Origin of the sequence: Leisingera sp. ANG-Vp, from assembly GCF_000813725.1 — a bacterium.
GTDB lineage: Bacteria > Pseudomonadota > Alphaproteobacteria > Rhodobacterales > Rhodobacteraceae > Leisingera.
The window spans coordinates 112200-167937 of the sequence record NZ_JWLD01000020.1; the positions used below are offsets into that span (position 1 = coordinate 112200).

The 55738-nt window shown below is 61.4% G+C and carries 56 protein-coding genes and 3 tRNA genes (2 of these 59 only partly in view); 25 read left to right on the forward strand and 34 right to left on the reverse strand.

The features are described 5' to 3' along the window. From galE to RA20_RS08240, 5 genes are all read left to right on the forward strand, one after another. On the forward strand, positions 1 to 11 hold the end of the coding sequence (gene galE / locus RA20_RS08220) for a UDP-glucose 4-epimerase GalE (RefSeq protein ID WP_039126644.1). It extends 973 nt beyond the left edge of the window; only the last 11 of its 984 coding nucleotides appear in the window; its start codon lies beyond the left edge, outside the window; its stop codon occupies positions 9 to 11. 2 nt (positions 12 to 13) lie between these two features. Then, positions 14 to 1054, forward strand: coding sequence for a glycosyltransferase family 2 protein (locus RA20_RS08225; RefSeq protein ID WP_039126648.1), 1041 nt, complete (start codon positions 14 to 16; stop codon positions 1052 to 1054). A gap of 193 nt (positions 1055 to 1247) precedes the next feature. Further along, complete coding sequence (locus RA20_RS08230; RefSeq protein WP_039126651.1) at positions 1248 to 2234, forward strand: glycosyltransferase family 2 protein; 987 nt, start codon at positions 1248 to 1250, stop codon at positions 2232 to 2234. Continuing rightward, the gene (locus tag RA20_RS08235) at positions 2231 to 3931 is read left to right on the forward strand and encodes a DUF5927 domain-containing protein (RefSeq protein WP_039126654.1); all 1701 of its coding nucleotides are present in this window, start codon (positions 2231 to 2233) and stop codon (positions 3929 to 3931) included. Before RA20_RS08230 ends, RA20_RS08235 begins: the two co-directional genes overlap by 4 nt. Before the next feature lie 6 nt (positions 3932 to 3937). Then, complete coding sequence (locus RA20_RS08240) at positions 3938 to 5374, forward strand: sulfotransferase family 2 domain-containing protein (RefSeq protein ID WP_039126657.1); 1437 nt, start codon at positions 3938 to 3940, stop codon at positions 5372 to 5374. A 309-nt stretch (positions 5375 to 5683) separates the two neighbouring features. Here the strand turns inward: RA20_RS08240 and RA20_RS08245 are convergent, their stop codons facing one another. The 10 genes from RA20_RS08245 to RA20_RS08290 all read right to left on the reverse strand — a co-directional run bounded on the left by RA20_RS08245 (position 5684) and on the right by RA20_RS08290 (position 13410). Then, the gene (locus RA20_RS08245; RefSeq protein ID WP_039126659.1) at positions 5684 to 6148 is read right to left on the reverse strand and encodes a PTS sugar transporter subunit IIA; all 465 of its coding nucleotides are present in this window, start codon (positions 6146 to 6148) and stop codon (positions 5684 to 5686) included. Positions 6149 to 6200: 52 nt separating this feature from the next. Continuing rightward, complete coding sequence (gene hpf, locus RA20_RS08250; RefSeq protein WP_039126662.1) at positions 6201 to 6758, reverse strand: ribosome hibernation-promoting factor, HPF/YfiA family; 558 nt, start codon at positions 6756 to 6758, stop codon at positions 6201 to 6203. A gap of 272 nt (positions 6759 to 7030) precedes the next feature. Next, positions 7031 to 7789, reverse strand: coding sequence for an LPS export ABC transporter ATP-binding protein (lptB, locus tag RA20_RS08255; protein ID WP_039126665.1), 759 nt, complete (start codon positions 7787 to 7789; stop codon positions 7031 to 7033). Then, positions 7789 to 8301, reverse strand: a complete 513-nt coding sequence (gene lptA / locus RA20_RS08260) for a lipopolysaccharide transport periplasmic protein LptA (protein ID WP_039126668.1) — start codon at positions 8299 to 8301, stop codon at positions 7789 to 7791. The genes lptB and lptA overlap by 1 nt, the downstream gene beginning before the upstream one ends. A gap of 3 nt (positions 8302 to 8304) precedes the next feature. Beyond that, a complete protein-coding gene (gene lptC / locus RA20_RS08265; protein ID WP_039126671.1) occupies positions 8305 to 8904 on the reverse strand; it encodes an LPS export ABC transporter periplasmic protein LptC in 600 nt (199 codons plus the stop codon). A gap of 21 nt (positions 8905 to 8925) precedes the next feature. Further along, positions 8926 to 9894 carry a KpsF/GutQ family sugar-phosphate isomerase gene (locus tag RA20_RS08270; RefSeq protein WP_039126674.1) on the reverse strand — a complete coding sequence of 323 codons (969 nt, stop codon included), beginning with the start codon at positions 9892 to 9894 and terminating at the stop codon, positions 8926 to 8928. Then, a complete protein-coding gene (locus RA20_RS08275; protein WP_039126677.1) occupies positions 9891 to 10505 on the reverse strand; it encodes a ribonuclease D in 615 nt (204 codons plus the stop codon). Before RA20_RS08275 ends, RA20_RS08270 begins: the two co-directional genes overlap by 4 nt. A 158-nt stretch (positions 10506 to 10663) precedes the next feature. Beyond that, a tRNA-Thr gene (locus tag RA20_RS08280) sits at positions 10664 to 10739 on the reverse strand. 137 nt (positions 10740 to 10876) lie between these two features. Beyond that, entirely contained in the window at positions 10877 to 13084 is a 2208-nt protein-coding gene (locus tag RA20_RS24585) for a M10 family metallopeptidase (protein WP_082017941.1), read from the reverse strand. A 239-nt stretch (positions 13085 to 13323) separates the two neighbouring features. Next, positions 13324 to 13410: transfer RNA gene (locus RA20_RS08290), tRNA-Leu, on the reverse strand. A gap of 157 nt (positions 13411 to 13567) precedes the next feature. On the opposite strand from RA20_RS08290, the gene RA20_RS08295 reads away from it, so the two are divergent. Genes RA20_RS08295 through RA20_RS08305 form a run of 3 tightly spaced genes read left to right on the forward strand, consistent with a single transcriptional unit; the run spans position 13568 to position 16257 of the window. Continuing rightward, positions 13568 to 14371: a UDP-2,3-diacylglucosamine diphosphatase gene (locus RA20_RS08295; protein ID WP_039126680.1), complete on the forward strand. Its 804-nt coding sequence runs from the start codon at positions 13568 to 13570 to the stop codon at positions 14369 to 14371. 15 nt (positions 14372 to 14386) lie between these two features. Further along, positions 14387 to 15604: a DUF3419 family protein gene (locus RA20_RS08300; RefSeq protein WP_039126683.1), complete on the forward strand. Its 1218-nt coding sequence runs from the start codon at positions 14387 to 14389 to the stop codon at positions 15602 to 15604. A 5-nt stretch (positions 15605 to 15609) separates the two neighbouring features. Next, on the forward strand, positions 15610 to 16257 hold the full coding sequence (locus RA20_RS08305; protein WP_039126686.1) for a class I SAM-dependent methyltransferase: 648 nt from the start codon (positions 15610 to 15612) through the stop codon (positions 16255 to 16257). A gap of 15 nt (positions 16258 to 16272) precedes the next feature. On the opposite strand, the gene speB is transcribed toward RA20_RS08305, so the two are convergent. From speB to RA20_RS08340, 7 genes are all read right to left on the reverse strand, one after another. Continuing rightward, positions 16273 to 17253, reverse strand: a complete 981-nt coding sequence (gene speB, locus RA20_RS08310) for an agmatinase (protein WP_039126687.1) — start codon at positions 17251 to 17253, stop codon at positions 16273 to 16275. Next, positions 17250 to 18239, reverse strand: coding sequence for an arginase family protein (locus RA20_RS08315; RefSeq protein ID WP_039126689.1), 990 nt, complete (start codon positions 18237 to 18239; stop codon positions 17250 to 17252). Before RA20_RS08315 ends, speB begins: the two co-directional genes overlap by 4 nt. Positions 18240 to 18322: 83 nt before the next feature. Further along, entirely contained in the window at positions 18323 to 19882 is a 1560-nt protein-coding gene (locus RA20_RS08320) for an ABC transporter permease (protein ID WP_039126692.1), read from the reverse strand. Beyond that, positions 19879 to 20928 (reverse strand): quaternary amine ABC transporter ATP-binding protein, encoded by a 1050-nt coding sequence (locus RA20_RS08325; RefSeq protein WP_039126694.1) that lies wholly within the window; start codon positions 20926 to 20928, stop codon positions 19879 to 19881. The genes RA20_RS08320 and RA20_RS08325 overlap by 4 nt, the downstream gene beginning before the upstream one ends. Positions 20929 to 21004: 76 nt before the next feature. Further along, positions 21005 to 21955: an ABC transporter substrate-binding protein gene (locus RA20_RS08330; protein WP_039126696.1), complete on the reverse strand. Its 951-nt coding sequence runs from the start codon at positions 21953 to 21955 to the stop codon at positions 21005 to 21007. A gap of 59 nt (positions 21956 to 22014) precedes the next feature. After that, a complete protein-coding gene (locus RA20_RS08335) occupies positions 22015 to 23256 on the reverse strand; it encodes a Zn-dependent hydrolase (protein ID WP_052248887.1) in 1242 nt (413 codons plus the stop codon). Beyond that, positions 23253 to 24146, reverse strand: coding sequence for a dimethylarginine dimethylaminohydrolase family protein (locus RA20_RS08340; RefSeq protein WP_039126702.1), 894 nt, complete (start codon positions 24144 to 24146; stop codon positions 23253 to 23255). The genes RA20_RS08335 and RA20_RS08340 overlap by 4 nt, the downstream gene beginning before the upstream one ends. Before the next feature lie 116 nt (positions 24147 to 24262). Here RA20_RS08340 and RA20_RS08345 point away from each other — a divergent pair, with 116 nt between their 5' ends. Continuing rightward, entirely contained in the window at positions 24263 to 25168 is a 906-nt protein-coding gene (locus tag RA20_RS08345) for a LysR family transcriptional regulator (protein WP_039126705.1), read from the forward strand. A 42-nt stretch (positions 25169 to 25210) separates the two neighbouring features. Here RA20_RS08345 and RA20_RS08350 read toward each other — a convergent pair whose 3' ends face one another. Together RA20_RS08350 and RA20_RS08355 are read right to left on the reverse strand one after the other, a co-directional pair. Beyond that, positions 25211 to 27124: a hypothetical protein gene (locus RA20_RS08350; protein WP_052248888.1), complete on the reverse strand. Its 1914-nt coding sequence runs from the start codon at positions 27122 to 27124 to the stop codon at positions 25211 to 25213. 307 nt (positions 27125 to 27431) lie between these two features. After that, positions 27432 to 27518, reverse strand: a tRNA-Leu gene (locus RA20_RS08355). 219 nt (positions 27519 to 27737) lie between these two features. Here RA20_RS08355 and hemN point away from each other — a divergent pair. The 6 genes from hemN to RA20_RS08385 all read left to right on the forward strand — a co-directional run bounded on the left by hemN (position 27738) and on the right by RA20_RS08385 (position 35342). Next, positions 27738 to 29093, forward strand: a complete 1356-nt coding sequence (gene hemN / locus RA20_RS08360) for an oxygen-independent coproporphyrinogen III oxidase (protein WP_039126709.1) — start codon at positions 27738 to 27740, stop codon at positions 29091 to 29093. 389 nt (positions 29094 to 29482) lie between these two features. After that, positions 29483 to 30319 carry a flagellar motor protein MotB gene (locus RA20_RS08365; protein ID WP_039126712.1) on the forward strand — a complete coding sequence of 279 codons (837 nt, stop codon included), beginning with the start codon at positions 29483 to 29485 and terminating at the stop codon, positions 30317 to 30319. Positions 30320 to 30443: 124 nt separating this feature from the next. Then, positions 30444 to 31733, forward strand: coding sequence for a flagellar hook protein FlgE (locus RA20_RS08370; protein WP_039126714.1), 1290 nt, complete (start codon positions 30444 to 30446; stop codon positions 31731 to 31733). A gap of 46 nt (positions 31734 to 31779) precedes the next feature. Then, positions 31780 to 33228, forward strand: coding sequence for a flagellar hook-associated protein FlgK (gene flgK, locus RA20_RS08375; RefSeq protein ID WP_039126716.1), 1449 nt, complete (start codon positions 31780 to 31782; stop codon positions 33226 to 33228). A gap of 3 nt (positions 33229 to 33231) precedes the next feature. Continuing rightward, positions 33232 to 34236 (forward strand): flagellin, encoded by a 1005-nt coding sequence (locus RA20_RS08380; protein WP_039126718.1) that lies wholly within the window; start codon positions 33232 to 33234, stop codon positions 34234 to 34236. Beyond that, complete coding sequence (locus RA20_RS08385; protein ID WP_039126721.1) at positions 34236 to 35342, forward strand: flagellar basal body P-ring protein FlgI; 1107 nt, start codon at positions 34236 to 34238, stop codon at positions 35340 to 35342. The genes RA20_RS08380 and RA20_RS08385 overlap by 1 nt, the downstream gene beginning before the upstream one ends. Positions 35343 to 35772: 430 nt before the next feature. Here RA20_RS08385 and fliP read toward each other — a convergent pair whose 3' ends face one another. The 4 genes from fliP to fliF are packed head-to-tail and all read right to left on the reverse strand — an operon-like array spanning position 35773 to position 39071. After that, the gene (fliP, locus tag RA20_RS08390) at positions 35773 to 36516 is read right to left on the reverse strand and encodes a flagellar type III secretion system pore protein FliP (protein WP_039126724.1); all 744 of its coding nucleotides are present in this window, start codon (positions 36514 to 36516) and stop codon (positions 35773 to 35775) included. Beyond that, positions 36513 to 36809 carry a FliM/FliN family flagellar motor switch protein gene (locus RA20_RS08395; RefSeq protein WP_039126727.1) on the reverse strand — a complete coding sequence of 99 codons (297 nt, stop codon included), beginning with the start codon at positions 36807 to 36809 and terminating at the stop codon, positions 36513 to 36515. Before RA20_RS08395 ends, fliP begins: the two co-directional genes overlap by 4 nt. Next, positions 36802 to 37401, reverse strand: coding sequence for a hypothetical protein (locus RA20_RS08400; protein WP_039126729.1), 600 nt, complete (start codon positions 37399 to 37401; stop codon positions 36802 to 36804). Before RA20_RS08400 ends, RA20_RS08395 begins: the two co-directional genes overlap by 8 nt. Beyond that, entirely contained in the window at positions 37401 to 39071 is a 1671-nt protein-coding gene (gene fliF, locus RA20_RS08405) for a flagellar basal-body MS-ring/collar protein FliF (RefSeq protein WP_039126842.1), read from the reverse strand. The genes RA20_RS08400 and fliF overlap by 1 nt, the downstream gene beginning before the upstream one ends. Positions 39072 to 39189: 118 nt before the next feature. Here fliF and RA20_RS08410 point away from each other — a divergent pair, with 118 nt between their 5' ends. The 9 genes from RA20_RS08410 (at position 39190) to RA20_RS08455 (ending at position 48917) form a co-directional block, all read left to right on the forward strand. Continuing rightward, positions 39190 to 39714, forward strand: a complete 525-nt coding sequence (locus RA20_RS08410) for a flagellar basal body-associated FliL family protein (protein ID WP_039126731.1) — start codon at positions 39190 to 39192, stop codon at positions 39712 to 39714. A gap of 9 nt (positions 39715 to 39723) precedes the next feature. Continuing rightward, positions 39724 to 40167, forward strand: a complete 444-nt coding sequence (locus RA20_RS08415) for a hypothetical protein (protein WP_039126733.1) — start codon at positions 39724 to 39726, stop codon at positions 40165 to 40167. Further along, on the forward strand, positions 40167 to 40781 hold the full coding sequence (locus tag RA20_RS08420) for a MotE family protein (protein ID WP_039126736.1): 615 nt from the start codon (positions 40167 to 40169) through the stop codon (positions 40779 to 40781). Before RA20_RS08415 ends, RA20_RS08420 begins: the two co-directional genes overlap by 1 nt. 78 nt (positions 40782 to 40859) lie before the next feature. After that, a complete protein-coding gene (gene motA, locus RA20_RS08425) occupies positions 40860 to 41729 on the forward strand; it encodes a flagellar motor stator protein MotA (protein ID WP_039126740.1) in 870 nt (289 codons plus the stop codon). Next, positions 41726 to 44182, forward strand: coding sequence for a tetratricopeptide repeat protein (locus RA20_RS08430; RefSeq protein ID WP_039126743.1), 2457 nt, complete (start codon positions 41726 to 41728; stop codon positions 44180 to 44182). The genes motA and RA20_RS08430 overlap by 4 nt, the downstream gene beginning before the upstream one ends. A 385-nt stretch (positions 44183 to 44567) precedes the next feature. Next, positions 44568 to 46661, forward strand: a complete 2094-nt coding sequence (gene flhA, locus RA20_RS08440; protein WP_039126749.1) for a flagellar biosynthesis protein FlhA — start codon at positions 44568 to 44570, stop codon at positions 46659 to 46661. Then, positions 46658 to 47437, forward strand: coding sequence for a flagellar biosynthetic protein FliR (locus RA20_RS08445; protein WP_039126752.1), 780 nt, complete (start codon positions 46658 to 46660; stop codon positions 47435 to 47437). Before flhA ends, RA20_RS08445 begins: the two co-directional genes overlap by 4 nt. Further along, positions 47434 to 48522 carry a flagellar type III secretion system protein FlhB gene (gene flhB, locus RA20_RS08450; protein ID WP_039126755.1) on the forward strand — a complete coding sequence of 363 codons (1089 nt, stop codon included), beginning with the start codon at positions 47434 to 47436 and terminating at the stop codon, positions 48520 to 48522. The genes RA20_RS08445 and flhB overlap by 4 nt, the downstream gene beginning before the upstream one ends. After that, a complete protein-coding gene (locus tag RA20_RS08455; RefSeq protein WP_039126758.1) occupies positions 48519 to 48917 on the forward strand; it encodes a hypothetical protein in 399 nt (132 codons plus the stop codon). The genes flhB and RA20_RS08455 overlap by 4 nt, the downstream gene beginning before the upstream one ends. Before the next feature lie 77 nt (positions 48918 to 48994). Here RA20_RS08455 and RA20_RS08460 read toward each other — a convergent pair whose 3' ends face one another. The 9 genes from RA20_RS08460 to RA20_RS08500 are packed head-to-tail and all read right to left on the reverse strand — an operon-like array spanning position 48995 to position 53569. Continuing rightward, complete coding sequence (locus RA20_RS08460; RefSeq protein ID WP_039126761.1) at positions 48995 to 49489, reverse strand: flagellar basal body-associated FliL family protein; 495 nt, start codon at positions 49487 to 49489, stop codon at positions 48995 to 48997. 8 nt (positions 49490 to 49497) lie between these two features. Continuing rightward, a complete protein-coding gene (gene flgH, locus RA20_RS08465) occupies positions 49498 to 50238 on the reverse strand; it encodes a flagellar basal body L-ring protein FlgH (protein WP_052248889.1) in 741 nt (246 codons plus the stop codon). Beyond that, complete coding sequence (gene flgA / locus RA20_RS08470) at positions 50238 to 50660, reverse strand: flagellar basal body P-ring formation chaperone FlgA (RefSeq protein ID WP_039126764.1); 423 nt, start codon at positions 50658 to 50660, stop codon at positions 50238 to 50240. Before flgA ends, flgH begins: the two co-directional genes overlap by 1 nt. Beyond that, on the reverse strand, positions 50660 to 51445 hold the full coding sequence (gene flgG / locus RA20_RS08475; RefSeq protein ID WP_039126766.1) for a flagellar basal-body rod protein FlgG: 786 nt from the start codon (positions 51443 to 51445) through the stop codon (positions 50660 to 50662). The genes flgA and flgG overlap by 1 nt, the downstream gene beginning before the upstream one ends. A 10-nt stretch (positions 51446 to 51455) precedes the next feature. Then, on the reverse strand, positions 51456 to 52172 hold the full coding sequence (locus tag RA20_RS08480; RefSeq protein WP_039126769.1) for a flagellar hook-basal body complex protein: 717 nt from the start codon (positions 52170 to 52172) through the stop codon (positions 51456 to 51458). Further along, positions 52172 to 52444, reverse strand: coding sequence for a flagellar biosynthetic protein FliQ (locus RA20_RS08485; RefSeq protein ID WP_039126772.1), 273 nt, complete (start codon positions 52442 to 52444; stop codon positions 52172 to 52174). The genes RA20_RS08480 and RA20_RS08485 overlap by 1 nt, the downstream gene beginning before the upstream one ends. Before the next feature lie 3 nt (positions 52445 to 52447). Continuing rightward, on the reverse strand, positions 52448 to 52747 hold the full coding sequence (gene fliE, locus RA20_RS08490) for a flagellar hook-basal body complex protein FliE (RefSeq protein ID WP_039126777.1): 300 nt from the start codon (positions 52745 to 52747) through the stop codon (positions 52448 to 52450). Between the two features lie 26 nt (positions 52748 to 52773). Then, entirely contained in the window at positions 52774 to 53166 is a 393-nt protein-coding gene (gene flgC, locus RA20_RS08495; RefSeq protein ID WP_039126780.1) for a flagellar basal body rod protein FlgC, read from the reverse strand. 13 nt (positions 53167 to 53179) lie between these two features. Next, entirely contained in the window at positions 53180 to 53569 is a 390-nt protein-coding gene (locus RA20_RS08500; RefSeq protein ID WP_039126848.1) for a FlgB family protein, read from the reverse strand. An 88-nt stretch (positions 53570 to 53657) separates the two neighbouring features. Between RA20_RS08500 and RA20_RS08505 the strand changes: the two genes are divergently transcribed. Next, positions 53658 to 54986 (forward strand): FliI/YscN family ATPase, encoded by a 1329-nt coding sequence (locus RA20_RS08505; RefSeq protein ID WP_039126851.1) that lies wholly within the window; start codon positions 53658 to 53660, stop codon positions 54984 to 54986. Positions 54987 to 55110: 124 nt separating this feature from the next. On the opposite strand, the gene RA20_RS08510 is transcribed toward RA20_RS08505, so the two are convergent. Next, positions 55111 to 55314, reverse strand: coding sequence for a hypothetical protein (locus RA20_RS08510; RefSeq protein WP_039126783.1), 204 nt, complete (start codon positions 55312 to 55314; stop codon positions 55111 to 55113). 121 nt (positions 55315 to 55435) lie between these two features. Next, positions 55436 to 55738 carry the 3' portion of a DUF1217 domain-containing protein gene (locus RA20_RS08515; RefSeq protein WP_039126785.1) on the reverse strand. It continues 3 nt past the right edge of the window, so the window shows 303 of its 306 coding nt (coding positions 4-306); its start codon lies off the right edge, out of view — the gene reads right to left on this strand; the stop codon is at positions 55436 to 55438.

Consider the following 55738-nt stretch of genomic DNA (forward strand, 5'->3'; position numbering starts at 1 on the left):
ACGAGGGCTGAGCATGGCCAGTCCCGCTGTCCCTGATCTGCCGCCGCTGGGCCTGACCGGGGCCTATAAGCTGCGGTGGAAGCGGCGGCGGCTGCTGTGGCGTTCCCTGCGCGCCCGGCGCCAGCTGCGCAAGGCGGCAAACAGGACGGCGCAGATCCCAAATGACCCTATCCTGTGCTTTGCCACGGTGCGCAATGAGATGGGCCGCCTGCCGTTCTATCTGGAGCACTACCGCCGGGCAGGAGTGTCGCATTTTCTGTTTGTGGATAATGCCAGCACCGACGGCACCGCCGCCTATCTTGCTGCACAGCCGGATGTATCGCTGTGGCATACCGGGGCCAGTTACCGCGGCTCACGCTTCGGCGTCGACTGGCTGACCTGGCTGCAGATCCGCTATGGCCATGGCGCCTGGTGCCTGACAGCGGATGCCGATGAAATCCTGACCTATCCGCATGCCGATAGCCGCAGCCTGCGGGATCTGACGCGCTGGCTGGATCAGCAGGGGGCAGCTTCCTTTGGCGCGATGATGCTGGACATGTATCCAAAGGGAGCGCTTGGCACCCAGGCCTCGGCTCCAGGTGCAGATCCCTTTGAGACCCTGAACTGGTTTGATGCCGGCGGGTATACTTGGGAGTATCTGGATAAATTCGGCCAAGTCTCGATCCGGGGAGGGCCGCGCAAGCGGATGTTCTTCCGGGACAGCCCGGATTACGCGCCGCATTTGCACAAAGTGCCGCTGGTGCGCTGGAACCGGCGATACGCCTATGTCAGCTCTTCCCACACGGTATTGCCGCGGCATTTGAATGCTGTATTTGATACCCGGCTGAACCGGCCCACCGGTGTTCTGCTGCACAGCAAGTTCCTGGATGAGATCGTCGGCAAATCGGCCGAGGAAAAGCAGCGCCGGCAGCATTTCACTCATACTGATCGCTATGATGCCTATTATGATGCCCTGATTGCCGGTCCGGACCTGTGGTGCGAAAATTCCGTGCGCTATGAGGGCTGGCGGCAGCTGGAGCAGCTGGGGCTGATGACCCGGGGCAGCTGGCAGTAGCACCGGCCGCCGGGGCGCAGGTGTTGCAGCCGGGCCTGTGTGCGGCGTAACTGTTTCTAAATCCGTTGTTAATACAATGTGCCCGTGACATATTGTGCCAAAACTTGACACAGGCCTGATGCGGCTTGGGCAGGCGGGTGCGCTCCCTGGATAATGGTTTGGAGTTAACGTGGGGCTTTGGGATTCTTACCGGATGCGGTTGCGGCGCAAGCGGCGGCTTATCCGTGCGGTGCGCAAATCCTCAGAGCTCTCTCCTGTTCAGGACAACACCCGGGCGATCCGGCCGGGGGACATCCTGCTGGTCTGCACTATGCGCAACGAACAGATCCGGCTGCCGTACTTCCTGCAGTACTACCGCGGCATGGGGATCAATCACTTCCTGTTCGTCGACAACGGTTCTGCCGATGGCACCGCCGATTATCTGCGCGGGATGGAGGATGTCTCGCTGTGGCACACAACTGCCAGCTACAGGCGGGCGGGATTCGGCGTCGACTGGATGAACTATCTCAAGCGCAAATACGCGCATGATCATTGGGTTCTGGTGGTCGACCCGGATGAGTTCTTTATCTACCCGTTTTGCGACACCCGGCCGATCCGCGCGCTGACGGACTGGCTCGACAACTCGGCCATCCGCAGCTTCTCGGCGATGCTGGTGGATGTCTATCCCAAGGGCAGGATCGGTGAGGTGCCCTATCAGCCCGGCCAGAACCCGCTGGAGATTGCCCATTGGTTCGACAGCGGCAATTACTCGATCACCCGTAACCCGGAGTTTGGCAACCTGTGGATTCAGGGCGGGCCGCGGGCGCGGGTGTTCTTCGCCGATCAGCCAAAGAAAGCGCCGGCGCTGAACAAGATTCCGCTGGTCAAATGGCACCGCCGCTATGCCTATGCCAGCTCGACCCATGCGCTGCTGCCGCGCGGGCTGAACCAGGTGTATTCGGCAGACGGCGGTGAAAAGGCCAGCGGTGCGCTGTTGCACACTAAGTTCCTGGACACGTTTCATGCCAAAGCCCAGGAGGAACTGGTCCGCGGTGAGCATTACGCCAGGTCCGCTGAGTACAAGGCCTATGCCGGCAAGCTGGCGGAACAGCCGGAGCTGTGGTGCAAATGGAGCGAGAAGTACATCAACTGGCGCCAGCTTGAGATTCTGGGGCTGATGTCCAAGGGGAACTGGGCATGAGCACGGTCGGGGTGGTCATGCTGGTGCACACTGCGCTGGAACGTGCAGCGCAGGTGGTGCGGCATTGGACCGCCGCCGGCTGCCCGGTGGTGCTGCATGTGGACCGCAACGTCGATCACCGGGTGTTCACCCGTTTCCGCGAGACGCTGGCGGATGATCCGCTGGTCCGGTTTTCCGCCCGCCACCGCTGTGAATGGGGCACTTGGGGCATCGTTGCTGCCTCGCAGTCGGCCTCGGAGATGATGCTGGCGGAGTTTCCGGGCGTGCATCATGTTTATCTGGCTTCCGGTTCCTGCCTGCCGCTGAGGCCGATTGAAGAGCTGACCGACTATCTCGCGGCCCGGCCACGCACCGATTTCATCGAGAGCGCCACCACCGCGGATGTGCCTTGGATCGTTGGCGGCCTCAGTCATGAGCGCTTTACCCTGCGGTTTCCGTTCTCGTGGAAGCGGCACCGCTACCTGTTCGACCGCTATGTGGAGCTGCAGCGCAAACTGCGTTTCAAGCGCCGGATCCCGCAAGGGCTGGTGCCGCATATGGGCAGCCAGTGGTGGTGCCTGACCCGGCAAACCCTGTCGGCGATCCTGGAAGATCCTGAACGCCCGGCCTATGACGCCTACTTCCGCAAGGTCTGGATCCCGGATGAAAGCTACTTCCAGACGCTGGCGCGCCAGTATTCCGGCAACATCGAAAGCCGGTCGCTGACACTGTCGAAGTTCGATTTCCAGGGCAAGCCGCATATCTTCTATGACGACCACCTGCAGCTGTTGCGCCGGTCGGACTGTTTTGTCGCCCGCAAGATCTGGCCGCATGCAGAGCGTCTGTATCAGGCATTTCTGACCGACCCTGCGGGCGCGATGAAGCGGACCGAGCCGAACCCGGGCAAAATTGACCGGATTTTTGCCAAGGCTGTGGAGCGGCGCACCCGGGGCCGGCCGGGCCTGTATATGCAAAGCCGCTTTCCCGGGCACGGTTCGGAGAATGGCATCACCTCGAGCCTCTATTCAGTTTTTCAGGGTTTTTCCGAGCTGTTCGAGGATTTCGAAACTTGGCTGGCCCGGACCACCGGTGCGCGGGTGCACGGTCATATTTTTGCACCGGAGGGGGCTGAGTTTTCCGAAGGGCAGAGCCTGGTCAACGGCTGTCTCAAGGGCAGCGCCAAGATGCGCGACTACAATCCCGAAAGCTTTCTGACCAGCCTGATCTGGAACACCCGCGGCGAGCGCCAATGCTTCCAGTTCGGGCCGCGCGACAATCAGGCCGTGAACTGGCTGGTGGCACGGGATTCCAATGCTCAAATCTCGGTAATCAGCGGCGCCTGGGCGGTGCCGCTGTTCAAGTCCAACCGCAATTTCACCGAACTGAGGCAGGAGGCGGCCCGGCTTCAGCAGATTGAGGCAGAGCAACTGAAGGTACTGCGTTCGCAATGGACTAAAGCGCGTGTGCGGATCTGGAGCATGGCGGAATTTGCCGAGGCGCCGATGGAACCCCTGCAGACGATCATTGACGAAATCGGACCTCTGGCTGCACGGCATTTGAGCGAGGCCCCCAAGATGACCGACCTTGAAGGTTTCGGGCAATTTCTGCAGAATCTGAAAAACCAGGGCATGCACCCGTATCTGATGGGAGACTTCCCGGTTGAACAGGGCTCTGTCAGCAAGCAAACGCCGCCGCGCAAACCCTATTTGGTGCGATAACTCCTGATGACTTCTTCTTCTTTTGATTACTTTGTCGTCTTCGCGGAAATGCGGACCGGTTCCAATTTCCTGGAGACCAATCTCAACGCTTTTGATGGCCTTGCTTGCCACGGTGAAGCCTTCAATCCTCATTTTATCGGCTATCCGAATTCAAGTGATGTCCTTGGGGTGACCCAGGCCATGCGGGAGGCAGATCCGGCGCGGCTGATTGCCGAAATCAAGGCGCAGCCGGGGGTGCTGGGGGGATTCCGCTATTTCCATGATCATGATCCGCGGGTTCTGGAGCAGATGCTGGAAGACCCGCGCTGCGCCAAAATCGTGCTGACCCGCAATCCGCTGGACAGCTATGTGTCCTGGAAGATTGCCAAGGAAACCGGCCAGTGGAAGCTGACCAATGTGAAACGCCGCAAGGAAGCCAGGGCACAGTTCGACGCGGCTGAATTCGCGGCCCACGTCGAGGCGTTGCAGGATTTCCAGGTTACACTGCTGAACCGGCTGCAATCTTTGGGGCAGACGGCGTTTTACGTGGCTTACGAAGATTTGCAGAGCGTCGCGGTGATGAACGGGCTGGCGCGCTGGCTGGGGATTGCGCAGCAGCTGGAGGCGCTGGATGAGAGTCTCAAGCGGCAGAACCCGGCGCCGGTGCTGGCAAAGGTAGCCAACCCTGATGCGATGCAGGAAGCGCTGGCTGGTATGGACAGGTTCAACCTGACCCGCACGCCGAATTTCGAGCCGCGCCGGGGGCCTGCGGTGCCGGGCTATGTTGCGGGGGTGGCGACGCCGCTGTTGTATCTGCCGCTCAAGGGCGGGCCGGAGGCTGAGGTGACGGCCTGGATGGGGGGCTTGGATCATGTGGCGCCCGAGGGGCTGATCCGGGGCATGAACCAGAAACAGCTGCGGCAGTGGAAACGCGGCAACAAAGGCTTCCGCAGCTTTACCGTGCTGCGCCATCCGGCGGCCCGGGCGCATGCTGTGTTCTGCCGCCGTATCCTGCAGACCGGAGAAGGCTGCTACCGCCCGATCCGGAACAGCTTGCGGCGGCAGTTTGGTTTGGCGCTGCCGGAACAGGGGCCGGATCCCGGTTACAGCCTGGCGCAGCACCGTGCGGCTTTTGCGGGCTTTCTGGATTTCCTGCGCGCCAATCTGGCGGGTCAGACCTCGATCCGGGTGGATGCGGAATGGGCCAGTCAGAGCCAGGCTCTGGCGGGCTTTGCCGAGCTAGGGCCGCCGGATTTGCTGATCCGCGAAGAGGAGATGGCGGAGGATCTGCCTTCGCTGGCGCGCAAACTGGGGCGGATGGAGCCCGGACCGGTGCCCGCCGCGATGCCAGAAGCACCGTTTTCGCTGGATGCAGTCTATGATGCGGAACTGGAGGCGCAGATTGCCTCGGTCTACCAGCGTGATTACCTGGCGTTCGGTTTCGGGCCCTGGCGGCAAGACTGATCCGGATTAGCCGGGGGCCTGGTGCAGGCGCAGTTCTCCCGCGCCCGCCGGACGTTTGGCTGTGCCAAACATCCGCAACGGCCTTGGGCCGGGCGCCAGTGGCGGCACGGGTTCTAAGTTCGAGACGCTGGCAGAGAGGCGCAACCGCACGGGCATGGGCCGCAGGCGCCGGCCCGTGCCCGGCCCAACGGGAAGAGAGCCGCCGTCAGGCGGCCGATGACGAGCGGGAGTGCTTCGGGGCCGGAAGAAGCGTGCCAAAGGGGCAGCGGCTTGAGAGCCTGGCTGCGTCCGGCTGACCGGCTTGGGTGCTCAAGCGGCCTGGACCGACTGGTCTTCTGTGAGAATGGTGTAAAGCGTTGCGGGCTCGTGGTTTGCGCGCAGCTTGGTGCAGAAGCTTTGCTCGCGCAGTGTCCGGGATACCAGGGCCAGGGCCTTCAGATGCTCCACGCCGGCGTCTTCGGGCGCAAACAGCGTAAAGGCAATGTCCACCGGCTGCCGGTCAACGGCGCCGAAATCCAGCGGCTTTTCGAGGATCAGGAAAATACCGCAAACCTCGCTGATGCTGTCCAGCCGGGCATGCGGCAGGGCGACACCATGGCCTACCCCGGTGGGGCCGAGGCTCTCGCGGTCCAGCAAGGCCTCGACTGTGGCCTGGGCATTCAGCCCATAAGCGCTCTGAGCAATATCTGCGATTTCCTGAAACAAGCGCTTCTTGCTGGAGGCCGCACCGATCACCCGGACGGCCTCTGGCTTGAGGATGCTGGAAATCTGCATTGCTTCTGCTCCGTTCCGGCGCCCCGACGGGGCGCCGATGCCTTAGATGTGTTTACGGATCGATCCAGCCGATATTGCCGTCTTCACGGCGGTAGACCACATTCAACCCGTCTTTGCCTTCATTGCGGAAGACCAGAACCGGGGCCCCTGCAAGCTCCATCTGCATCACCGCTTCCCCGACCGACAGCGACGGTATCCGGGTTTCCATTTCAGCGACGATGATCGGCTGCAGCGAGTCCGGCTCGGTATCCGCTTCCTCAGACGCGAGGATATACGAATTGGCGCCGAGATGTTCAACCGGTTCGCTGCGGTCCTTGTGGTGATCCTTCAGCCGGCGCTTGTAGCGGCGCAGCTGCTTTTCCATTTTCTCGCAGCAGCCTTCGAAGGCGGCGTAGATTTCCGTCGCATGCGCCTTGGCTTGGGCGGTGAGCCCGGTGGACAGATGCACGGTGGTTTCACACACATATTCATGCGCCGAACGGGAAAAGACCACGGCGGCGTCGGTTGGCCGTTCAGCATACTTCTGAACAACCGAACCCAGCTCGTTCTGCACATGGGTCTGCAGAGCTTCGCCGATGTCGATCTGTTTACCGCTGATTTTGTAACGCATGTGATCTCCTTCACGAATTATTGCGGCCGAACCCGCTGCCAAGGCAATCCTTGGCAGTGTCACGTCAGGTCCGGATCCGGGGGGATGGCAAGGCGGCCGGTTGCATCGCTGCGGGCCCTGTTGCCAAGGCCATCAAGCGGGTTGCATCGGTGTGCGCATTTGCCATGGAACAATTCGACGGCAAGTGGCCGGGAGAGTCAATGCGAATCCCGGAAAAAAGAAACATGGGTTTCAGGCATATTTTTCCGGTTGTCTGCCAGCCGCGGAGCGGGTCAGGAAATCCGGAAATTATCGCCCAGGTAGACGCGGCGGACGTTTTCGTTTTCCACCACTTCCTCGGGGCTGCCGGACATCAGCACCTGGCCGTCGTGCAAAATGTAGGCGCGGTCGACGATCTCGAGCGTTTCGCGCACGTTGTGGTCGGTGATCAGAACGCCGATGCCGCGCTTCTTCAGGTCCGCGACCAGGTGGCGGATATCGCCGACCGAGATCGGGTCGACGCCTGCGAAAGGCTCGTCCAGCAGCAGATACTTCGGATCGGCTGCCAGGCAGCGGGCGATTTCAACCCGGCGGCGTTCACCGCCGGACAAGGCCAGAGCCGGGGCGCGGCGCAGGTGCTCGATCGAGAAGTCCGACAGCAGCTCTTCCAGCCGCTCGCGGCGCTTGTGCTCGTGCTTCTGCGAGATATCCAGAACGGCAGAGATGTTGTCCTCAACCGACAGTCCGCGGAAGATCGACATTTCCTGCGGCAGATAGCCGATGCCGAGACGCGCACGGCGGTACATCGGCAGGCCGGTGACGTTCTGACCATCGATGGTGACGGTGCCGGCTTCCGGAAACACCAGTCCGGCAATGGCGTAGAAGCTGGTGGTTTTGCCGGAGCCGTTGGGTCCCAGCAGCGCCACCACTTCGCCGCGGTTAAGAGACATGGAGACGTCCCGGATCACCACCCGTTTGCGGTAGGATTTGCGCAGCTTTTCGATGCGCAGCCCGGAGGAGCCTTCGGTAACCTTCAGATCCGGACGCGCCATCAGTTGCTGCCGCCGTCCGGGTTGAGAATGGTTTTTACCCGTCCTGCCATCTGCGCGGTGCCCGAAGTGAGGTTCACCTCCAGCCGGTTTGACGCCAGGGTGCCGCTTTGCTGGTTCAAAAGCACATTGCCGGTCATCACAATGGTGCCCTTGTCGATGGTGTATTCAGCGCGCTGCGCTTCGGCAGCATCCGGGCCGCTGACCAGCACAACATTGCCGGTGGCCTCCAGCCGTTCGATGCCGGCTTTGGCGCCGCTGTCATCTGCGGTTTTGTAGACTACCAGGACCTTGTCGGCCGACAGCCGCATGATACCCTGCACGATCAGCACATTGCCGGTGAATTCGGCAGAGCCGTCGGCCTGGTTGACCGCCAGATTGTCGGCGGTGACTTCAACGGGCTGGCTGGGGTCGGCCTTCACTGCGCCAAAAGCGACGGAGGCCGTCTGCGCAACAGCAAGGCCAGGAAGCATTGCCAGCGGCAGGCAGAAAATCAGGGCGCGCAAATAGGACACAGGTTATCTTTCCGGTTTCTGGGGATCATATAGCAGCTTCACCCCGTCTTTGAACAGCATATGGACCGGCCCGCCTTCGGTTTTAACCCCGATGCGCATATTACCTGCAGTCAATTCGCCAATCGGGCCGGTTGCACGGACCGGTCCGGGGCTTTGCGCCTCCAGCCCGCTCAGCGCGGTGTTCAGTTCTTCGGTTTCGACCAAAAGCCCGTCGGCGGAAGTGATTGTCACACTGCCGGTGAACTGCGCCATGTTCCGGCCTGGATGAATGGAGCCTGTTTTTGAGGCCAGGGTGATCCGGCCGCCCTGCGCCAGGTTGAACTCGGCAGAGAGGTTGCTGGCGACCGCCGGCGTGCCTTCGCCGCCGGGGCGGGCCAAGGCGGCGGTGACCATGATCTCGTCGCCCTGTGCAGTGGTGCCGGAGAAAAAGGGCGCGGTGACCTGCTGGCCTTTCATCCGGTCCTCGATCTCTTTTTGCGCAAAGGGGATCACCGCATCGGTATTCACTCCGCGGGAGATCAGGAACAGGGTGGACATCAGAACCAGGGCCGCAAGCGGCAGCAGCACCTTGAGGTAGGCAACGGCTCTGGAATAGCTGTCCATATGCTGCTCCCGGCCTTCTAGTCAGCCCAGGCCTGCGCGCAGGCAGTCGTGGATGTGCAGCAGGCCCTCGGCCTTCCGCCCGTTGTCCGGATCGACCACAAACAGGCAGGTGATCTTTCGCTGGTTCATCACCGCAACGGCTTCTTCCGCCATGGCACCGGGGGCGATGGTTGCAGGGCTCGCAGTCATCACTTCGGCGGCGGTTTTGCCCAGAAGCCCGTCCATGTGGCGGCGCAGGTCGCCGTCGGTGATGATGCCGGCCAGCGAGCCGTCTTCCGCCGCAACACCGGCGACGCCAAAGCCTTTCTGGCTGATTTCGATCAGCGCGTCGGGCATTGCGGTATCGGCTGCCACCAGCGGCAGGGCATCGCCGGCATGCATCAGGTCGCGCACTTTGCTGAGCTGCGCTCCCAGCTTGCCGCCGGGGTGGAAGTCGCGGAAGTTCTCGGGGCGGAAATCGCGGTGCTTCATCAGCGCAATCGCCAGCGCATCACCCATCGCCAGGGTCAATGTGGTCGAGATCGAGGGCACCATGCCAAAGCCGCAGGCCTCGCCCATCGAGGGGATCTGCAGATGCACGTCCGCCTGTTTCATCAGGGTGCTCTCCATCTTGCTGGAGAGCCCGATCAGCGGAATGCCGAAGCGGCGGGTAAAGACCAGCAGGTTGGCCAGTTCCGGCGCTTCGCCCGAGTTGGAGATCGCCAGAACCACGTCGCCCTTGGAGAGCATGCCGAGGTCGCCGTGGCTGGCTTCGGCCGGATGCACGAAATAGGCCGGCGTGCCGGTAGAGGCAAGCGTGGCGGCGATCTTGTGGCCGATATGGCCGGATTTGCCGATGCCGCTGACAATGATACGGCCCTTGGCTTCCAAAATCAGCTGCACGGCTTCGGCAAAGCGCTCATCCAGGCTTCCGGCCAGAACGTCCAGCGCCCGGGCTTCATCGGTGATCACCTGCCGTGCGGTGGCGAGGAATTTTTCTGCGTCGGTCATGAGTGGGCAAAGATGTCGATTTCGGGCCAGCCGGCCAGATCCAGCTTGGCGCGCATGGGGAGGAAGTCGAAACAGGCCTGGGCCATTTCCGTGCGGCCTTCGCGGGCCAGGCGCTTGTCCAGCGCGTCGCGCAGCTTGTGCAGATGCAACACGTCCGAGGCTGCGTAGTCGAGCTGGGCGTCGGTCAGCTCTGCTGCGCCCCAGTCGCTCATCTGCTGCTGCTTGGAGATGTCGATGCCGAGCAGTTCCTGGGTCAGGTTCTTGAGGCCATGGCGGTCGGTATATGTGCGCACCAGGCGGCTGGCGATTTTGGTGCAATAGACCGGGGCCGTCAGGGCGCCGAAAGCGTGGTACATGGCGGCGATGTCGAAACGGCCGAAGTGGAACAGTTTCAGGACCTTCGGGTCTTCCAGCATCCGACACAGGTTGGGTGCTGCGGTTTGGCCTTTTTCCACCTGCACAATATGGGCATTGCCGTCGCCGCCTGACATCTGAATCACGCAAAGCCGGTCGCGGTGCGGGTTCAGCCCCATGGTTTCGCAATCGATGGCAACAATGGGCCCGAGGTCCAGCCCGTCGGGCAGGTCGTTTTTGTACAGGTGGTTGGCCACTGGAATTCCCTTTTGATGATCACCGCGCCGGCAGGTGCTGGAGAGGAGATAGGCGCTTTGGCCGTCAAACTCAACTGCGCTGCGGCAAGCTGGTTTATGCAGGCTTCAGTGTTTGCCCCGCGCAGGCGGGTTCAGGCAGAGGCTGGAGGTGCGGGGAATGGTGCCGCTGAAGGGACTCGAACCCCCGACCCCATCATTACGAATGACGTGCTCTACCAGCTGAGCTACAGCGGCACCGGTTCCAGCCAGCGGCTGGAAACTGGTGCTGCCCGTTTAAACACTGCTCCTGTGCCGCGCAAGTAGGGATCATGCGGATTGCAGCGGAAAGCTGAGCCCCCTGCGGACAAGCCTCCGCAGCCTTGGCTGCGGGCTCAGAACAGGAAATCCGCCGCATCCAGCTGCCGCGGCAGCAGCCCCTCGAGAAACAGCTGGCCGCCGCCGGTTTCGATCAATGTGCCGCCGTCCAGGCGGCTGATGCCCAGTGCCTGATAGCCGCCCGCCAGCCCGTCGAGGCGGATCAGGTCGCTGCCCGGGGTGAAGCCGGAAATGGTGTCGCGGCCATGACCGGCAGCAAACACAAAGACATCGTTGCCGGTGCCTGCCCACAGCAGGTCGTTTCCGGCGCCGCCCACCAGCGTGTCTGCGCCGGAATGACCCAGCAGCCGGTCAGCGCCGGCGCCGCCCTCAAGCCAGTCATTGCCCGCCTCGCCCAGCAGGCGGTCGTTGTTCTGGCCGCCGAACAGCTGGTCGCCCTCGTTGCCGCCGAACAGCTCGTCGTTTCCCCAGCCGCCCCACAACAGGTCATAACCGCCCTGGCCATACAGATGGTCGGCCCCGGCTTCGCCCTTCAGCCGGTCGCCCTGAAACCCGCCCCACAGCCAGTCGTCGCCGCTGCCGCCGCGCAGTGTGTCATGGCCGGAGTTGCCTACCAGCGTGTCACGGCCGTCATCGCCCTGCAGCCAGTCGCTGCCGCCGTCGCCCTGCAGCCTGTCGTTGCGCATGCCGCCGAACAGCTGGTCGCCGTGGTTGCCGCCAAACAGGCGGTCATCGCCCTGACCGCCCCACAGCAGGTCAAAACCGTCCTGGCCAAAGAGCCGGTCTGCGCCGTCGCCGCCCTGCAGCCGGTCGCTCTGCTGACCGCCCCAAAGCACATCATTGCCGTTGCCGCCCAGCAGCGTGTCATTACCTGTCCTGCCGGCAATGGTGTCATTTCCGTTCTGGCCGCTGATGCGGTTGCCGGCGGTATTGCCGATAACCCGGTCGTCGCCTGAGCCGGCAATCAGGTTTTCAATCACGGTGCCGCGTGCGATTCCGATATTGCCGGTCAGCCCGCCGACATCGGAGAACTGCCCGGCCCGCAGGTCGGCGCGGCTGTCCTGAAAATAGCGGCTGATGTCCAGCGTATCGACACCGCTTTGATCGTAGATGGTATAGGCGACGTCATTGCCTTCATAGTCGTTCCGCTGGTTGAAATAATCGTTCAGCACGCCGGTCAGCCGGCTGCCGCCGCCCCAGGTGGTGTTTCCGGCGGTTGCCCCTTTATCGCCGGGTGCTCCGTAGAGGTCCTGGATTGCGATGATGTCGGCCTGCATCGGAGTCAGCAGATACGCAGTGCTGGCATCCACAGTAGTGTTTTCGCCTTGGCTGAAATAGGACATCACCGACAGCTGCCAGCTGTCATTGGAGAATTCCTCGTCAGAACCGTAGCTGCCGCTGCCGTTGTAATTGCCCTGATGCCCCAGTCCCAGCGCATGGCCGATCTCATGGACGTAGGTCTGGTAAGAATAGCTGTCGATGCTGCTGCCGTAATAGGACAGCCAGGAGGTGCCGACGTTCACAGTGGAGGACTGAATAATGCCGTTTGTTACATTTGAAAACGCATAGGCTCCGGACTCTTCGTCGTCAAAGGTGATGTCCGCGTTTTGGGTGGTCTCTGCAAACGTGATATCCGCAACCATTTCCCAGGCCTCTAGCGCCCAGCGGGCGAGCTGCCTGCCGTCGGCCGTCAAACCGCTCAGATCCACGGTGATGACATTGTCCCCGGAGGTGTCAAAGCGTCTGGGCGATTGCCCGACATCCTGCCAGAAGCCATCTGTCAGATACCCGGCCAGCTGGTCCAGGGTGCCTGGTGCGGCGGGCTCCGGCGGCGTGTCTTCCTCGACCGATATGGTATAGCTGCCCGCGTAACGGTCGCTGTAAGCGCCGGCGCTGATGTAGTAGGTGCCGGATGTGCTTGCGGAGAAAGTGAGCAGGGATTCCCATTGGCCGCTGCCGCCGTCATCGTCGAGGTCAACCAGAACGCCGTCTGCCGAATACAGCCGCAAGTACGGATCGTACAGCGTGCCGCCGCCGCTGGCCTGGCCTGTGATTTCAATTGTGTAGGTTTCGCCAGCATGAAAGTCGATGGCGACCCAATCCCTGTCGCCGGCGCTGGAGAGGTTGCCTTCGAAGGTGTCTCCTTCGGACATGCTGTAGCGTGTCGACGTTCCCGCAGCAGCGTCTGTCGTTTCTACCACTCTGGCGGATGCCACGCCGTCAGTTTCGCCTGTATGAGCAATACTGTTGTGGTCCAGACGCATGAAACAATTCCTTCCTTCCAGCTGCCAATTGCCGGCGGGGTTTGCAGACACCTGTCAATTTCAAAGAGAAATTCCGGTTTCAGCCGCAATCAATACGCTCATAACCGCTAATAAAATTCGAGTTAAAGACTGAAATTCCATACTTTGATCCGACAGTGGCTGAAACAGCTCAAAAACTGCAGGGAATTCAGCGGCATCCTGCATTGGATGGCCGTCAGAAACAGTATGTTGCTGGAAAATGGTGCCCAGGAGAGGACTCGAACCTCCACGTCCATACGGACACTAGCACCTGAAGCTAGCGCGTCTACCAATTCCGCCACCTGGGCCGGTGCCGTGTGAGGCGCATATATGCCTGTTTGCGGGGGGCGTCAAACGGAAACGCCCGGAGGCGGACAGGTATTTCGCACCAAATGCCCGGCGTCACGGTTCTGTTAAGCTGGCGCGCTATGGCTGCGGCCAAGCGATCAGGCTGGGGCGCACCGCATGAAGTACCGCACCATCTTTCTGTCGGATATTCACCTGGGCACTCCCGGCTGCCAGGCAGAGCTGCTTCTGGACTTCCTGAACCGGCATGAGGCCGAGAGCTATTACCTGGTCGGCGACATTATCGACGCCTGGCGGATCAGGCGCAAAGGCTTCCTATGGCCGCAGGCGCACAACGATGTGGTGCAGGCGTTGCTGGCCAAGGCCCATGGCGGCGCCAGCATCTATCTGATCCCCGGCAACCACGACGAGTTTCTGCGCTCTTACCTGGGTACGCATTTCGGCGGCATCGAGGTGAAGCAAACCGCGGATTTCAATGCCGCAGACGGCAGGAAGTACCTGGTGACCCATGGCGATCAGTTTGACTCAGTGGTGGTGCATGCCAAATGGCTCGCCCGCCTTGGGGACCGGGCCTATGAGCTCATGCTGTGGCTCAATACTCATATCAACCGGGCACGCCGCCTGTGGGGCGGGCAGTACTGGTCCTTGTCGAAATGGGCCAAGCATCAGGTCAAGCAGGCGGTCAGCTTTATCAGCGAGTATGAAAACGTGCTGACCGCCGAGGCCCGGCGCGGCGGCTATGACGGGGTGGTCTGCGGCCATATTCACAGCGCTGCCATCCGCGATATGAACGGCGTGACGTACGTGAACACCGGCGACTGGGTCGAGAGCTGCACTGCGGTGGTCGAGCTGGACAGCGGTCGGCTGGCTCTCATCGACTGGGAGCGCTCTGCCCGGCAGGCCCGGCACCGGGTGCGCACGCGGCGCGCCCGCACCCGTCAGAAACAACTTGAAAACGTATGAAGAAGGCTCTGAGATATGAGTAGCACCGCACAGGCACAGCTGGACGCCGCCGTTCTGCAGGAAGGCGATGCCGCAACCGGATGGCTGGAGACGCTATTCTCCAGGCTTTTTCTGGGGCTGGTCTATCCGCAGATCTGGGAAGACCCTTTGGTAGACATGGAGGCGCTGGATATTGCGCCGGAAGACAATCTGATCTGCATTGCCTCCGGCAGCTGCAACATGCTGTCCTACCTGACTGCCGGTCCGGCGTCGGTCACTGCTGTGGATCTTTCGCCGGCGCATGTCGCGCTTGGCAGATTGAAACTGGCTGCGGCCCGGTCTTTGCCGGACTATGCGGCCTTCTACCAGTTGTTCGGGCGTGCTGACATGGCCGGCAATGCGGAACTGTATGACCGCTGCATCCGCGGCAGCCTGGATAAAAGCACGCGGGAGTTCTGGGATGGCAAGCCGCTGTTCCGCCGCCGGATCGGGGTGTTTCAGAGGGGATTTTACCGGCATGGGCTGCTGGGCCGGTTCCTGGGGGCCGTGCATCTGCTTGCCCGGCTGGGCGGCGTGGATTTTGCGCCGCTGCTGGCTGCCCGCAGTCTGGATGAGCAGAAAGCGTTTTTTGACAGCCGGATCGCGCCGCTGTTCGACATGTGGCTGGTGCGCAAGCTGGCGGGCTTCCGGGCGTCACTGTTCGGGCTGGGCATCCCGCCTGCGCAATACGACAAGCTGGCGGCGGACGGCGGCGGCGATGTGCTGCCGGTGCTGCGCGAGCGGGTGCGCAAGCTGATGTGCGATTTTCCGGTCCGGGACAATTACTTTGCCTGGCAGGCCTTTGCCCGCTGCTACGACCCGGCGCCGGACGCATCGCTGCCGCCTTACCTGTTGCAAGAAAACTTTGAGGTGCTGCGGGACTATGCAGGCCGGGGTCGGATCGTGAACCGCTCGCTGACCGACCTGCTGGCCGGGGAAGCTGATCGGTCGAAACAGGGCTATGTGCTGCTGGATGCGCAGGACTGGATGAATGATGCGCAGCTGAATGCGCTGTGGTCGCAGATTACCCGCACGGCCGCTCCCGGTGCCCGGGTGATCTTTCGCACCGGCGGCACTGCGGACATCCTGCCAGACCGGGTGCGTCCGGACACTTTGAACCGCTGGGCTTATGATGCCGAGGCCTCGGCCCGCGGCACCGCGCAGGACCGTTCTGCCATTTACGGCGCTTTCCACCTTTACCGTTTTCAGGGCTGAGACCGATGCTTGATTCCGCCGCCACCTCCCATGCCGCGCTGATGGACGAAACCTACCGCCATCAGCGGCTGTTCTATGATCTGACCCGCAAATACTACCTGTTCGGACGCGACCGGCTGATCAGCGAGCTGAACCCGCTCGAGGGGTCGCATGTGCTGGAGGTGGCCTGCGGAACCGGGCGGAACCTGCAGGCCGCGGCGCGGAAGTATCCGCAGTGCGCCTTCTATGGGCTGGATATCTCGGCCGAGATGCTGACCTCGGCCCGTGCAAAAGTGCACCCGCGGGTGCAGCTGGCTCAGGCGGACGCCTGCGGTTTCGACGGTGCGCAGCTGTTCCGCCGCGCCCGGTTCGACCGGGTGTTCATTTCCTACGGTATCTCGATGATCCCGGACTGGCAGGGCGCCCTGCGCATGGCCTGTGCCCATCTGACACCGGGCGGGCAGCTGCATGTGGTTGATTTCTCGGGCCAGTGCGGCTGGCCGGCATGGTTCGGCAACGGGTTGAACCGCTGGCTGGGCAAGTTCCATGTGACTCCGCGTTTGGAGCTGGAGGAAGCGCTGGGCAATGCTGCAGCAGACATTGGCGGCACCATGCGGCACCGCCAGCTTTATCGCGGCTATGCGCAATACGGGGTGGTGGAGCGGCCGCGTTAGGCCGCTCCCATTGTTTCAGCGGCTGCTGGCGGCCATCGCCTGCGAGAGCACGCACATCAGCTCGAACATCAGCGAGATGCCCAGCCAGGCGGTGCTGCCGGACTCGTCAAAGGGCGGTGCCACCTCGACCAGATCGGCGCCGATCAGGTTGACGCCGGCCAGTTCGCGGATCACCTGCTGCGCCTGGAAGCTGTTGGGGCCGCCGATCTCAGGCGTGCCGGTGCCAGGCGCATAGGTCGGGTCAACGAAATCAATGTCATAGGTGCAATAAGCGGGCTGGCTGCCAAGGATGCCGCGCACTTCTTCCATGACATCCTTGAAACCGCGGTCGAACAGCTCTTCCACCCGGATGATGCGGATGCCCTGCTCCAGGCCCCACTCGATGTCCTCGGTGTTATAGGCGGTGCCGCGGATGCCGACCTGAACAAAGCGTTTGGGGTCGACCAGCCCTTCCTCCACTGCGCGGCGGAACGGGGTGCCGTGGGTGTATTTGTAGCCGCCGAAGTAGCTGTCGAAGAGGTCTGTGTGGCTGTCGAATTGGACCAGCCCCAGCGGGCCGTCCGCCGCCAGCGCCCGCAGGATCGGCAGGGTGATCAGATGATCGCCGCCTGCGGTCATCGGGGTGATGCCGGCTGCCTTGAAGCCGCTGTAATAGGCGGTGATGCGTTCCAGACTGTCCTGGATATCCACTGGATTAGGCGGCACGTCGCCCAGGTCGGCGCAGTTGACGGTGGTAAAGGGATTCACGCCAGTGACCGGGTTCATCGCGCGGATCATGGTGGAATAATCGCGCAGCTGCCGCGGCCCGTGGCGGGCGCCGGGGCGGTTGGTAGTGCCGCCGTCCCAGGGCACGCCGATCAGCCCCATTTGAACATCTTCATACCGCGGGTGGTCCGGTGTCAGCGACGGCAGCCGCATGAAGGTTGGCACCCCGGCAAAGCGGGGCAGATCCATGGCCGAGACCGGCTGGAAGAAGTCATCGCCTGTTTGGGTCATGCAGTTGCTCCGTTCTTTACGTTTTCCGCAATCATCGAAATCATCTCGAACATGATAGCAGAGGCGGTCAGGGCGGTGATCTGGTTCGGGCTGTCCTTGGTCGGCATCATGCAGACGATATCGCCGCCGACGATGTTCATGCCGCGAACGCTGTGCAGCAGGGCGACAGCTTCATCGATGTCAAAGCCCTTTTCACCCGGCTCCAGGTTCGAAACCGCAGGGGCAATCGTCGGGTCCAGGCAGTCGAGGTCGAAGGTGATGTAAACAGGCCGGCCCGCCATCACTTCCTTGATCTGCGCCACCACATCCTCAACCCCGCGTTTGCGGAATTCCTTCATGGTGACGATGTTGTAGCCATAGTCATAAGACGGCTGCAGCCAGTCCAGGGTGCGGGCATGGCCGCGGATGCCGATCTGCATCGAGTGGTGCGGGTCGACCTTGCCCTGGTCCACCAGATAGGCGCCCCAATGGGCTGCGGACTTCTTGGCGCCCAGGAAGTGATCGACCTTGGTGAACACATCCGTATGGGCGTCGAAATGCAGAAAACAGACCGGCTCGCCCTTGGTAATCTGGCCGCAGCCGATGGCCTGCACGATGCCGCCGGTGATCGAGTGGTCGCCGCCGATGGAGACGGGGCGGGCGCCTGCCGCGTCGATCTGCTGGTAGAAGCGGGTGATCTGCTCGATGCAGTCCTCGTTGTCATTGGCGCGCGGGAAGGGCACGTCGCCGATGTCGGCGATTTTGGCGGCGTCCCAGGGGTTCAGTTCAAAGCCGCCATGCACCCGGCGCCCGACGGCCGAGACATTGCGCAGCGCGCGCGGGCCCAGGTGCTGGTCGCGTTCCGTGGTGCCGTTGCCGGTGGAATGCGGCACCCCGACCAGGGCGATGTCCTGGTTCTCGGGGCTTTCGTTAGGGCAGCGGAACATGGTGGGGATGCCCCACCAGTAGAGGTTCTCCATCATGGATTTCAGGTGTTCGTCAGCCATTTTCGGTCCTGCGTGTTAGGGAAAAGAGCCCCGATGCCAGATCTTCAGCACCGGGGCAGTCCGGGAACAGCCCGGGGGAGGGGTCAGCTTTCGCCGGTTTTCTTGCGGTAGGCGCCTTGCGCGATACGGTCGATGACCATGGCGCAGAACAGGATGGCGAGACCGCCCAGGAGGCCCTGGCCTTTGGCCGCATACTGCAGCGCTTCCAGGATCAGGGCGCCCAGGCCTTCGGCTCCGATCAGCGAGGCGATCACCACCATCGACAGCGACATCAGGATGGTCTGGTTGATGCCGGTCATGATCGAAGGCAGCGCCAGAGGCAGCTCGACATTGAACAACAGCTGGCGGCGCGAGCAGCCAAAGGCGATGGCGGCTTCCTTGGTGGCCTCCGGCACGCCGCGCATGCCCAGGGCAGTCAGGCGGATCACCGGCGGCATCGCAAAGACCAGCGTGGCCAGCACCCCCGGCGGCTTGCCGGTGCCAAAGAAGGCGATGATCGGGATCAGGTAGACAAAGGCCGGCATGGTCTGCATGAAGTCCAGCACCGGTTCCGCAATCGCATAGGCGCGTTTGGATTTGCCGAACCAGATGCCCAGAGGAATGCCGATCGCCACGCAGAGGAAGGCCCCCGCGCCGATCAGCGCCACGGTGATCATCGCCAGCTCCCACAGGCCCATGAAGGCCAGGTAGGCGAGCGACGCGGCAGTAAAGATCGCCACCCGCGGCCCGGCCAGGCGCAGGGCCATGACCACGGTCACAAACATCACCACCGGCCAGGGGGTCTGGATCAGCAGCACTTCGAGCCCGTCCAGCACCCAGCGGATGCCGGCGGTCACCCCGTCGAAGACATCTCCAAAGTTGTTCGCCAGCCAGTCAAACCCGGCATCGCCTTTCTTGGACAGCGCGGCGAAGTATTCCTTGCCGACCGGGAACTCGGTGATCGGCAGGCGCCCGCCCAACAGCCCGCCGGTGACGCTGGCCATGGCCTCGTCCGGTTTGGCGACGGTGAAACGCACCAGAGTCAGCGGCCAGATTGCCAAGAGGCCGATGGCGCCGAAGATCAGCCCATTGCGGCTCATCCCCGACTGCGCCTTTTGGCCGGAACGCCAGCGCAGGTACTGCGCCTCGTAGGCGGTGTTGGCATAAAAGCCCTCGGCCAGTTTGATCACGGCCATCAGGGCAAGGCCGGTCAGCAGAATGGCGAGTGCGGTGCTGCTGGCGGCATTGGCAGCCTCCAGCGCCTTATCGGCGGCGGCGCGCAGGTTGTCGGCGATCTTTAGCTTGGCGGCAGCGCCTGCAGCGTCGCCTGCGGCGGTCAGGTCAGCGGCCTGTGCCTCGCGTTTGGCGATATTGCCCAGCAAGCGTTCGTAGCGGGCCAGCTGGTCGGCACCGAGTTCACCCCAGAGGCCCCGGCCGATCTGCACCAGGGCAAACAGCTCCAGCACCAGGAACATCCAGAAAAAGCCCCAGGCCCCGCGGGCCGCGCCCCACAAGGGGCCGCAGACGGCGGCCATGGTGTTCCAGGACCAGGCAAAGCCGGTCTTGCCCTGGATGCGGGCGAATTCGCGGGCGTAGTAGGGGCCGTTTTCGACGGCAAATTCTTCGACGCTCAGATCGGGCGATTGAAAGTTCGTATCCTTCATGCCTTGCCCCCCTGAATGCCTTTCAGCAGCGTGGCGCGGTCGACCACGCCGATGTCGGCGCCGTCATCGCCGGTGATGACAATCACGTTCTCGGTCGAGGTGGCGATGTCGATCAGCTGGTCCAGATCGGTGCCGTGGTGCGCCCTTGGGCTTTCGTCGAAGTTCACCGGGCGGGTCGGTTGGTATTCGCTGATCGGCACCATGATCGAATGGGCGAAGACCAGCTTCAGCTTGGAGATGCCTTCGACAAAGTCGCGCACATAGTCGTCGGCGGGCTGGGTGACGATCTCTTCCGGCGTGCCGATCTGCACGATACGGCCGTCCTTCATGATGGCGATGCGGTTGCCGATACGGATCGCCTCATCCAGGTCGTGGGTGATGAAGACGGTGGTCTTGTTCAGCTCTGCCGACAGTTTCATGAACTGATCCTGCAGCTGGCGGCGGATCAGCGGGTCCAGCGCCGAGAACGGCTCGTCCATCAGCAGCACATCCGGGTCCGAGGCCAGCGCGCGGGCCAGACCGACCCGCTGCTGCATGCCGCCGGACAGCTCGCGCGGGAAGCGGTCTTCGAAGCCGGTCAGGTTCACCTTGTCCAGGCAGCGTTGCGAGACTTCCCAGCGGGTGGACTTCGGCTCGCCGCGCACCTGCAGCGGGAAGCCTACGTTGTCGCGCACGGTGCGGTGCGGCAGCAGTGCCATGTGCTGGAACACCATGCCGATGTTCATCGCCCGCATCTCGCGCAGGTCGGCGTCCGACAGGGTCAGCATGTCCCGGCCCATAACTGAGATATTGCCCGCCGTGGGTTCGATCAGCCGGTTCAGGTGGCGCACCATGGTGGATTTGCCGGAGCCCGACAGCCCCATCACGCAGAAGATCTCTCCGCGCTTCACCTCAAAGGACACATCGGCGATGCCGACGACGCAGTTGAATTCCTCCAGCACCTCGGCCTTGCCCAGGCCGCGTTCGCGGATTGCGGCCATCGCCGCATCGGCGTTGTTTCCGAATATTTTCCACACGCCGTCCAGCGTGATCACATTGTCAGTCATACGTTCAGTCTCCGGATGTCCCGGTTCGTTTGGCGGGCAGCGGTGCCGCCCGCCTGTGGCCCTTTGGTTCCGGCGTTTACTGGAACCAGGAGTCCACCAGATCGGCGTTCTCATCGACCCATTTGCGGGCGAAGTCTGCCGGGTCCTGGCCATCGACCGACAGAGCATAGACCACTGCGTTCACCTGTTCGGTGGTGAGCTTCACCTTGCCCAGCATTGCTGCCGCTTCCGGCTGGCTGTCGGCCAGACCTGCAGCATAGAACACATGCAGCTTGGCCGCGTCCCAGGCAGTGCCGGCTTTGGAGTTTTCCAGCCAGTTCGGATCGTCGGTCGGCTGTTTCACATCCCATTCGGCGGCGTCATAGGCAGGCTCGGTCAGCGGCACCAGGTCGTAGAGCGAGAACATGTGGTGCGGAGTATAGCAGTAAAAGACGATGTTCTGCCCCTGCGCCACCGCGTTGTCGACCTGGGCCAGCGCCAGGGTCTCGTCCATTTCCATCAGGTTCATGGTTTCGTCATAGCCATAGGATTTGGCGCGGATCTTCTCGACGTTGGTCGAGGCCCAGCCGGCCCCGCCGATCCACATCTCGCCGCGGCCGTCGCCGTCGGTGTCGAAGTTGGCAGCCATATCCGGATCGGTCAGATCGCTGAGCGCCGAGATGCCGGTGCGCTCCTGCGTATCCTTGGTGACGCAGATCTGCTGGTCAGAGAGCACCGCGTTGGGGTTATAGGCCACCGAGCCCTTGCCGGTGACAAAGGTGTCGTGCAGGTTCTGCTGGTTGGGCAGCCAGACCTCCGGGTGCACATGCATGGCGCCGGAGTCCATTGCCTCGAAGATGATCGGGTTGGTGCCGTTCTGCAGCTCCACCGAGAGGCCCAGGTTGTCTTCCAGCGCCACCTTCAGGATATGCGCGGTACCGCGGACCGAGGCCCAGTTCGGCACCCCGATCACCACGTCCTGCGCCATGGCGGTGCTGCCGAGGGTGGCGGCCAATGCAGCGGCGGCCAGTGTCTTTGCTGTTGTCATGTTTCTTCTCCCTTGTTGGATGATCACTTTGTTTTTTTGTTTGAGCACCCGGCGCGTGATCACGATGCCGGGGCCATTTGCTTGGAAAGCGATAGGGCGGCTTGCAGCAGAACATTGCAGCCGGCCTCGAGATGGTCAGGTTCGGCCCATTCGGCCTCGTTGTGGCTGAGGCCGCCGCGGCAGGGCACAAAGACCATCGCGGTGGGCACTTTGCGCGCCACCTGGCAGGCGTCGTGGCCTGCGCCCGACACCATCCGGCGCCAGGGCAAACCGCTGTTCTTGGCCGCGGATTCGATGGCAGTGACGCAAGCGGCATCGAATTTCACCGGCGGATTGTGCCAGATCATGTCCAGCGCGACGTCTGCCTCCTGCTCCTCGGCGGCGGCGCGGCGGATGGCGTTGTCCATGCCGCTGAGCACCGCGTCGTCGGGGTGGCGGAAGTCGATGGTAAAGCGGACTTCGCCGGGGATGGTGTTGCGGGAATTCGGGCTGACATGCAGCTCGCCCACGGTGCCAACGCCGTCAGGGCCATAGGCCAGGGCGATCCGCTGCACCTCTTGGATGAGTCTGGCCGCGGCCACCAGCGCGTCGCTGCGGCCTGGCATCGGGGTGGAGCCGGAATGGGCGTCGCGCCCGGTGACGGTGACATCATACCATCGCTGGCCCTGGCCGCCGGTGACAACGCCGATCACTTCCTCATTGGCTTCCAGCACCGGGCCCTGCTCGATATGGGCTTCCAGGAAGGCTCCGAATTTATGCGCGCCGCAGGGTTCTGATCCGGCATAGCCGATCCGTGCCAGCTCATCCCCGAAGCGCAGGCCGTCGGCATCTTCGCGGCTGAGGGCAAACTCCAGATCAAACAAACCTGCATAGACGCCCGAACACAGCATCGCCGGGGCAAAGCGCGCGCCTTCCTCGTTGGTCCAGTTGACGATCTCGATCGGGGCATCGGTTTCCAGCCCCAGATCGTTCAGTGTGCGCACCACCTCAAGGCCCGCAAGCACGCCGTAGACGCCATCGAACTTGCCGCCGTGCGGCTGAGTGTCCAGGTGGCTGCCGATGGCAATCGGCAGCGCGTCCGGGTCGCGGCCGGCGCGGCGGGCAAACATGTTGCCCAGCCGGTCATAGGTGACAGTGCAGCCCGCATCCTCGCACCAGCGCGTGAACAGCTCGCGCGCTTCCAGATCGCCGTCGGTGAGCGTCAGCCGCCCGCAGCCGCCGCCCGGCAGGGCATCAATCTTGGCCATCTTCATGATGCTCTGCCACAGCCGGGCGCCGTTTATGCGGTGGTTGCTGCTCATGCGTCCTCGCGGCACAGCGCCTGGCTCAGGCAATGCACGCCGCCGCCGCCGAGGGTGAACATCGACATGTCCGGATCGTAGACCTCGAACCCCAGCGCGCGCATTTTGGCGTTGAGGTCCTTGGCGCCGGCCATCGACAGCACCTTGCCATCCCCCAGCGCCACCAGGTTCACGCCGAGGTTCTTGGCTTCGGCATAGGAGACATCGACGATCTCAATGCCCCAGCCTTTGACGATATCCACCAGCCAGGGCTCCATCGCATCGATGCAGGCCACCGCCAGTTTCTCGGCCAGCGGCACGATCAGCCCGTCCATATGCACAAACTCGCGGCTGATCGGGGCCACCACCGCCTCCCAGCCTTCGGCGCGGACAAACTCCGCCACCTGTTCGGAGCCTTCTTTCTCGGACCGCTCGCCGCAATAGCCGATCAGCACCCGGCCCGGCTCGATAATGTTGAAGTCGCCGCCCTCGAAATGGCCGGCGGTGGCGAACTTCCAGATCGGGATATCGTTGTCCTGATAGAACTTGATCGCGGTGGCATAATCCGCCCGGCGGCATTTCAGCTGCATATGGCAGATCAGCGCCCCCCAGGGTGTCATGGCTGAGCTGTCGCGGGCAAAGAAGTTGCGGTGCAGCACCTCGTCGCTGTCCAGATAGTGGCAGGTGACCCCGGCTCCCTCGTAGATCGAGACCATTTCCGAGTGCTGCTTCATCGCCAGCTGCAGGTCGAACTTCACGCCGGTCTTGTCGGCATTGGCCAGTGTGCGGCCGATCAAAGGGCCGGCCTCGACCCATTTGAAGTACTCCGGCTTGCCCAGCAGAACATCCGTCAGCTTGGCATAGTCGTTGTTGATCCCCCAGCGTTTGGCCGTCGCCGTGCTCGCATCCATGCTGCTCAACCTCCCAGTCATTACGTGCTTGGGCGGCAGGATCGGACGGGATTAGCTTTTATTAAATTACAAACTAAGGGACTTAACTTTTATATGTTTGCAAGTATGGTGGCGCCATGCTGCCGCCCGCCCTCTCCAAAGCCGACTTGCACCTGCTTTACGTGTTCTGCGCGGTGGTGGAGGCGCGCGGGTTTTCGGCGGCGCAGATCACCCTGAATGTTTCGGCCTCCACCATCTCCCGGCAGATTGCGGATCTGGAGACCCGGCTGGGCATGCGCCTGTGCCAGCGCGGCCGCAAGGGGTTCCGGCTGACCGACAAGGGCGAGATTGTCTATGCCGCCTCGCACAAGCTGTTTGCGGCGCTGGACCAGTTCGGCGAGACCGTGGACGGCACCCGCGGCAAGCTGGTGGGGCGGCTGCCGGTGGCGGCGATCGACAATTGGGTGTTCAACAACGAGGCACCGATCATGAGTGCCCTGGCCGAATTCACCCGGATCGCGCCGGAGGTTGAGATCGAGATGCACTCGCTGGCGCCGGATGACATCGAAATGGCGGTGCAGGACGGCCAGATCGCGCTGGGGGTCGGGGTGTTTCACAAACACAAGCCGGGCCTGATCTATGAGACCCTGGGATATGAGCGGATTGGGCTTTACTGCAGCCGCGGCCATCCATTGTTTACTGCTGACACGCCTGCCCGGGTCGAGGAACTGCTGCCGCAGGCCAATTTCTGCAAGCGGGCCTACCTGAATGAAGACCTGGTGGCGCCAGTCTCCCGCGGGCTGCCGTCAAACGCCAGCGCGCATCAGATCGAGGGCATTGCCATGCTGGTGCTGACTGGCCGCTACATCGGCTACCTGCCGGAGAGCTTTGCCGATATCTGGGTGCGCGAAGGCCGGGTACGCTCGGTAGGGGATGGCATGTTCGATCTGAAGTCCGAGATCAAGCTGGTCCGCAAACGCGGCGAGGAACCGAACCTGGTCGTCAAAACCTTCATCCAGCTGGTGCGGGAAGCGGCAGAGTAGCTTTCGTGCTGCTGCCGCCCCGGCTTGAGCTATCCCGGCGGGTTAGCTGTAGTTCTCCACCAGGAACCGGTACGTGCAGTCTGGCACCAGTTCTTTGATCTGCCCGAATTCCCGGTCGGCCAAAAGCTTACGGACTGTTGAGGCGCTGATGACGCGGCCGCCGGCAGAAATCCGAGGGATGATATCCACCTGGATTCCAAAGGCAGGCAGGATTTCAGTCATTTTTTCGTTGTACTGCTGTGTGATTTTGCAGTTTGGCTCGTCGCCCAGGAAGATTGTGGAAATGTTCAGCGCCTTGGCAATGTATTCGCAGAAAAACCACGCCTCCAATGATGCGTCGGCCGCGACATTCTGAACGTCATCCTTGGTGAAATACTCCGGGTAGGTGAACTCCGTGCAGATGTATTTCCCGCCCTTCAGAACCTTGGTGTTCGGCAGATGCTCGACCGCCTGCGAGACCAGTTGAATGCGGTCTTCGAAGGAGAAGAAGGACTGATCCTCTTCAATGACGAAGACATACAGAAAATCCACCTTGCTTGCCGCATATTCCAGCAAGTGGAGATGGCCGAGGGTAATTGGATTGCAGTTGACCGCAACGCTGCCGGCCGTGCCCGCCGCCTTCTGGGTGTGCTCTGCGATATACCGGGTGTACTCGAGCAAACCCTGTTTCTCAGATTGCTCAGAGAAGTGTTTGAAAATCAGGTACTTGATTAGTTCTATACCGTTCCGGGCAATTTTTTCGGCCGCTGTTCCGGGCAAATGCGGAAGGTCCGTTGCATGGCTGTCAGTGCGGTCTTCGCTGTCTTCGAACAGGAAGGTCTCAAGCTGTTCCGCCACCCATTCCGAACCGGTCCAGCCCAGATGCGACTGATCGATGAAGATCTCGCCTCTGCCGTGCGGCCGCGAAAAATCGCAATGCAGGCGGCGGACACGTTCGAATTCACTGGTTTTGCCGGCCACCGGCTCACCGAACAGGACCACGATATCGCCGGGTTCAATGGCCGTTTGAAACAGGTTGCAGAGGCAGACGAGCATAGGGTTGCCGCGCACCCCGTGGTTTTCCACCCGGTATTTTCTGCCTGCCGCGGCCACAGATGCCTGCAGGAAACTGGCAATGGTATGCCTGTCTTCGCAGCCGAACCCGTAAACGTCCGAAGCGCCCAATAGGAGGATGCGGTTGTCGAACTCGCGGATGTCCGGCAGCGTCCGGCGCAAATTCCCTGAGATGTTCACATGCGTGGAGGCAAAGTCATTCATCACAACGCGGGTTGCCAGCACGGCGTTCCCGGGGCCGGAGAAGATCTGATGCAGGTACTCTGGCGAGTAACTGTCAAAGCCGCCGTACATTTGCTGGACATGCGGCGGGCCGGAGCGCAGCCAGGTCATGCGGTTTTCCGGTTTTTCCCAAAGCCGCTGATCCAGAATGCTCTCTTCTGCCTGGCTTCTGTTTTCAACGGTGAAGAGCGTGTCCAGGCTGACATAGCAAAAGGTGCCGCCTTTGCTGGCCACGTATTGCTCGGCGGCCAGGATAAGCTCATTGGTAAGATGCTGCGAAAACAGGCCTGATACCTGGGACAGGAAGGATTTGTTTTTTGACAGCAAAGCGTTGAGAAAAAAAAGCCCGGCGAAATCGGCACTATCCAGGTCGCCAAAGGCCGCAGAGGATGCGGCTGCGGACAGATAGGCGAGGGCACGGTCCTGATTCAGAAAGTCATCGCTGCCTTCCGGCTGACGCTGTTCAAATTGCTGCCTTGCGGTTTCAAACTGTCCGCTCTGCAACAGCGTGGAGATCAGCGTGTCGAGTGCGTCTTCATCGCCGGGAGCAGCATCAAGCAGGTCTTGGAATGTCCGGGCTGCGGAATCCGGGCAGCCCGATGCCATTTCCAACTCGGCCTTCAGGCGGAGCGCATCCGGGTCAGCACGGCCGCCGGCAGCATCTGTTTGCAGAATCTGCAAGGCTGTCAGCCCGGATCGGGACAATGTGCCGTCTTTTAGAACGAACGGCCGGGGCAAAGAGGCGATAAATGAGTCAGAGTATACAGAGTGCGTCACAATTGCCCCGCGAGTCAGTTGCGTCATGCCGGTTCAGCTTTATCCAGTCTCCGGTAGACCCTGAATTTCGCTGCTTCACAACTTGATTTTACTGCAGGCTGTATCGTGTCAATCCCAGGCAGGCAAATGCGAGGCTGGCAAATATCCAGACGGCATGCAGGGCCCGGAAGAGAGACCCGTCAAATATACTGAGAGAGTGGGAGAAGAGTTTTGGTGCCCAGGAGAGGACTCGAACCTCCACGTCCATACGGACACTAGCACCTGAAGCTAGCGCGTCTACCAATTCCGCCACCTGGGCCGGTGTCGTGAGGAGGGCGTATAAGCGGAGTCGCAGGCAGCGTCAAACGGAAAAAACCGCATTGCAGCGAAATTTTCTTCCTTCCGCCGCTGTGGTGATTTTTCCGAGTGCGGACAGATGGTTGACGGCCTCAACCAGACAGCAGTGAGAATTCTGCCGCTGCCGCGGGGTTTGATCCTGCGCAAAGTGCGGGATTCGGAAAAGAGGCATAGGACAGTCATGAAACAGATTGATCGCCTCCGTTCCCTCGGGCTGTTCGACAGCCGGGTGCCCCGCTATACCTCTTACCCGACCGCGCCGGTCTTTTCCGCTGCCGTGGGCGATGCGGATCAGGCCCGGGAGCTGCAGAGTCTTGACCCAGATGTGCCGGTCTCGGTCTATCTTCACATTCCGTTCTGCGAGCGCCTGTGCTGGTTCTGTGCCTGCCGCACCCAGGGCACCCAGTCGCTTAGCCCGGTGGAAAGCTACATTGGCACGCTGGAACAGGAACTGAAACTGGTGGCGCCGCTGCTGCCCAAAGGCGTGCGGATGGGGCGGATGCATTGGGGCGGCGGCACCCCGACGATACTGCCGCCCGTCCTGATCCATCGTCTGGCGCGGGCCGTAAAGGCTGTGTTCCCGCAAACGGAGGATTGGGAGTTCTCAGTCGAGATCGATCCAGCCCTGGTGGATGCAGAGAAGATTGCCGCCCTGGCGGCCGAAGGCATGAACCGGGCCAGTATCGGAATTCAGGATTTTGATCCGCTGGTGCAGCAGGCGATCGGGCGGCAGCAGCCTTATGACGTGACGCGGGACTGTGTGGAAGAATTGCGCACAGCGGGGATCCGGTCGCTCAATGCGGATCTGGTTTACGGGCTGCCGCATCAGACGCCGGCACGGATGGCGGACACAGTGAAGAAGGTGCTGAGCCTTGATCCGGACCGGCTGGCACTGTTCGGCTATGCCCATGTGCCATGGGTCGCCAAGCGGCAGAAGCTGATCAAGGAGGAGACGCTGCCGGATGACTTCGCCCGGTTTCATCTCGCTGAGCAGGCGTCAGGGGCATTTGCCGCGGCAGGTTATGCGCCGATCGGGATCGACCACTTTGCCAAACCCGGAGACGGGCTGGAGGCCGCGGCCCGCAGCGGCCACCTGCGGCGTAATTTCCAAGGTTACACAGATGATGCCTGCCCCACGCTGATTGGATTTGGTGCCTCTTCTATTTCCCGCTTCGCTGGCGGGTTTATCCAGAACGCGGCGGCAACACCGGCCTATGTGCAGCGCATCGAGGCCGGCCGGCTGGCCGGGGCGCGCGGCCATGTGATGAGCGAAGAGGACCTGCTGCGCGGCCGCGCCATCGAGATGCTGATGTGTGAATTCAGGATCAGCCGGGAAGAGCTTCGCCAGCGGTTTGGTTCGCTGACGGATGTGCTTGATGCGGATCTGGGCCGGGTCGCTGAGCGGTTCGGCGCTCTTGTCCGTTTGACGGATGAGGCCCTGGAGATACTGCCCGAAGGCCGGCCGCTGACCCGGATCATTGCCAGCGGATTTGATGCGCATATGCCGGAAGGGGTCCGCTACAGCCGGGCCTCCTGACAGCCTGGCGGGAATGCTGCCGCTCGTTTGGATGCCTTCACAGAATGTGCCGCCGCGGTTGGGCCGGGCGCTGCGCCGGTACTGAGAGCCGGTGCGGCGATGCAAAGAGCCCCGGGCAGCAACCTCACTTGCTTCCGGGGCTCTCTGCTGGGCGGGTCCGCACAGCTTTCTCAACGCCCCTGCAACTATGGGCAGGAGACCGGCTGGACTGTTCCTCTTTCTCCATTTGCAAAAGCTCAACCCTTGGCGTGCTTGCATGACAGCCAATTTGCTTCTGATGCATCAGACCCGTGCGCCTGCTCCGGTGAACTGCCGGCAAATTTAATTGTTAAGGCCCATTTAACGCGCCGCCTGCTATTCCGGGGATGGGTGAAATAGTGGTGGTGAACATGAGCGCACAAGGCAATGTGGCGCCCATTATCATCAAGAAGAAAAAAGTCAGCGGTGGCGATGGCCACCACGGCGGCGCGTGGAAAGTGGCTTATGCCGACTTTGTGACCGCCATGATGGCCTTCTTTTTGCTGATGTGGCTGCTGAACGCGACAACGGAAAAACAACGCAAGGGCCTGGCGGATTACTTCTCGCCGTCCATTCCGCTGAGCCGGGTCTCCGGCGGCGGCAACGGGGCCTTCCAAGGGGACAGCATGTTCACCGAGGAAATCAAGCCGCAGTCCGGCACCGGAGCGACGGATGTCAATCCGATGGATGCGCAGCAGGCGCAGGGCGACACCGGAGTCGGGGCCGACGAAAAGCGCGAGGAAGAGGACTCCAAATTCCGCGCTATTGAAGAGCAGCTTTCGGGCCGCGGCGGTGAGAGCATGGTCTCAACTGAGATGGCCCGCCACATTGTGACCCGGGTTACGGATGAAGGGCTGATCATTGAGCTGTTCGCCACCGACGACGGGCCGTTGTTCGAAGACGGGCAGGCAGAGCCGACCGCTCTGTTCCGGGATCTGATCCGGATGATCGCCCGGGTATCCGAAGGCATTGGCAGCAATACCGCGATCGGCGGCCATATCCGCTCGCATCCGGTTGTGCTGGCCAATAACCCTGTGTGGGAATTGTCCCATGCACGGGCCGACAAGACCCGCATGCTGCTCGAATCGGGCGGTCTGGCGGCGGCGCGGATACACCGGGTCACCGGCCATGCGGATCGCAAGCTGGCTGTTGCAAACCCGATGGCGGCCCGCAACAACCGGATCGAAATCATCCTCCTGCGCGAGTAACCCGCTGAAATCACTGAAACGGACGGCTGGCAGAAAAATCGTATTTTATCTGTTAGCCGCCCGTTAATCGCTCCTGCGCTAGCTGTTGCATCCAGAATGATTAGATGCAGCAGAAAGGCGTGCTATGACCATTTCTTCGTCGCTGAACGCGGGCGTTTCAGGATTGAGCGCCAACGCCAGCCGGTTGGCTTCCATTTCCGACAACATCGCCAACTCCTCGACCCGCGGGTACAAGCGGGTGCAGACCGATTTCCATTCCATGGTGCTGTCGGGTTCTGGCGGAACTTATTCTGCGGGCGGTGTGCGCGCGACCAATGTGCGCCTGATTGACGAGCGCGGCCCGCTGGTCTCAACCAACAATGCAACCGATCTTGCGGTGCGCGGCCGCGGTATGCTGCCCGTGGCCTCGATCACTGAAGTGGAGGCCGGCGGCGACCCGACGATGATGCTGACCACCACAGGTTCCTTCCGGACTGATTCCAATGGGTACCTGACGACGGAATCCGGCCTCGTGCTGATGGGTTGGCCCGCACTGGCTGACGGCACCGTGCCGGATGCGGCGCGTGACACCGACGATGCCCTGGAGCCGATCCACGTCGACCTCAACCGCCTGTCTGCCGAACCGACAACAGAAATCAGCCTTGCAGCAAACCTCCCTGCCGATAGCGCATTGGCCGCCACACCCGGCGCCGCAGAGGAGCAGGTGGTTCAGTATTTTGACAACATGGGCCGGTCGGAAGAGCTGACCATTACCTATACTCCGACCGGTGCCGCGGACAATGAATGGACTGTGGAGATCGTGGATTCGGCGACAGGTGCGGCCGTCATTGGCGAGTATACGCTGACTTTTGATGACAGCAGTACCACAGGCGGATCCCTGGCCAACGTGGCTACCGTTACCGGCGGGGCGTATGACGCGACCGCTGGCTCTGTGACCATCAACGTCGCCGGGGGGCCGGTCGAAATCAACATCGGCCTGATCGGCGGCAACACCGGTCTGAGCCAGCTTGGCGACGAGTTTGTGCCTGGCACAACGGTAAAAGACGGCAACGCGGTTGGCTCCTTTGTCTCGGTTGAGATCAACGAATCCGGCGAAGTCATTGCCGAATATGACTCCGGCGACAGCAAAGTGATCTACAAGGTGCCGCTGGCGGATGTGTCCAGCATCAACGGCATGCGGGCCCTGGATTCGCAAACCTATATGCCGACCGACGAATCCGGCGATTTCTACCTGTGGGATGCCGGTGACGGGCCGACAGGGGAGATCCTGGGGTATGCCCAGGAAGAATCGGCCGTGGATGTCGCGACCGAGCTGACGGACATGATCCAGACCCAGCGAGCCTATTCGTCCAATGCCAAGGTTATTCAGACCGTGGACGAAATGCTGCAGGAAACCACCAATATCAAGCGCTAACGCGCTTGATACCCTCTGACATTGGCTTCACGAAAGCAGGCTGAACATGTCTATCTATTCCGCGCTGAACAGCGCGATGAGCGGGCTGACTGCGGCCAGCCGTTCCTCGCAGGTGGTCTCTGAAAACCTGGCCAACGCGCTGACTCCGGGCTACACCCGCAGAGTCCTGGATTTAAATTCCCCTGGCGCTGGAGTATCCGGCGTCCAGGTCGGGTCGGTGCAGCGCCTCAACGACCCGGTTCTGATTTCCAACCGCCGGGTTGCTGAGGCGGACTACGGGGCAGCAAAAGTGCAGTCCGATTTCTTTGACCGGATGTCCGATCTGGTCGGCACAGTCGACGACGAGATGTCGCTGGCCTCGCAGCTGTCGGATTTTGAATCCTCGCTGATCGAAGCAGTTTCTCGGCCGGACTCGCAGCCGCGGTTGAATGACCTTGCGGTCAAGGCGGATTCCCTGGCCAGTTCGATTGCCCGGACCGCCGAAGGACTGCGTGATCTGAGGGTCATTTCCGACAATGCGATTGGCGCCCAAGTCGACACGGTGAACCAGGCGCTTCAGGAGATTGAAAAGCTCAATGCCCGGATCATGGTAGTGGAGGCGGGCGGCATGGATGCCGTCTCGATGCAGGACCAGCGGGATCAGCTGATTGATCAGGTGAACGCGATCATTCCTGTCAACGTCGTCCGCCGTGATAACGGGCAGGTGACGCTGTATTCTTCCGGCGGGGTGATGCTGCTGGATCACACGGCGTCAGAGCTGAGCTTCACGCCGGCCCGTGATATCATGCCGCATATGACGCTCGGCAACGGGTTGCTGTCCGGGCTGGAGGTCAATGGCAAGCCGATTGACACAAGCGTGGACGGCCCGTTGCGGGGCGGCACACTGACTGCGCAGTTCGAAATACGCGACGTCATTGCTGTTGAGGCTCAGGAAGATCTGGACACGATGGCTGCAGACCTGATCGAACGCTTCCAGGATCCAGCACTGGATGCGACGATCGGCGCAACAGATGCCGGAATTTTCACGGATGACGGCGGGTTCTACGACCCAGCAAATTTCACCGGTATTTCTAACCGGATCGAGCTGAATGATTTGGTAGATTTGAACGGCACCGGAGAGACTTGGCGGTTCCGCGACGGGCTTTATGCTGCGGCCCCAGGTGATCCTGGCGATTCCAGCCTGATACAGGCCTATTCCGATGCGCTTAACACCACCCGGACGATCTCGTCGGTCGGGCTTGGCACAGCGGATATGACGGCGATCACGCTTGGCGCAAATCTGCTGTCGCGCTTTGCTCAGGACAATGAGACCGCGTCGCGGGCCTCAACCTTTGCCGCCACCAGTTTCAACGAATTGAGCCAGGCGGAGCTGGCGCTGGGCGTCGACACCGATGCAGAACTGCAGAACCTAATGCTGGTCGAGAAATTTTATGCCGCCAATGCCCGGATGATCACGGTCATTGACGAACTTATGGACACACTTCTGAGGATCTGACGCATGATAATTAATTCTTACGGCGATATGGCGCAGCACCTCTTCCTCCGCAGCCGCAACACTGAGCTGCAGCAGAATATCACCACGCTCTCAGAGGAGTTTTCCACAGGAAAATCGGCTAACCTGACCGAACGGCTGGGCGGTGATTTCACATATCTTGCCGACCTTGAGAGCAATCTGAAACGCCTGGACAGCTATATGGTTGCGAACGGCGAGCTGCAGCTTTTTGCCACCGCCATGCAGGGCAGCATGGACAAGGTGCAAAGCCAGGTCCAGGCGATGCGCAACGACATCCTGACTATTGCGCCGGCCATGGATGAGGCCAACGCTGAGCAATTTGGCGACCAAGCCAATCAGAGATTGTCCAGCGCAATCAGCCTTTTCAACACGTCAGTTGGCGGGCGCACGGTTTTTTCCGGCACCGCGACCGACACCAAGCCGCTCAATGATGCCGATACGCTGATGACCGCCATTCTTGCCGAAGTGGGTGGCCTGACAACAGCTGATGATATCATCCAGGCGGTCAAGGACTGGTTCGATGATCCAACCGGTTTCGACACTGTCATGTACCAGGGGTCGACAACCTCTCTGCAGCCGGTAACGGTTGGCGAAGGTGAGCAGGTCCTGCTTGGGATCCGGGCCGATGATGACAATCTCAAACATACCTTGCAAAGCTATGTCATTACGGCGCTGGCAGACGAGCCGAGCCTGGGTTTGACCGCAGACGTGCAGATTGATCTGGTGATCAAATCCGGCACCGAACTTTCGGAAAGCGAAAGCCGGCTGATTGACGTGCAGGCTGATACCGGTTTCATCGAGGGTCAGCTCGAAGCAATCAATACCCGCAACGAGGCCTCGAAAACCAGTCTGAGCATTGTCAGAAACAACCTGGTTTCCGCCGATCCCTATGAGACCTACACCCGGCTGGAGGAAGCGCAGGCCCAGCTGGAAGGCCTCTATATGATCACGTCGCGCAGCTCGCAGCTCTCACTTATGAATTATCTCTGATGCTGGTATTTTTTCGCTTCCTCCTCACCTGCCTGTTCCTGCTGCCCGCAGTGGCGCAGGCAAGCACCATCCGCCTCAAAGACCTGGTTGAATTCGACGGTGTCCGCGGCAACGACCTGGTTGGCTACGGCCTGGTTGTTGGCTTGGACGGGACCGGCGACGGCCTGCGCAATTCGCCGTTCACCGAAGAAATCATGTCCAACATCCTGGAGCGGCTCGGCGTCAACGTGACCGGCGAGCAATTCCGGCCAAAGAACGTGGCTGCGGTCTTTGTGACCGCGACGCTGCCGCCGTTTGCCCGGGTCGGCAGCACCATTGACGTGACAGTGTCGGCTATCGGCGATTCCAAAAGCCTGTTGGGCGGCACGCTGATCATGACGCCGCTCAATGCCGCTGACGGCCAGATCTATGCCGTTGCCCAGGGCACAATTCTTGCAGGCGGTGCGGTGGCCGAAGGTGAAGCCGCTCAGGTGACCCAGGGCGTGCCAACCGCGGGTGTTATCCCCTCGGGGGCCCGTGTCGAACGGGAGATCGATTTTGATCTGGCCTCGCTGACCTCGATGCGGCTGGCGCTGCGCGAACCGGATTTTACGACCGCGGGCCGGATTGAGCGGGCGATCAACGACGAATTCGGCCGCAACGTTGCCTTGATGCGGGACTCTGGAACCGTAGAAGTGGACATCCGCGGTACGCGGGCACGCTCCACTGCCCATGCGGTCGGCCGGATCGAGAATATCCTGGTTGAGCCTCAGCGCAAGGCGCGGGTTGTTGTGGACCAGCGGTCCGGAACCATTGTGATGGGCAGTGACGTGCGGATCTCCCGTGTGGCCGTGGCCCAGGGCAACCTCACACTGAGGATCGAAGAGACACCGCTGGTGGTGCAGCCCAATCCTTTTGCCAACGGGCAGACGGTTGCAGTTCCGCGCACCGGCGCCGCCATCGAGGAAGAAGAGGGTATCCAACTGGCCGAAGTGCCGGAGACGACCTCTCTGTCCGAGGTTGTGGCCGGCCTGAACGCCTTGGGTGTGTCCCCGCGGGACATGATTGATATCCTGAAGAGCCTCAAGGCTGCGGGAGCCCTGCATGCGGAGTTCGTCGTCCGCTGACCGTATCGCCTCACCCTGATGATCTCCCTGGCTTTAAGTGCAAAGCCAGGGATTTTTGTTGTGCGGGTGGTATTGCCAGGGAGCGCGCCTAAGGCCTCCGGGACACGTCCGGGCTGCACCAGAGGCGGCATCTGATGCCTGGCCGCTGTGCGCCGCTATGATTTGCAGGGGAAATACATTCTTGCCAGGTTGCAGAGGCTGCCCTGCTGTTAGAATAGCTGTTGTTCAGGTGCCCGGTCGGCACAGGGGCAGGAAATGCAGCGGGAGAGTTTCTCGTTGCTAGAGACTTCATTCGCGGCTGTGAACACAGGAAAAGCAGTTCGCCTGGGGCAGGAGGCCTTTGCGGGAACTCAATCGGTTTTGCTGTAATCGCGGACGCCAAAAGCCCGGGCGCACAGTGTGCCCGGGCTTTTGGCAGAGTTCAGGTATCTCAGGGGTAGTAGCTGCGCACCAGGGCGGTTGCGATCAGGCTCCATCCATCGGCGACAACGAAAAAGGCGAGCTTGAATGGCAGCGACACAATGGCCGGCGGCACCATCATCATCCCCATCGACATCAGAATCGCTGCGACCACTAGGTCGATAACCAGGAAGGGCAGGAAGATCAGGAAGCCGATTTGGAAAGCGCGGGAGATTTCCGACAGCAGGAAGCTGGGGACCAGCGCAGAAAGCGGCGCTTCGGGCACCGGATCCATACCTTGGGTTTCCGGCCTGAGATCAGCAATGGCGTAAAAGGTATCCGGGTCAAGCCGGTTGGCCATAAAGGCGCGGAACGGTTCCAGGCTGCGCGAGATCGCTTCACCGGGCTCCAGCTGCTCTTCCAGAAGGGGGTTGATTCCGGTGGTCCAGGCTTCGGTGAACACCGGTTCCATCACGAAATAGGTCAGAAACAGTGCCAGGCTGATAATCAGCATATTGGGCGGTGCCTGCTGCAGTCCGATGCCCTGGCGCAGGATCGACAGAACTGTCACCAGGAACGGAAAACAGGTGATCATGATCAGCAGGCCAGGGGCCAGGCTGAGCACCGTAATCAGAAGGATCAGCTGGATCGAACGGGCTGAAATCGATTCGCCGTCTGCCAGTGAAAGGCTCAGTTCTTGAGCCAGGGCGGTGTGCGGCAAGGCCAGCAGCAGGGCTGAGACCAGCGCCGCCCGCACAAAGGTCTTATGTGTCATCCCAAACCGCTTTGCAGATCGGCAATTTCCGTCAGCCGCACCGCCAGCTGGCCGGCTTGCTCACCCTCCAGCTCTTCCAGCTGGCCGCGGGCAACCAGACGGTCGCCGACATAAAGGTCCACCGGATCTTCGACCCGTTTGTCCAATGTGAGGATTGCGTTCTCGCCGAGGCTGACCAGGTCGCGGATCAGCGGCCGGGCCTTGCCGACCGAGACAACCACTTCGACGGGGACCGAAACAAAAGGGTTGCTTGCTTCAGCGGATTTCATGTTCAGATCGGCCGCATCATCCATACTGGCTGTCCTCTTTGGCGTGATAGGTAAAGGCTTCAATCGAGTCCTGGATCGATTCGAGCAGGGCGTCGCAATTGATTTCGCATTCAGAGCTGCCGATGCGCAGGTAGGCCTGGCCCGGAGTCAGGGCGGCGTCTTCCTGGACCGTAACCGGCACCGAGAAATTCTGCGGCAGCAGGCTCCGCACTGCCGCCCCTTCGCCCGGTGCGACCACGATCTGCATGGGCTGATCAGTCTGCCCCTTGGCCATCTCAGCAAGCTGATCGACGATGTGGTGACCAAAGGAGGCAGCCATGGCATCCGGCAGAATGGCGCTGGTTAGAACCTTGAACATCGGATCCAGCGAATCGAGCAGCTGGCTTTGCGCCTCATGGTAGGTAAAGCTGAGATCCTCCAGCGAATTGGCCAGCTCGGCGGAGATCCGGCTGCTTTCCTGGTCCTTCGCGGTTACCGCATCGTCCCAGCCGGCACTGTAGCCTTTCTCGAAGGACGCCAGGCGCTGCTCTTCTATGACTTCCTCGGACACTTCAGGTACTGGCGGAGCCGCCGGCGTGTTGAATCCGAAGTCTTCCAGCAAGTGGGCAATAGTCATCAGGCCTGCTCCTTATTCTCTTCCAGCCAGCCGCGCAGGATCTGGACGGTTTCTTCCTGCCGCTCGCCAATCAGATTGCGCAGCCGGTCGACCGGATCACCGCCGCCGCCGCCAAGCCCTGGCAGGCCAGCAGCACCCAGCATGTCGCCAGTGCCCATGCCCGGCAGATCGCCCATCGGCTCGAACTGGCCGTCGCCGTTTTCAATTTCACCATCCAGCGCGAGGCCTGCGCCCAGGTCCGGAGCGGTCATGAAGCCGCCGTCGCCGCCAAGAGCGGGAAGACCAGGAAGTGCCCCGTCGTCCGGTGCAGGCAGGGCATCAACCGGAGCCGCCTGATTCGACAGGATCGGGCGCACCACAAACAGGCCCAGGATCAGGCTGACAATGGCCAGTGCCGCAATCTGGATCAGCGACATCGCGTCGAAATAGAGATTGTCCATAAAGGAGGAGGTCGCCACCGAGCCCTGCGGCTCAACGGCCGGCAGTTCCATCGACTTGAGGGTGATGACGTCGCCGCGTTCGGCATCAAAACCGACAGCCGCGGAAATCAGCTCCCGCATCGCGGCCAGCTCCTCGTCCGGGCGCGGCTCGAACACAGTTTCGCCTGCATCGTTGGTAACCGCGGTTCCGTTGACCAGCACCGCAACTGTCAGGCGTTTGATGGCGCCGGGGCCGCGGAGGATTTCTTTTTCGGTTTCGGAGATCTCGTAGTTGATCCGCTCGCGGGTGGCGCTGGTGTTCGCCTTGGACCCCTGGCCGGACGCTGCATCGCCGTCGGGTATGTTAGAGGCAACGGTGACTTCACCAGATTGGTTGCTGGAGGAGTCTGCGCGTTCTTCAACATCGGTGCTGACGGCAACCCGGCTTTTCGGATCCACCCGCTTTTCGCGGATCGATTCGGTGTCGGTAACCGTTTCAACGCTCACTTCGACCACAGCGTTGCCCTGGCCGACGCGGGCTTCGACCAGGCGCATAACCCGTTCCCGAATCGTCTGCGAACGGTCATCTGTGCCGGCGCCCGCTGCCGCCGTGGCATCCGACGAGCCGATGAGCGCGCCGTTGGCATCAATTACCGCGACATTTTCCACAGCCAGCCCGGTGACAGCCGAGGAAATCAGGAAGCGGATCGCATTGGCCTGGGCCGGGGTGATCGGCGAACCCATCGGAACAATCGAGACCGATGCGGTGGGCTCGACCGTCCTTTGAAAGGGATTCGAACCGGTGTTGGCAATATGCACCCGGGCCTGGCTGACATGCGGGCTGGCCACAATGGTCCGGGCCAGCTCACCCTCCTTTGCGCGCCAGTAGGCTGCATCAAACATCTGCGATGTGGTGCCAAAGCCGCTCAGCGAATCGAGCAGTTCATATCCTTTGCCGCCGTTGGCGGGCAGGCCCTCGCTGGCCAAAGTCATGCGAAGTTCATCGCGCTGCACAGACGGCACGTAAATCGAGCCGCCGCGCACTTCATATTGAGTGCCGCGCTGTTCCAGCGCTCGCACCACATCACCGGCTGAACCGCTTTCCAGCCCGGCATAAAGCAGAGTCATTGTTGGCTTGCTTGCCACATGGGACATCGCGATGACGCTGAGAATCATGATTACCGTGGCTCCCACGGCAATCAGACGCTTTCGCATGTCCATTTCTGCCCAGACATTCTTGATCTGCTGCACATTAACCTCCGTCGCACCGGCGTTCTGTCCGGCGTGCAACCTTTTTGACGGATCGGCCTTAACATTCGGTTAGTTCCTCACGGGTTATGAAGAGGAGCACGACGTTTTAGGGATAGCCATGACAGACGCTGCAGTAGATACAGAAGCAGAAGCCCCGGCCAAGAAAAGCAAACTGCCCCTGATCATCGGGGTGGTGCTGGCACTTGTCGGCGGCGGCGGCGGATTCTTTGCCGTTCAGTCAGGCCTTCTTCCCTTTGGTCAAAAGGCGGCGCCCGAAATGGCGCCAGCGGCCGAAGCGGCGCCAGAAGGCGTGGACAATGGTGAGACGGCGGAGGATATCGCCAATCTTGCCTTTATCGAAATGGACCCGATTCTGATTACCCTGCGCAAAGCCAGCGGTATCAAGCATTTGCGGTTCCGCGCGCAACTTGAGGTCGACCTTGCCCACCAGGCCGAGGTCGAAAAAATCCTCCCGCGGGTTATCGATGTCCTGAACAGCTACCTGAGAGCATTGGCGATAGAGGATCTGACCGATCCGATGGCGCTGCCGAAACTGAGAGCGCAGATGCTGCGGCGGATCAACATTGCCACCGGCCAGGGCCGGGTGCGCGATCTGCTGATCATGGATTTCGTACTGAACTAGGAGGACAGGATGGACATTATTGCTGATATCCTGCTTGCGGCCGGAGCGCTGGGCGCCGGATTCTATTGTCTGGTGCTGTCGCGCCGGCTGAAGCGGTTTAATGACCTGGAAAAGGGCGTGGGCGGCGCGGTTGCTGTTCTGTCCGCTCAGGTGGATGACCTGAACAAGTCGCTGCAGACGGCGCAGCAGGTGTCTGACGGCTCCAGCAAGGCGCTGCAGCAGCTGACAGGCCGGGCTGAAACGGTTGCTCAGAGACTGGAGCTGATGATGGCATCAATGCATGACATTCCAGAGGCCGGCGGCGCAGCGGCGGTTAAGCCTGACATCGAAGATGAGGCTATGGCTGCTGCCTATGACGCCGATTCGCAGCCAGGGGCGGAAGAATCGGAAGATGCCAAGCCTTCGGGTCTGATGTTCGTGCGTCACAACCGCAGTCAGAACCGGGTCGCGTGATGTCAAAGAAAGCAAAAAAATCCAGGCGGTTGCGGCGCGGCGGCACATTGATGATGCTGGCTGTTCTGCTGATGGGATCCGCCGCCGTGCGGCTGGGTCTTGAGGCCGGTCCGGCTATCGCCCGCGAAGTGGCAAGTCTTCAGGACCCGGGCAGCGAATCGATGGCCCATAAGGGTGAGGCGCCGCTGAACGCCATGCCATCCTCAGCCGAGCTGCAGACGATGCTGGCGGCTTTCCAGGAACGGGAGCAGGCCCTGGCGGCCCGCGAGGCGGAAATCCAGGACCGGATGAAAGCGCTGGAAATTGCGGATCAGGCGATCGACAAGAAACTTGCGGCACTGCAGGAAGCGGAGGAGAATCTTCGCGCCACCCTTGCCCTTGCGGATGGTGCCACTGAGGCGGATGTGACCCGGCTGACAACAGTCTATGAGCAGATGAAGCCCAAGGAGGCCGCGGCCTTGTTCGAGGAAATGGATCCCGGCTTTGCCGCAGGGTTCCTAGCCCGGATGCAGCCGGAAGCCGCAGCGGGAATCATGGCAGGTCTGAGCCCTGAAGCCGCCTATACGATCAGCGTTGTCCTGGCAGGCCGCAACGGTTCCGTGCCCAAGGAATGACTTGGGCGCGCGGGCTTAGTCTTTCCTTAGGAAGACTCGCCTAATCTTATAAAAACCAACGGAATTCGGAGTGGACCTATGATCGGGATTGTAGGCATTGTGGTGATCTTTGCCATGGTGTTCGGCGGATATCTTCTGGCCGGCGGCAAAATGGGGATCATTCTAAAATCGTTGCCGTTTGAGATGATGATGATTGGCGGTGCCGCAGTCGGGGCCTTTCTGCTTGGCAACGACATGGGCGGTGTCAAACACACGGTCAAGGACGTCGGCAAGGTCTTCAAAGGCCCGAAATGGAAGCCGGATGACTACCGCGACCTTCTGTGCCTGCTGTTTGCCCTGATCCGGATTGCGCGAGCCAATCCAGTTGAAGTGGAGCAGCATATCGAAGATCCGGAAAACTCCTCTGTTTTCAACAAATACCCCAAGATCCTGGGTGACAAGGAAGCGGTGAACCTGATCTGCGACACCATGCGCTCGGCATCGATGAACTATGACGATCCGCATCAGGTGGAAGAGGTTCTGGAAAAGCGGATGGAGGCCAACCTGCATCACGCGCTGCATTCCAGCCACGCGCTGCAGACCATGGCAGACGGCCTTCCGGCGCTTGGGATTGTCGCGGCGGTGCTTGGTGTGATCAAGACCATGGCCTCGATCGACCAGCCGCCGGAGGTGCTGGGCAAGATGATCGGCGGCGCCTTGGTTGGGACGTTCCTCGGCGTGTTCCTGGCCTATGGCCTGGTCGCCCCCTTTGCCGGCAAGGTGAAAGCCGTGATCGAGGAGGATGCGCATTTCTATCAGCTGATCCGCGAAGTGCTGGTGGCCAATCTGCATAATCATGCGGCGGCGATCTGCATCGAAGTCGGCCGCCAGAACACGCCGTCTCATTTCCGTCCCGGGTTCTCGGAGCTGGAAGAGGCTCTCAAATCGGTGAAACAGGACGCAGCATGACCTGGCGCGCACTTGCCACTGCCGCTGCCTTTCTGATGGCAGGCGCCGCTTCGGCGCAGACGATTGTGACCCGTTCGGGCGAGCACAACAGCTTTACCCGTCTGGTTATGCGCCTGCCCGGTGCTGCCGACTGGTCGCTGACCCAAAGCGGCAAATCAGCAATAGTGAATATAGATGCGCCGGATGTGGTGTTCGATACCTCGCGGGTCTTCAGCCGCATTCCCCGTACCCGGCTGCAGTCTCTGGCACAAAACGGGCCGGGCCAGCCGTTGCGGCTGCAGCTTGGCTGCGAATGCACCGTTACATCCTATGTTCAGGAAAACGGCTATCTGGTGGTGGATATCCGGGATGGCGGGCTGCCTGAACCGCAGCCGCAATACAGTACGGCCGGCAGTATTCTTCCGCTGACACCGCCGTCCCAGCCGACAGGTTACCGCTTCAGCTTCTCCCAGTCGGCCGCGGCAGACGCACGGATGGCGCTGGAACTGGCCGCCGCTGTCGCTGGACAGGCAGAGCCGGTGCAAACCCTGCGGCCTCAGGACAGCAACGCGATTCCGGCCTCTGAACCCAGCCCCGCGCCGGAAGAAAAGCCGAGCGAGGAAAACCTGTCGCTGCCTTTGGACGGCAGCAGTTTCCCTGCGGAGGCGGAAACCGCTGCCGGCAGCGCGCCCGAGGAGCTCCCCGAAACCAGTATGCTGCTCAATATGGAAGAAACCGAGCGTGCGGCGGTGGTGAGAGAATCGGAGCAGCGGCTGCTGCAGCAGATCGGCCGTGCGGCAAACCAGGGACTGCTGAATATTGCGGCAGGCGGGATTCTTGGAGCAGAAGATACCGCCGGCCTGGATCCGCTCGGCCGCTCGGACCGCCCGCTCAACCCGCTTGATCATATCTCTGTGACGTCTGCAATCGACCGTGAAACCGGCCTGATGGCCGCTTTGACTGATGGCAGCGACAAGCCGGCCCATTGCTTGCCCGACAGGAAAGTGGCGATCCACAACTGGGGAAATGAGAGCCCCTTTGCGGATCAGCTCGGGCCGCTGCGCGGCGCGTTGGTCCGGGAATTCGATGATGTGAATCCGGCCAGCGTCTTTGCACTTGCGCGGAGTTACTTGTTCTTCGGGTTTGGCGCGGAGGCCCGCTCGATTCTGACAATCCTGCCGCCGGAGGAGAAAGCCAGTCAGGAAGTGACGCTGCTGACCGCGATGGCGATGTTGATGGACGGCGAGGTTTTGCCGGTCAATCACCCGTTTGCCGGCCAGCAGAGCTGTGAAGGCCACAGCGCATTCTGGGGGGCTTTGGCGGATGGTGCAGTCAAGAAAAGCGCCAACACCGATGCTATTCAGCAGGCATTTTCCAAGATGCCGAAACATCTGCGGGTGCATTTGGGGCCGCGGGTCAGCAAGATGTTCGCTGAAGCCGGAGATCATCATGCGGCGGAAGCCATTCTGCGGGCGGTGGAGCGCACCGGGGTTGAAGACGTGCCGGAAATCAACCTGGCGGAAGCAGCGATCGCCGAGCTGGAAGGCGACAGCGAGAAAGTTGCGGAAGAGCTGACCAGCGAGGTTGCCGAGCGGACTGGGAATGCGCCGGCGGCTCTGATTGATCTGGTGGCTCTCAGCGTCAATGAGCGCAAGGCGCTGTCTCCGGATGTGCCGGACCTGATCGCCTCTTACGAGCTGGAAAACCGCGAAACCGAACTGGGAGAGAAGCTGCGCCAGGCACAGGTGTCCTCGCTGGCTTTGATGGGGCAATTCCATGATGCGTTCCAAGAGCTTAAGGGTTTGTCCGAGCGGGACGGACCGAAAGCGCGCGCAATAGCGATGGAGCCGCTGATGCTGCTTCTGGCCGAACGTTCCGATGATGTGACTTTCCTGCAGTATTCGCTGGTGTTTTCCGGCCAGGCCACTTCGGCCGAGGCAGCGCCGGTTGCGGTCCCTGTGGCACGGCGGCTGCTGGATCTCGGGTTTGCGGAGCAGGCTGAGGAATTGCTCAACAAGCTCTCGCTTGAGGCTGAAAACGAAACCCGCCGCCTCATGATGGCCGAGGCTGCACTGGTCATGGACAAGCCGCACCGGGCGCTGGTGGAGCTGATGGGGCTGGACAGCTCGGAAGCCAACCGCATGCGGGCCGAGGCCTTGTGGCGCAACGGAGAATACGGCCGTGCGGGTGAGTATCTGCTGGCCGAGGATGATGCCAATGCGGCCGCCCGCGGTTTCTGGCATTCCGAAGATCTTGGGGCCATCGATGCCATTGAGGATAGCGAAGGCGCCGAGTTCGGAGCCGTTGCCTCGGTCACCACGCAAATCGGCGAGACGGCCCGGGACCCGGAAGGCCTGACACCGCTTGCCCATGCGCGGGCCCTGGTTGAGAGCAGCGAGGGAACCAGAGGGGGCATAACTGACTTGCTGAACCAAGTCGGTACCGGATTGAGCGGTTCTGAAGACAGTCAGTGACCTGACACTATAGCTTCCGGTTCTGGCCGCCCTGACCGGGGCGGCCTTTGCATATGCTGATAACACTTTGTCAACCGGCTGCCGGTAACGTGAAGACCGGGTGAATCCTGATTTGGAACGGGCAGAATGCCGGAAAACTATTCAATACTATGCCTGCAAGGGCTGATTCTGCGCGCTTCAGGCGCGGAACGCGGAGCTGCGGCGCTGATCGGCGCAGGTCTTAAACTCCTCTTCTCAGATTTGTGCCAAGGGCATACGCCGGACGCTGACGGGCCGGAGGACCGCCGGATCCAGCTTGCCGGGGCGGGCGGCGGCCGGCAGTTTCTGCCGGCGCGCGCATCCGCAGACACCCATTTAATAACTTGCAAAACATGGGGCCTGAACTGTGCCTAAGCTGACGACGGAACAACTCTTCAGCCCGACCGTCCTGCTGGCGCTGGCGCTGATGGCGATCATCGTGATGATGATCTTGCCAATGCCTGCCTGGGTGCTGGATGTGGGCCTTGCGGCCTCCTTTGCCTTGGCCATCTTGATCTTCACCATCACCTTGTTCATCGAAAGGCCGCTGGATTTCTCGTCCTTTCCAACGGTACTGCTGGCTTCGCTGATGCTGCGGCTGTCGCTGAACATATCTTCGACCAAGCTGATCATCGGCCAGGGCCATTCCGGCACCGATGCCGCCGGAAATGTGATCGAAGGCTTCGCTCAGTTTGTCATGGGCGGCAGCGTGTTCCTTGGCCTTGTGGTGTTCGGAGTGCTGCTGATCGTCAACTTCATGGTGATCACCAAGGGTGCTGCCCGGATGGCCGAAGTCGGTGCCCGCTTTGCCTTGGACGGGATGCCGGGCAAGCAGCTGGCAATCGACGCCGACATGTCCGCAGGTGCCATCGATCACCAGACCGCCAAGGAACGCCGCGAGCGGGAGCAGCAGGAAACAACTTTCTTCGGATCGCTGGACGGTGCTTCGAAATTTGTCAAAGGCGATGCCATCGCGGGCCTGCTGATCACCTTGCTGAACCTGGTGATGGGCCTCATCATGGGCGTTCTTGTTCATGGCATGCCGGTTGGCAACGCGTTTGAGACCTATGCCATCCTGACCGTCGGCGATGGCCTGGTGTCGCAGATCCCGTCGGTGATCATCTCCATCGCGGCAGCACTGCTGCTGGCACGCGGCGGCACCACCGGTGCCACCGACACCGCCTTGTTCGACCAGTTCGGCCGCCACCCTGCGGCGCTGACCACCGTGGCTGTGCTGATGGTGCTGTTTGCGCTGGTGCCCGGCCTTCCGTTCCTGCCCTTTGTCCTTGGCGGCGGGGTGCTTGGCTTCACGGCTTACCGGATGGCCAAGAAGAAGAAGGATGATGCTGAAGCCGAAATCGAGGAGAAAATCGAAGAAGCCTCGGATCCGGCCGCTTCGCGGCCGCTCGGCGACATTCTGGATCTGGACGATCTGCATCTGGAGTTTGCACCCGATCTGGTCAGCATGGTGCTGGATGCCGGCACTGGGCTGGATGCGCGGATTGCCAATATGCGCTCGCATATCGCGACCACATTCGGCCTGATCCTGCCGGAGATCCGGCTGACCGATCAGCATGAACTGGAAAAAGGCACCTATGTCATCAAGGTGCAGGGGGTTGAGCAGGTGCGCGGCATCCTCAATCCCGACATGGTGCTGGCGCTGATGCCGGACAATCATGATGCATTGCCGCCCGGAACTGATGTGACCGAGCCTGTCTATGGCGCTCCGGCCCGCTGGATTTCAGCCAAATCACAGGAGCAGGCGGCTCTGGCCGGCGCCACTGTTGTCAGCCCGCCGGAAATCCTTGCAACCCATCTTCTGGAGATCATCAAGCAGAACTTTGCCCGTCTGCTGACGCTGAAGTCGCTGCGCCGCCTGCTGGATGAGATGACCCAGCTGTCCGACAATTTCCGCTCCGAGGCGAACCGTAAGCTGCTGGATGCGCTGGTGCCGGACAAAGTGCCGATGGACACACTGCATACAGTTCTGCGGCTGCTGCTGGAGGAACGGGTTTCGATCCGCAACATGCCGCTGATCCTGGAATCGATTGCCGAGGCCCGGCTGCATACCACCCAGCCCGAGCTGATTTGCGAGCATGTGCGCCAGCGGCTTGGCTTCCAGCTGGTAGCTGAAATGAAACGCGACGACGGAACCATACCGCTGATCCAGCTGGCACCTGAGTGGGAGGATAAGTTCTCGACCTATCAGGTCGACGGACAGGGCGCCGGGCTGGACATCGCGCTGCCGCCTGATTTGTTCAACCGGCTGGCCGACGGAATGACAGACAAGCTGTCGGCAACCACGGATCAGGGTGTCTTTGCCGCGGTGGTGACATCAACCCGCCGCCGCCGCTATCTGAAGACCATTCTGAAATCCCGCGGCATCACCAATCCGGTCCTGTCGTTCGAAGAAATCGGGCTGGAGGCCCGCCCGGCCCTGGTTGGAATGGTGCAGGCATGAACCTGGGCTTTCTGCCGCCGGAACTTGTTGCTCTGCTTGGGGCGGGGTTCTGGCACGCAGCCATCGTGTTTCTGCGGGTGTCTGCCATGGTGGCGGTGCTGCCTGCCATGGGCGAGCTTTATGTTCCGACCCGGGTCAAATTGGCGGTGGCCGCTGCCTTTACTTTTGTGGTGGCGCCGGCGCTTCCGGCCTTTCCTGAGCCGGATGGTGTGATGGAATATGCCCGGTTTGCAGTGACTGAAGCCATCATCGGCCTGGCATTGGGCATCGGCGTGCGGATCTTTGTTCTGACGCTGCAGACTGCCGGCACCATGGCTGCGCAAAGCACTTCCCTTTCGCAGGTTCTGGGCGGTATCGGGGCCGAGCCGATGCCGGCGCTTGGTGCTGTCCTGATGATCTCGGGCGTTGCTCTTGCCGCCATGATGGGGCTGCATGTGCGTGTTGCAGAGCTGATGATCCGCTCTTACCAGATGTTTCCTGCAGGGCAGTTTCCAGCCGCTGCGGGCCTGACGGAATGGGGCGTGTTCCGGGTATCGCAGAGCTTTTCGCTGGCCTTTACTCTGGCGGCGCCTTTTGTGGTCACCGCAGTGATCTACAACTTGACCTTGGGGGTTATTAACCGGGCGATGCCGCAGCTGATGGTGGCCATGGTTGGTGCTCCGGTGATCACCTTCTTCGGCCTGTTCATCCTGATGGTGGGCAGCCCGATGATTCTGGATGTCTGGATGCGGTCTCTGATGACCTTTTTCGCGGACCCTGGAGGCGGAATGCCATGAGCGGCCAGGACGACGACTCAGACAAGTCATTTGAGCCAACGGAGCAGAAGCTCCGAAAGGCCCGGGAAAAAGGCGAAGTTGCCAAATCCACCGACCTGTCGGTTGCCGCGGCTTACCTTGGCCTGATTATCGCGCTTTATGCGGCCGGCAGCAGCAGCGTCGAAGGGATCGGCACGGCGCTGATGACTTTTCTCGACCAGCCGGACCGGCTGGCGCCGCTTTTCTTCGAAGGTTCTTCTGCGGCGCCTACGGGCGGTTTCATAGGCAGTGCGTTCCGGCCAATCCTGCCGTGGTTTCTGGTGCCGTTTGCCATTGTCCTGCTCTCTATCGTCGGCCAGCGCGCCTTGGTTTTTGCCCCCAGCAAGCTGGAGCCGAAGCTGTCGCGCATTTCCCTGATTTCAAACGCCAAGAACAAGTTCGGCCGTGCCGGACTGTTCGAGTTTTTCAAAAGCTTCCTGAAGCTATTGCTCTATTCGGTGTGCCTGAGCGTCTATCTCACGCACCGGCTGCCGGAGATGATTGCCTCTTCCGGAACCGGCCCGCAGTCGGTGGTCCTGATGCTGGCGGAGTTGTCGATGGAGTTCCTATTTTTGGCTCTGATTATCGCGCTGGCCATCGGCGTTGTAGACGCGGCCTTTCAGCATGCTGAACACCGCCGCAAGAACATGATGTCGCGCAAGGAGATCCAGGACGAGATCAAGGACGCCGAAGGCGATCCGCATATGAAAAACCAGCGGCGCCAGCGCGGCCAGCAGATTGCGATGGGTCAAATGCTGGCTGATGTGCCCAAGGCGGATGTGGTGATCGTCAACCCGACGCACTACGCGGTAGCGCTGCAATGGGCCCGCGAGCCGGGGACTGCGCCGGTCTGTGTCGCCAAAGGCGTGGACGAAGTGGCCGCGGCGATCCGGCGGGTGGCCAATGAAAACGGTGTGCCGATCCACAGCGACCCGCCGACTGCGCGGGCTTTGCACGCTGCGATCGAGATCGGCGATGAGATTCTCGAAGAGCATTATGCGCCGGTTGCTGCGGCCATCCGCTTTGCTGAAGAGATGCGCAAACGCGCCAAAGGGAAGGTGACATGAAGCAGAAAATGCTGGATCAGATGGCTGCAGTGACGGCTGCGCAATACATGCAGGAGCATGCCAAGGTGCAACCGGTGCTGGCGCAGGAAGCACAGCTGCGCGGCCAGCTGGCCAAGCTGAATGAGCAGGTGCAGGCTGCACGCGAGCAAGCGGACGGCGATCATGCAATGAAGGCGCTGGGGGCGGACCTGCTGTGGCAAGGCTGGCATACGCGTACCCGGCGCCAGCTGAACCTGGAGCTGGCCCAGGCCACGGCCAAGAAGCTGCGGATGATGGATCAGCTGCGCAAGGCTTTCGGGCGCAAACATGCGGTGGAGACCATGGCCGCAGCCGAGCGCAAGCGGCATAAAGCTGAGCAGTCTAAAGCGCAGATGAACCGGCTGTTGGAAGGCTAAGACAGGCAGATACCGCGGCAACGGAAAAGGCCGGTCCCCAGGGACCGGCCATTTTTGTTACGGCTGGAATCTTCCCGTCAGACGTCCTGGCGGGAAATCTCCATGATCAGCACGTCATAGACGCCTTTGCCGATGTATTTCTGCGCGGCCTCGCGCAAAGCTGTGCGCAGCGGCTCCAGCACATCGGAACGGGTAAAGGCGCCGCGGAAGCCGCCCATATTGGCGTGGTCGAACAATACCTGCAGGAAAACATCGCGCAGCTTGGGCTCCAGCATGTGCACTTTTTCAGTGGTGCCCTTCTTGGCTTCCAAGCTCAACGATATGACCACCAGGGATGTCAGTTCGTCGCGTTCGACCACCGGAACCACGAACTGGTTGCTGATCTTGATGTATTCGCGCTGGTTCTCTTCGCTTTCCTCAGCGATTTCTTCTTCGGCTTCTTCAGCGGGCATTGCGCCTTCGCTGCCTTCGGCAACTGGTTGCTCGGGTTCGGGCGCCAGCATGATGCCGGCGCCGATACCGCCTCCGGTTCCGATGATCAGAAGGATGACGGGCAGGAGTTTCGACAGCATGGCAACCCTCAGAACGGCAGAATTACATCAAGCAGCTGCTGGCCGTAGCGCGGCTGCTGAACATCAGTGATCTGGCCGCGGCCGCCATAAGAGACACGGGCCTGCGCGATCTTGTCATAGGTGATCTCGTTCTGGCGGCTGATGTCCTGGGGCCGGACATAGCCTGTGACCAGCAGTTCGCGCAGTTCGAAGTTCACCCGCAGCTCCTGGGTGCCGCTGATGGCCAGCACGCCGTTGGGCAGCACATCGACCACGGTGGCGGCAACCCTGAGCTCCAGCTTTTCGCTGCGCTTGACAGTGCCGGTGCCGCCGGAGGAGCTGGAGCTGCCCAGGTCAACCGCATCGGCTGAGGTGGCTCCTTCGGGCAGGTTCTTGTCCAGCCGCTGGGGCAGGCCAAGCAGCTGCGGCATATTCAGGCTTTCCGAACTGGAGCGCGACCGCTGGGTGTCGTTGGAGATCTGCGCCTCTTCGTCGATTTCGATCACCACCGTCAGGATATCGCCGCGCTTCATGGCGCGGCGGTCGCCGAGCAGCGATTGCTGCGAGCCGCTCCACAGAGAAGCGCCGTCAACGGTGCGCCGGGCCTGGGACTGCGCCGGCAGTCCCTGGTACAGCATCGCAACATGCTCCGGTGACTCATTGGCCGGGGTGAAGGAGGGCGCCTTGCCAAGATGGTCCATCCGGGCGCAGGCTCCCAGCAGGAGCACGCCCAGCAGCAGCGGTTTCACGGGGGAAAATTTCATAGTCATCAGTTTACCTCAACGGAGCCGTCTTCCGCGATGCGTCCGGTGACGGTGGTGCGGGAAGAGAGATTCATGACCCGGACGGCGTCACCGGCAGCACCGCGGCCCAGGGAGCGGCCTTCGGCGGCGATGGTCAGCCCGCCCTGCCGGAAAAACAGGGTGACCAGGTCATTGCGTTCAATAATGGCCGGCGGGCCGATGTCGCCGGCCCGCAGCGGCCGCCCGGCATAAAGCGCTACACGTGCCTCCTGGCCGATGACTTCGGCGGGATCCGACAGCGCGCCGGGGATTTCGCCTTTCTTGAGCGCCAGATCCTCGGCTGTCACGATGGCCTTGGCGCGGATCGTGCGCAGTGGGATCAGGTAGTCCGCCCAGACAGGCGGGGCGGCCAGCGTAGCGGCGGTCAGGCAGGCGAGGGCAAATTTCATCAGCGCACCTGTGTGGTTGCACCCATCATCTGGTCGACAGCCGAGATGACCTTGGCATTCATTTCATAGCCGCGCTGGGCTTCGATCAGCTCAGTGACTTCGCGCACCGCATCCACAGAGCTGCCTTCCAGATAGCCCTGGCGGAAGGTTCCGAGGCCGTCTTCGCCGGCCGTGGAAACAGTAGCGGCACCGGAAGCTTCGGTCTCGGTGAACAGGTTGCTGCCGATCGCCTCAAGCCCCTTTGGGTTGGTGAAACCGGCCAGGGTGAACTGGCCCAGAAGCTGGCCGGCGGTGGTGCCGTCGAAATATCCGTAGACCTCGCCCTCAGCGTTGATCGAGATACTGGTGGCGTCATCGGGAATCGTGACTTCCGGGGAGACGGCAAAGCCGTCCGAGGTCACGATCAGCCCTTCCGCCGAACGTTTCAGGGCACCGTCGCGGGTATAGGCGGTCTCACCGGAAGGCAGCGTCACCTCCAGATAGCCTTTGCCGTCGATCGCGACATCCAGATCGTTGTTGGTCTGCTGCAGGGCGCCCTGGGCCAGATGCACCGAAATTGCCGCGGGGCGTACACCAAGGCCAACCTGCACGCCGGTCGGCAGTACGGTGCCATCCGAAGCGTTGACTGTGCCGGCCCGCGAAATCTGCTGGTAGTGCAGATCTGCAAACTCGGCGCGCCGCGCGTTGTAGGCGGTGGTGTTCATGTTGGCGAGGTTGTTGGAGATGGTCTCCACCCGCAATTGCTGGGCGCTCATGCCGGTGGCTGCGATCTTCAGGGCACGCATCTGGATTCTCCTAGATCTTGATCAGGTTTTTAATGGCATTGCGGATGCGTTCGTCTTCCGCCTGCAAAAAGCTTTGGCCCATTTCATAGGCACGCTGGACTTCGATCATCCGGGTCACTTCGGAAATCGCGTTCACGTTGGAGCCTTCTAGGAAACCTTGCAGAACCTTTGAATCAAAGGTTTCCTCAATGTCTCCTTCGACGCGGAACATCACGCCGTCCTCACGGACCAGGGTGTGCTGTTCCACCGGCTTGAACAGGCCGAGCTGCCCCAGCAGCCGCCCGTTTGCGCTCAGCGAGCCATCGGCGCCCACTTCGATCTTGCCGGCATCCGGCGGCACAAACACTGGCGCACGGCCTGCATCCAGCACCCGGAAACCGTCCATGGTGACCAGGTCGCCCTCGGCATTCGGAGAGAATGCGCCGGAACGTGTCAGGCGTTCGCCCTGCGGAGTCTCGACCATGAAAAAGGCATCGCCTTCGATCGCGAAATCGAAAGTGCCGCCGGTTTTGGTCATCTGGCCCTGTTCCATGGATGTGTTGAAGATGTTCGCGCGGGACATCGACAGGGACTGCTGCCCCGGCGAAGACTGCACGAACTCCGAGAAGATCAGCCCCTCCTGGCGATAGCCGGTGGTGGCGGAGTTGGCGATATTATTCGCGATAATGCGCATTTCCCGCATCAGGCCGGATTGGCGCGAAAGAGTGGCGTAGCCTGTGGTTTCCATTATGAGCCTCCGGCAATCATCGGGACAACGTGGCCGTCGAAGAAGGCCACCAGGGTTTGTGTCATGAAGCCCATAGTCATCCAGAACACGACAACGATCGCGGCCAGCTTGGGCACGAAGGTCAGTGTCATTTCCTGCACCGATGTCAGGGCCTGGAACAGGCCGATAGCCAAGCCAACCACAAGTGCGACAACCAGGATCGGCGTCGCCATGGTGACGGCCGCCCAAAGTGCCTGGCGCAGGGTGTCATAAAACAGGCTTTCGCTCATCATGGCTTAGACCGGCATCCTCAGGATTTCCTGGTAGGCCTCGACGACCTTGTTGCGCACGGTGACAGCGGTTTCCACCGCCAGCTCGGTCTGCGCCAGCGCCTGCACCAGCGCATGCGGGTCGGCTTGGGATGTCATTGCCTGAACCGAAACCTGCTCGCTTTTCTGCAGGGTCGCGGCAAAGTCCTCGAAGCTCTCCTTGAGGCGGGCGCCTGCTCCCGCGCTTGCGGCATGATTGGGGTCAGCTTTGGTGGCTGGCCGGGCGGCGGCGTAGCCGCTGGTAGCGGAAAGACTGCGAATATCCATTCTGGATCTCCAATAGTTTTAGGAAGTTAGCGTCTCAAAAGGTCCATCAACGCGGTTGACATCGACCGGGTCTGTTCGAACATTTTCAGATTGGCCTCATAGCTGCGCTGAGCTTCGCGGGCGTCGGCAATCTCGATCATCAGATCGACATTGGAGCCTTTGTAGTGACCGCTCTCATCGGCCAGCGGATGCGAGGGATCGTAGATTTCCTCCAGGTCGCGGCGGTCCAGCGTGACCCGGCCGGTGCGGACGTGTTCCACGTCCGTCTGCAGCTCGCGAACGGCCTCGAAGGGGACCGTCTTGCGGCGGTAGCCCGGAGTGTCGGCGTTGGAGATGTTCTCGGACACATGGCGCAGCCGTGCTGCCTGTGCTTTGAGGCCGCTGGAGGTAACGGAAAGGGCTCTGGAAAACTCGCTCATGTCTCAGTCCTCCTCAACTCTTGCCCAGGCTGGCGCGCAGGACATTCATGGAGGATTTGTAAATCGACATGGCGCGGTCGTGCTGCCGCTTGGTTTCGACGCCCTTCAGCAGTTCGGTCTCGACGGAGACCGAGTTGTCATTGGGGTCGCTGCCGGCATCGCTGGAGATGACAGCCCAGTCCATACCGCTGCCCGCAGCACCGTTCAGATGGCTGGCGCGTGTCGCGACCATGCTGCTGGGACGTGCACCAGCCGCAAAAACTTCGGTAAAGGGTTTGATGTCCTTGGCGTGGTAACCGGGTGTATCGGCATTGGCGATATTCTGGGAAACCAACGCCTGGCGCTTGCCGGCATGGGTTGCCATGGAATAGGCAATTTTGAAGACGTTCAATTCTGTGAACACCAGGGCTTCTCCCTTGATCGATTTCAATCAAGGCTTAACCCCGATTCCTTTAGAAATTGTTTTCAGGACATCAATGGAGGCCGCTGCGATGAAAGCAGAGCTGCAAGCACTGACCCGTCAATTAGCTGGCAAACGCCTGGCCACGCAGATGGGCAGGGTCACCGGAATATCGGGCGGAGAGATCGAAGTCGGCGGGCTGGCGGCGGTTGCACGCATTGGCGACAGGCTGGTTTTGCGCCGGGGCCCTCAGGATGAACTGCACGGTGAAGTGCTGAAGATCAATGGCAGTAATATCAGCATGTTGCCAGATAGGGCGCCGGACGGTGCGGCCATTGGCGACGCAGTTTTGCTGCACCCTTCGCCGGAGTTCTGTCCCAGCGATCACTGGATTGGCCGGGTGATTGACCCCTTTGGCGAACCGCTGGACGGGCGCCCCTTGCTGTCTGGGTCGGAGCCGCGCGACCTGATGGCGGCTCCGCCGAAAGCCGCAGGCAGGCGAGCGATGGGAGAGCGGCTGGCCACTGGCCAGGCGGTTTTGAACACGATTCTCCCGATCGTGCGCGGGCAAAGGGTCGGCCTCTTTGCCGGTTCCGGGGTTGGGAAATCTTCGCTGCTGGCCAAGCTGGCGCAGAACATGGAAGCCGATGTGGTGGTTATGGCCCTGATCGGCGAGCGCGGCCGCGAAGTGAACCATTTTGTTGAACAGGTTCTTGGGCCGGAAGGCATGAGCCGGGCCGTGGTCGTTGCGGCGACTTCCGACCAGTCGGCCCTGGTGCGCCGCCGCTGCGCCTGGTCCGCGATGACGGTGGCAGAGCATTTCCGCAACCAAGGCAAGAACGTTCTGTTTCTGGCCGACTCGGTCACACGGTTTGCCGAGGCGCACCGGGAAATTTCTGCCGCGTCCGGCGAGGCGCCGGCCCTGCGCGGCTACCCGCCTTCGGTGACGCCGCTGATTACGGGTCTGTGCGAGCGGGCCGGTCCGGGGGGAGATGGGCAGGGGGATATCACTGCAGTGTTCAGCGTGCTGGTGGCCGGCTCCGACATGGATGAGCCGATTGCCGATATTCTGCGCGGTGTGCTGGACGGCCATATCGTGCTGAACCGGGAAATCGCTGAACGCGGCCGGTTTCCGGCGATCGATGTCTCGCGCTCGGTGTCGCGCAGCCTGCCAGCTGCGGCTACAGCCGATGAAAACGCCGCTATCCAGGATGTGCGCAAATTCCTTGGCTCCTACGAGCAGTCGGAAGTGATGATCCGGGCGGGCCTTTATGCTGAGGGCAATGACGCTGTGCTGGACCAGGCCGTCAGGCTATGGCCGGAACTGGACGCGTTTTTCGGCCGCGAGGACCCGGAAGGAATCACCAGCAGCTTCAATCGCTTGCTGCTGTTGTTGCGCCGGTCAAAGGCTGGCCGGTAACCGCGCGGAGCCCTGCCGTTCCGACGCAGGGCCGTGTTTCTGAGCCGGGGCTGCTAACACGTGCCAGCAGCGTATCTGATCAGAATTTGAAGGAAAGGTCCTGCGACAGAGGCGCGGGTGATCCCTAGGGCATGCTGGAGTCCAGCAGGTTGGTCTCCGGCATTACCCGATACCTGGCGCGGGGCTTGTTCGTCTGTTTGGATTCAATAACGGCTGACAGGCTGCCGGTGCCAAACATCGCGTTCGGCTTAACCTTGATCGCTTTGAAGCACTGGCCGATGCCGGTCTGGACTGGGCTTGAAGACAGGTTCAGGGGCGGTTCGAACATGTCCCGAAGCTCCGGTCCTACCATCCCGCTAAGTAACTGTGAGTCTGCCTAGGAAACATCGTCGGCAAAACTCGGCGGCGCACGTTCCGCAAACATCACCCATAACATGGCTGGATCCCGGTCATCGAGTGCGATTCAAAACCCGGATTTGAGCGGTAGAGACCCGTGCAGTCATGGCGTGAAGGATATCTAGTTTCAGGGAGTGCCCGGGACTAACGCCAGAAGCTCCGCTGAGTTGCACACAGTGCGCATCATCTTTGCGGTTGGCCTGGGCATCGTCTGCTGCGGTGCCCTCCTGGAGGATCCCCTCCAGAAAGGCCTTCTTGTAGCTGCATTCCTTCGGGCCAAAGGCATCAAGGGCAAATCGAGCAGCCTGGGGGCCGTTGAACAGATCTGTCGTTGTGTTCAGGCTGCTGGTTTTCTG

Excerpts from the sequence above, each read along its gene's own strand:
- RA20_RS08240 (WP_039126657.1), top strand. The coding sequence starts at position 3,938 with ATGACTTCTTCTTCTTTTGATTACTTTGTCGTCTTCGCGGAAATGCGG.
- flgC (WP_039126780.1), bottom strand. The coding sequence starts at position 53,166 with ATGAGCGAGTTTTCCAGAGCCCTTTCCGTTACCTCCAGCGGCCTCAAA.
- RA20_RS08320 (WP_039126692.1), bottom strand. The coding sequence starts at position 19,882 with ATGAAGGATACGAACTTTCAATCGCCCGATCTGAGCGTCGAAGAATTT.
- RA20_RS08370 (WP_039126714.1), top strand. The coding sequence starts at position 30,444 with ATGACCATTTCTTCGTCGCTGAACGCGGGCGTTTCAGGATTGAGCGCC.
- fliE (WP_039126777.1), bottom strand. The coding sequence starts at position 52,747 with ATGGATATTCGCAGTCTTTCCGCTACCAGCGGCTACGCCGCCGCCCGG.
- RA20_RS08395 (WP_039126727.1), bottom strand. The coding sequence starts at position 36,809 with ATGGATGATGCGGCCGATCTGAACATGAAATCCGCTGAAGCAAGCAAC.
- RA20_RS08420 (WP_039126736.1), top strand. The coding sequence starts at position 40,167 with ATGTCAAAGAAAGCAAAAAAATCCAGGCGGTTGCGGCGCGGCGGCACA.
- RA20_RS08510 (WP_039126783.1), bottom strand. The coding sequence starts at position 55,314 with ATGTTCGAACCGCCCCTGAACCTGTCTTCAAGCCCAGTCCAGACCGGC.
- RA20_RS08460 (WP_039126761.1), bottom strand. The coding sequence starts at position 49,489 with ATGCTGTCGAAACTCCTGCCCGTCATCCTTCTGATCATCGGAACCGGA.
- RA20_RS08345 (WP_039126705.1), top strand. The coding sequence starts at position 24,263 with ATGCTGCCGCCCGCCCTCTCCAAAGCCGACTTGCACCTGCTTTACGTG.
- RA20_RS08430 (WP_039126743.1), top strand. The coding sequence starts at position 41,726 with ATGACCTGGCGCGCACTTGCCACTGCCGCTGCCTTTCTGATGGCAGGC.
- RA20_RS08235 (WP_039126654.1), top strand. The coding sequence starts at position 2,231 with ATGAGCACGGTCGGGGTGGTCATGCTGGTGCACACTGCGCTGGAACGT.
- lptC (WP_039126671.1), bottom strand. The coding sequence starts at position 8,904 with ATGGACAGCTATTCCAGAGCCGTTGCCTACCTCAAGGTGCTGCTGCCG.
- RA20_RS08325 (WP_039126694.1), bottom strand. The coding sequence starts at position 20,928 with ATGACTGACAATGTGATCACGCTGGACGGCGTGTGGAAAATATTCGGA.
- RA20_RS08415 (WP_039126733.1), top strand. The coding sequence starts at position 39,724 with ATGGACATTATTGCTGATATCCTGCTTGCGGCCGGAGCGCTGGGCGCC.
- flgG (WP_039126766.1), bottom strand. The coding sequence starts at position 51,445 with ATGCGTGCCCTGAAGATCGCAGCCACCGGCATGAGCGCCCAGCAATTG.
- RA20_RS08505 (WP_039126851.1), top strand. The coding sequence starts at position 53,658 with ATGAAAGCAGAGCTGCAAGCACTGACCCGTCAATTAGCTGGCAAACGC.
- RA20_RS08335 (WP_052248887.1), bottom strand. The coding sequence starts at position 23,256 with ATGAGCAGCAACCACCGCATAAACGGCGCCCGGCTGTGGCAGAGCATC.
- RA20_RS08270 (WP_039126674.1), bottom strand. The coding sequence starts at position 9,894 with ATGACCGACGCAGAAAAATTCCTCGCCACCGCACGGCAGGTGATCACC.
- RA20_RS08365 (WP_039126712.1), top strand. The coding sequence starts at position 29,483 with ATGAGCGCACAAGGCAATGTGGCGCCCATTATCATCAAGAAGAAAAAA.
- RA20_RS08300 (WP_039126683.1), top strand. The coding sequence starts at position 14,387 with ATGAGTAGCACCGCACAGGCACAGCTGGACGCCGCCGTTCTGCAGGAA.
- RA20_RS08485 (WP_039126772.1), bottom strand. The coding sequence starts at position 52,444 with ATGATGAGCGAAAGCCTGTTTTATGACACCCTGCGCCAGGCACTTTGG.
- RA20_RS08230 (WP_039126651.1), top strand. The coding sequence starts at position 1,248 with ATGCGGTTGCGGCGCAAGCGGCGGCTTATCCGTGCGGTGCGCAAATCC.
- RA20_RS08380 (WP_039126718.1), top strand. The coding sequence starts at position 33,232 with ATGATAATTAATTCTTACGGCGATATGGCGCAGCACCTCTTCCTCCGC.
- speB (WP_039126687.1), bottom strand. The coding sequence starts at position 17,253 with ATGACCCAAACAGGCGATGACTTCTTCCAGCCGGTCTCGGCCATGGAT.
- RA20_RS08305 (WP_039126686.1), top strand. The coding sequence starts at position 15,610 with ATGCTTGATTCCGCCGCCACCTCCCATGCCGCGCTGATGGACGAAACC.
- RA20_RS08330 (WP_039126696.1), bottom strand. The coding sequence starts at position 21,955 with ATGACAACAGCAAAGACACTGGCCGCCGCTGCATTGGCCGCCACCCTC.
- RA20_RS08340 (WP_039126702.1), bottom strand. The coding sequence starts at position 24,146 with ATGGATGCGAGCACGGCGACGGCCAAACGCTGGGGGATCAACAACGAC.
- RA20_RS08455 (WP_039126758.1), top strand. The coding sequence starts at position 48,519 with ATGAAGCAGAAAATGCTGGATCAGATGGCTGCAGTGACGGCTGCGCAA.
- hpf (WP_039126662.1), bottom strand. The coding sequence starts at position 6,758 with ATGCGTTACAAAATCAGCGGTAAACAGATCGACATCGGCGAAGCTCTG.
- RA20_RS08410 (WP_039126731.1), top strand. The coding sequence starts at position 39,190 with ATGACAGACGCTGCAGTAGATACAGAAGCAGAAGCCCCGGCCAAGAAA.
- RA20_RS08315 (WP_039126689.1), bottom strand. The coding sequence starts at position 18,239 with ATGGCTGACGAACACCTGAAATCCATGATGGAGAACCTCTACTGGTGG.
- RA20_RS08225 (WP_039126648.1), top strand. The coding sequence starts at position 14 with ATGGCCAGTCCCGCTGTCCCTGATCTGCCGCCGCTGGGCCTGACCGGG.
- motA (WP_039126740.1), top strand. The coding sequence starts at position 40,860 with ATGATCGGGATTGTAGGCATTGTGGTGATCTTTGCCATGGTGTTCGGC.
- RA20_RS08400 (WP_039126729.1), bottom strand. The coding sequence starts at position 37,401 with ATGACTATTGCCCACTTGCTGGAAGACTTCGGATTCAACACGCCGGCG.
- flgH (WP_052248889.1), bottom strand. The coding sequence starts at position 50,238 with ATGACTATGAAATTTTCCCCCGTGAAACCGCTGCTGCTGGGCGTGCTC.
- RA20_RS24585 (WP_082017941.1), bottom strand. The coding sequence starts at position 13,084 with ATGCGTCTGGACCACAACAGTATTGCTCATACAGGCGAAACTGACGGC.
- flgK (WP_039126716.1), top strand. The coding sequence starts at position 31,780 with ATGTCTATCTATTCCGCGCTGAACAGCGCGATGAGCGGGCTGACTGCG.
- lptB (WP_039126665.1), bottom strand. The coding sequence starts at position 7,789 with ATGGCGCGTCCGGATCTGAAGGTTACCGAAGGCTCCTCCGGGCTGCGC.
- RA20_RS08445 (WP_039126752.1), top strand. The coding sequence starts at position 46,658 with ATGAACCTGGGCTTTCTGCCGCCGGAACTTGTTGCTCTGCTTGGGGCG.
- RA20_RS08480 (WP_039126769.1), bottom strand. The coding sequence starts at position 52,172 with ATGGAAACCACAGGCTACGCCACTCTTTCGCGCCAATCCGGCCTGATG.
- flgA (WP_039126764.1), bottom strand. The coding sequence starts at position 50,660 with ATGAAATTTGCCCTCGCCTGCCTGACCGCCGCTACGCTGGCCGCCCCG.
- fliP (WP_039126724.1), bottom strand. The coding sequence starts at position 36,516 with ATGACACATAAGACCTTTGTGCGGGCGGCGCTGGTCTCAGCCCTGCTG.
- RA20_RS08245 (WP_039126659.1), bottom strand. The coding sequence starts at position 6,148 with ATGCAGATTTCCAGCATCCTCAAGCCAGAGGCCGTCCGGGTGATCGGT.
- RA20_RS08385 (WP_039126721.1), top strand. The coding sequence starts at position 34,236 with ATGCTGGTATTTTTTCGCTTCCTCCTCACCTGCCTGTTCCTGCTGCCC.
- RA20_RS08295 (WP_039126680.1), top strand. The coding sequence starts at position 13,568 with ATGAAGTACCGCACCATCTTTCTGTCGGATATTCACCTGGGCACTCCC.
- hemN (WP_039126709.1), top strand. The coding sequence starts at position 27,738 with ATGAAACAGATTGATCGCCTCCGTTCCCTCGGGCTGTTCGACAGCCGG.
- flhB (WP_039126755.1), top strand. The coding sequence starts at position 47,434 with ATGAGCGGCCAGGACGACGACTCAGACAAGTCATTTGAGCCAACGGAG.